Source organism: Bacillus sp. AP8, from assembly GCF_000321185.1.
GTDB classification, from domain to species: Bacteria; Bacillota; Bacilli; order Bacillales; family DSM-1321; genus Bacillus_AD; species Bacillus_AD massilioanorexius.
On record NZ_CAPG01000074.1, the window covers coordinates 1 to 56,067 of the forward strand.

A 56,067-nucleotide genomic window follows, 5' to 3' on the forward strand; every position below is an offset into this window, starting at 1 on the left:
CTGCATAACAAAAAAGACTGCTTATTAGCAGCCTTGATCTAATTCAACTCTAGCACTTGTTAGTCTATATGCAATATTTCACAAAATTGAATCCTTGGATAAATTACTTTGCTACCAACCAGAACCTATGACTAAAAATGTTGTATTCGTATCATTAAAAAGGAAAAATTTCAATAAAACTCCAGAATTAATAATAGCTCCTAGACAACCTAACCTGAATAAACACTTTCACAAGTATTAGCTGCTGGTTCATAAAAACAATGATTTTTAAATTGACCACTAAAAGGTTGATCGTACCACGTTGGAGGACAGGGAGCATATGGATTAAAATACCAAAGGGCATATTTCGCTGGATGGTCTCTCCAATAATCCAAATTCTGTTTTGCTAACCTTTTTTCTTGAGACCTCGCCCTTTGGTAAAATAGATTTCCTTTTTGAACAGCTTCAAAAGAATAATTTCCTCCTTGTACCTGATAAACGACTTGTTCAATCGTTCTTACATCCTTAAAGTCTAAACAATCCGCTACAGCACGATTAACCACTACATTGCCAACATACAGCATCCCTTGTTGACCTTCACCCTCGGCTTCTGCCCTCATTAACCTTGCCATTAAATCAACATCTGATTCTCGGTATTGAACTCTTGGCATTTTTTCACCCCAAATATATAGTATGAAAAAAAGCCTACATTGATGTCATTGTTTATAAAAAAATGCTTAGTTTTTAATGCTTACAATACCTTTATTCAATGTAGTGTGGTGCTTAGGAAAAAAATAAATTCGATTTTTTACTTATTTTTTGCTCAAATATTATTCGATTTAACTAGTATTCTTTATTTTTAAGGACCAAAATCAGAAAAAAAGAACTGCTTAACAGCTCCTTATTACCCTAATATTCCACTAAAGATTAAAATAAGTCTTCGGGGTTTATCTTTGAAAATTCTTTGTATGCATCTTTTAATTTAGGTGTTTCTATCTCTTTAACTTCAAAATTTCCAGCTTTATAGCTACTATTTATACTAAAAGTAAATTCCACTGTTTGAGTTATAGTATCATTACCGATACAGTAAAAAGGGCTTTCACCTTTATCACGGAATGAATTCCAAATGTAAAGAGAGACAAAGTGGTAAACGTCTAAAGACCCGTAAATAATAATTTCTGAGCCATAAATTTCTCTTTCATATGTATTCAAAGATCCTTCACCGAACAAAGAATCATTCTATAATAACATTCTTAAAAATTTTTCGAAGTTAACCCCTTCTTCTTTAGGGATCTGCTCCAAGGTAGTATCCTTAATGGCTGCTGTTAAAAATGCCTCTGCAAGCTGTACAGCTTTTTCTAGGTTCTCTCCCCGCATCATGCTTCCCATTATGACAGAGGCAAATAAATCACCCGTACCCGAATAACTTTTACCATTGTACGGCATTGCACCATATATTGTTTTATTCCAGTCCAAATACATATTACCGATAAACTGCTTATCTGTATCTTCTGACGGCGGATTTACACCAGTGATGATTACCTTAGCTTTCGTTTCTTGTTGCAATGCCTTTCCAGCTTCTTCTAACGCTTTGATAAAATCTCTTTCATTTGAATAGCTATGTAATTTTTCATAAGATAATCCGGTTAATAGACAGCACTCCGTTACATTTGGTGTAATCACATCTGCACATTTCACAAGTTCTCTCATTCGTACTAGCAATTCTTCTGTAAAAAGTTTATAAGCTTCACCAACATCCCCCATTACCGGATCTACAAGCAAAATGTTTTCTTTTGTATGAAATTTATCTAAAAAACGAAAAATATTATCAATTTGCTCCTGTCCAGTTACAAAGCCGGTATAGATTCCATCAAAGGTTACCTGAAGCTTGCTCCATTCCTCTTCGAAATATTGCATTTTTGATGTGAAATCCTCACAAAAAAAACTTGGAAAACCTGTTTGTGCAGACAATATAGCAGTCGGTAAAGGACATGCCTGCACTCCCATTACCGAAAGAACCGGAATCACAGCTGTTAATGAGCACTTTCCAAAAGATGATAAATCTTGTATTACAGCAACTTTTTTCATAATAACCTCCATAAGATCTATCCAACTTAAGCTTTATTCATATTACCATAAATTAAAAATGTGGAAAATCCCTGATAATTGGGTTAATTGTGCATTTAAATATAACACTCTTTTTATTAACTTAATGCTTTATGGATTCTTTACTTAGTATAAAAACAGTTATCAACTCTCAAATTTCACAAACTGACCCCTACGTTTTTTGAAAAATTGACCCTTTTATATACATCAGTTTTTTGCTAAAGTAATCGGTAAATTCTAAATTTAGGAGGTTTATAGATATGGAAAATACACAAAGTTATACCAAGTCACGTCAAAAAACTTTTGATTTAATTATGACATCAATGTTAGTTGCACTTGTGTTCCTTTCTACTGTCTTTTTAAATATCAGACTACCAATTACGGCAAATGGTGGTTTAGTTCATCTAGGAACAGCCATGCTATTTATTGCCTCTATTTTATTTGGTCCTAAGAAGGGGGCTTTAGCCGGTGCAATAGGAATGGGGTTATTTGACGTAGTTGGAGGTTGGGCATTATGGGCGCCCATCACCTTTACGGCGCGTGGTTTACAAGGATACATCGTTGGTAAAATTGCTTGGTCAAATGGTCGCAAAGGTAACAGCATTGCTTTAAATTTAATTGCAACAATCGTTTCTATTCCATTTATGGTAGCAGTTTATTATATTGGTGAAGGAATTCTATACAATAATTGGATTGCACCCTTAGCTTCGATTCCAGGAGATCTCATTCAAAATGTATTAGGAATTATAATTGCCATTCCAGTTTGTGTTATCTTAAAAAAAGCACCTTATTTTAAGTAGTAGCAAATATAAAAAAGCGAAACTTTGATTCGTTTCGCTTTTTTCCTCACCAATCTCGTTCTTATTGGTGCTCAAACTCCTTTGGGATCTTAGCACCAGTAAGAACCAGATTGATACACATCTTCCAATGGATGCTTTTTTAATTTCAAAAGAGGGTAATTAATAGCAAACGGCAAGCAAATGTAGAGTTAAGGATAGTAAATCGCGAGATACCGACAGTAAACCCTAAGATGCAGCAAAATAGCCAATCCAATTATCCCCTTTAAAAACATCCTTTCACCTGTACTGCACTACAATTAAAAAGCATCCGGTTACTCGTTTTTATTTAATGAATATTATGCTTTTTGAAATTACCTCCCTTAACCTCCGCTACGTCATATACCGTAACAAAAGCACCTGGGTCAATTTCATGGATAATTTCTTTCATTTTACTTTCTTCTAAACGGTTAATAACACATGTAATTTCTTTAAATTGTTCATTCGAATAACCACCGTACACTTCATTGTACGTTGCACCTCGACCTAACCGATCACGAATGGTTTCTACCATTAATACAGGGTGTTTTGTAATAATTTTGAAAGTTTTAGAACCACTTAAACCTTCTTCTACAATGTGAATGACCTTAGAAGCTATAAAATAAGCAATCGCAGAAAGAATTGCCCCTTGTAGACCAAATACTGTTGATACAACAATAAAGACAAACATATTTAAGAATAATATGAGATCACTTGTCCCAAAAGGTAATTTTCGCGAAAGGAGTACAGCTAACATATCAATTCCATCTAATGCACCGCCATTACGTAAAGCTACCCCCATACCAAAACCAATAATAATACCTCCGACAACAGTAACTAACAACGTATCACCTTCAATAATCGTTGGCACATGGTGCATAAGGCTAGTACCTAAAGCTAGTGAAGCAATACCGATAACTGAATAGATTGCAAAGCTTTTCCCAATTTGTTTATATCCTAACCAAACAAATGGGATGTTTATGACTGCAATTAGAAGTCCTAATGGTAAGCCAAATAGTTGTGAGCCAACGATACTTATACCTGTTACCCCACCATCTGATACATTGTTTGGGATTAATACCGCTTCTAGTCCATATGCGGTTATAAAAGCCCCCATAATAATTAATACTACTCGTGAAATAATCTTCAGTTTGTTTGATTTTTGTTTTGTCGTTTTATTCATTTAATCTCCTCTTTTCAAACTAGTTTCTCTTTTATCTTTAACTAAAATATTAATATAATAATCAAAAAAAAACGAGTCATCAACAATAATAACTATGAACGCTACCTGTCACTACCAGTAATTATGATATCCCCCTTGATATTCTCACTTCTTTTATTAATACTACCTCATGATCTTACTGGAAAGATTTTAGATATAATAAAAGCCTTGAACATCATCAAAGTTCAAAGCTTTTGTGTGTTACTAGTATGAAGTACTTAGTAACATCTTTTTATACAAGTAATTTTCTTATTCTTTATACACTAAAATATACGGCCAATCTTCTATCACTGAAGAGTATATTGATCTTCAATAGCTTTAATCTTGTCGTATAATTCTTGATTGATAGGTGTAGATACTCCATATTTCTTCCCTAATTCCACAACCGTGCCTGCAAATAATTCCACTTCACTAAAACGTTTTGCCTCCACATCTTGAGCCATGGATGGTTTTCCATTAGGGCTTAATGTACCTAATACTTTCAGCCAATAGATCAAGTCTGCTTCCGTTAAATGAACTCCTTCTTTTTCGGATAGAGCAATTACTTCTCTCATCGCTGCAATCATTGTTTCTCGTGCTTTTCCTTCTCTTTGCACTCCCCCATAGTTACTTTGATGAACAGCGACTGTTTGATTAACTCCTACATTCAGCATGAATTTGCCCCATTGTCGTCTATACATATCTTTATCCAATTCAAATGGAAGATCCATTGCTGTAAAAAACGCTACTAAGTCCTTTGCGTTTTGTGAAACTTCATCAGAATCTTTACCACCAAAACAGAGCATACCCATATGGTCATAGGTTAATTTATTTCCTAGCTTAACGGCATCCATACCTTGTGCAACACAGTATAATACTTTGTCCATGCCATACGCTTCACCAATAATCACTTCACTCGTAATCCCATTCAATAGCGAAATAATAATAGTATGTTCTCCAACATAGTTCTTCACTGCTTGAATAGCTTCTTTCAATCCATTATATTTAACTGCAATGATAAGCAAGTCTGCTGGTTCTACTGCTTCATCTGGTGTAACATAATGAAACTGGCATGGTTCTCCATTGCAATAAATTTTATGTTCTTGATATCTTTTGATACGATCCTCATCTGCTATAATTTTCAAATCCTCTGTTGGCATTTTTTTTAATAAATGATTGCCAAACAAAACACCTAATGCCCCTAACCCTATAATGGATACTTTTTTGATTGTCATAGCCTCACTAACTTCCTTTCTTTTTCTATAAAAATTTTACTATATTTCCAGAATCTTTAATTTATATTAGTTGGAAGCATTTAAAGTGTGGAATATGAAGGCTTTTATGTAGTTGCTATTCTACTAAAATCCTATACATTAAAAATAGATTATTCTAATTTGTTGACCGAAGCCAAAAAAGATGATAGAATTCCAATATTGTTTTATAAATATAATAAATGTTGATTTATAGAAATTTCTTTCTATTAAACTTAACATTTAGACATAATCGCATATTAGTAAGCGATGAATGCCGTGGATAAAACTATGGCAGGAGCAGCTTCTGGAGAGACTGTACAAAGTACAGCGCCGAAGGATTCACAATCTCAGGCAAAAGGACAGAAGGATAACGAGTTACCAATTGTTATTCTCGACCTTAATGAGATTGGAATGTTTCCAATCTCTTTTTTTATTTCTCTCATAACAAATCAAGTGAGGTGAAAGAATCAAGCTTATTTTTTACATTAAGGAGATAAGATATCTAGTAGATTTTGAAAAAAATCTGTGAAACGAACGGCACTAGGAAGAAAAACACCTGTTCACTCAACAAGTCTACACTATTTTATTATCCGAATTTTTTAAATCATTTGACTACTAATGGAGGCGCAGAAAAATTGGCTCAGCAAAAATTAAAACGAGATTTAAAAAATCGACATGTACAATTAATTGCAATTGGAGGAACTATCGGAACAGGTTTATTTTTAGGATCAGGAAAATCTATTCACATGGCAGGTCCGTCCATTTTATTTGCTTATCTTATCATCGGAATATCTCTTTTCTTTGTCATGAGAGCGTTAGGAGAACTACTATTATCAAATAGTGGCTATACATCTTTTACTGAATTTGCAACGGAATATATCGGACCTTGGGCCGGATTTATAACTGGTTGGACCTATTGGTTCTGCTGGATTATGACAGCGATGGCTGATATTATTGCTGTCGGCGTGTATATGCAATACTGGTTTGATATCCCTCAATGGGTACCGGCTATAGCAGTCCTAGTTATTTTATTAGGTTTGAACCTATTAACGGTAAAACTTTTTGGAGAGTTAGAATTTTGGTTTGCAATCATTAAAGTTATTACAATTATTGCGTTAATCGTGATTGGTATTATTTTGTTAGTCATTGGTTTTAAAACTAATACTGGCACAGTTTCTATCTCAAACATTTGGAGCCATGGCGGCATGTTTCCAAATGGAATATCAGGATTTTTATTTTCACTTCAGCTAGTGGTGTTTTCATTTGTTGGGGTTGAATTGGTTGGGGTTACAGCAGCCGAAACTTCTAATCCGAAAAAGAACATCCCATCAGCTATCAATAAAATACCGCTTCGAATTTTACTTTTTTATGTAGGTGCTTTGTTCGTCATCCTTTGTATTAATCCTTGGGATCAATTGCATGCTACGAGCAGTCCTTTTGTTGAAGTATTTACGTTAGTCGGTATTCCGGTTGCCGCAGGAATTATCAATTTTGTCGTGTTAACATCCGCCGCTTCTGCGTGCAATAGTGGATTATTTTCAACAAGCCGAATGCTTTATACATTAAGCAAAGATAAAGAAGCACCAGCTAAGTTGTCTAAATTAAATAAACACGCCGTTCCAAGTAATGCTCTATTCATATCTACTCTTGTTGTTTCAGTAGGTGCCTTGTTAAGTAAATTAATTCCAGAAAATGCATTTGAAGTTGTTACAACAATTAGCGCCATCTGTTTTATTTGGGTATGGAGCATTATCTTAATTTCACATATTATCTATTCTAAAAAAAGACCTGATTTAAGAGCAAAATCGATTTTCAAAGCGCCTTTTGCACCTTTTATCAATTACATTATTTTAGGGTTGTTTTTATTCATATTAATCGTCATGCTATTTGCAGATGCAACACGCTTACCGCTTTTATTAACACCCATTTGGTTTGCGATGCTAGCAATAATATACAAAGTAAGGGAAAAGAACTAACAGTTAGTAAGAAACACTCACCGCTCCTTTTTGGTTTAGAGAATTCCAAAAAAGGTTTGAGACGATAGAATTCGTTCTCAAACCTTTTTTCATTAGTCATTTACTGATTCTCCTGTAAAAATTCCTCAACTATTGTATTAAACTTTTCACTATGCTCCCAAAACATTAAGTGTCCTCCAAGTATCTTGATTGAAGATTCAGGAGTGATTTTTTGTATATAAACACTCGCGACGTCAGCCCAATGCTCTGCAATAATGGATAACGTAGGCACTGATTCACTAGCTAGCTTTGCTTCTTCACGGTAATCAGAAAACATTCCAGCTGAAAATAAATTGGCAGCAATATAGTAAGGTGTTTTTAATGATTGTTCGACAATCCAATTCAATTCTTCTTCCTTCAATTCACGTTGAACCATCACTCCCTTCGCATATCCAGCTATAAAATCCCTTTGTCCTTGAGGATTTCTCATATAAGCTGTATATGCCGCGCCAATATCATCAAGAGAACCCTCCACCCAATCTTGATCATTAGTTGATAGGGCCTTCGGAGACATGTCTACTAATATCATAGATTTAATATGATCCATTCCATATTTCTTCACATATTCCCAAATTGTAAGACAACCAAATGACCAGCCTACTAGCGTCATATTTTTTACGCCTAATTGTAATAAGAGTTTGGCCAAATCCTCCCCATGTGTCACATAATCATTTCCATGAAGTGAAGCTGTAGAACGACCATGGCTTCTTGGATCGATAACTATCACACGATTCGTTTTCGAAAAATACTCTACCTGCTTAGAGAACACCTCCGTCGTAAAGGTGAATCCTGGAATAAAAACAATCGGATCGCCACTCCCAACATCTTGTACAAATAATTCTACCCCTGGGTCTACTTCTAAATACTTCCCACCTACTACTGTCATCATTTCAGCTCCTTCGGCAATTTCTATTAATCTGTTATTACAATATTCCATTTATCTTCGTTACATGCCTATCACATTAGAGGATACGGAATCTTTTTGTTGAATCCTTATAATGGAAAGGTGGTGGAACATTGACAAAAAAGAAAAACTTAGAAGATTACCGATAAACCATCCTGCCAGAACGTAATTTAAAGAAGAGTTAGCCAAATGCTACGCTGGCTTCCGAGATGAACAAGCAGTAGATAATCATTTGGAATTTTAGAATGGGACTATCAAATTACTTCAGTTGTATCCAAAATCTTATCTTCGTTAAATCTTGCTTCAGATGACACATTTAAAAATCGAGTTTATCCGAGAGTTACAGTAATTAATAACTAATGGCAAGTAAATGTGGAGCTATGGGCAGTAAATGATCTGATACGAACAGTTAAACACCATTTATCTACAGTAAATCCAACGTTACGGCGAGTAAACAGCATTTTCATTCCAAACTACTCTTCTCTAATTCTCATAATTTCTTCACACACGAAATCATACATCGTTTCTACACCTTCACTCGTTGCTTCGAATCGGTATGCCTTGTCATGCTGAATACCCATATTCTCAGCTTCTTTGGCAACATCAATATTAGCTCCCATAAAAAGAAATTCCCAATTATATGTCTCTTCTTGATGTTTGATCATCTCTTGAATTTTTTTATAAGTGAATTCTTGGCTAGCATTTTCTTGTCCGTCTGTCGTAATAACAAATAAAACCTTGCCTGGTCTTTCTGCTTCATCCGTCTTAGATAAACGATGTCCTACATCCAAAATGGTCTTACCAACGGCATCTAGTAGCGCAGTTATCCCTCTCACTTCATATTCTTTTTCTGACAATCTAACTTTATTGGCATCTACACCATTCCAAACAACTTCGTATTCGTTATCAAAAAGAATTAAAGTGATTATCGTTTCACCCTTTGTTTGGCATTGTTTTTCAATTAACGAATTCACCCCACCAATAGTATCCTTTTCGAGTCCGCACATGCTTCCACTTCGGTCGAGCACAAAAATGATTTCAGTTAAGTTTCGATTCATGCTTATCATCCTCCCAAACAACTAATTGATGATATAATTTTAACTAAGTTCATACGTCATTTGGTCGCCTCAAAAGCGACATTTTTGGAGGTATAAGAAGTGCTTGACCATGCCTTATTAAGAGAAATACAAACATATATTCAAACACATATAGAACCAATATGCTTTAAACTACAAGAATCCATTTATTTTATAGACAGTGCTATTGAAAATAGTACATCTGAAGATGCATTAGAAGACTTCATTAAAGAAAACCGGAAACCATCACTCAGCAGTGTCTTATTTTCATTTATAGATCAAACGGGGGAAACAGACGCCACCATTTATAATCGAGCCGGCATTGATCGTAAGCTCTTTTCAAAAATTCGAACCAATCCAAATTACCATCCTAGGAAAAGTACCATTCTCGCGCTTGCCCTAGCACTACAATTAAATAAGGATGATACGGATATCCTCTTAAACGCTGCTGGCTATTCACTATCAAGCAGTGAGACAAGCGATTTAATTGTACAGTTTTGCATTGAGAAGAAAATCTATAATATCTTTGACGTGAATCAAGCTTTAGAACATTTTCATGAAAAGCCATTGAATGGTTTACTATAAAAAAAAGGTTATGCACTTCACCGCGAAGTACATAACCTCTAAATACTTTTTACTTAGTATTTTCTTTCACTCTAAACTTCACAATTTCTGTAATTAGTTCCTTAGGCAAAGGCTGGCTCAACGGAAATTGAATAGCTCCTTTTGAATGCTTAAAATCGTCAAGCTGACTTTTAAAGTTTTCAACACCACTAGCACCAGGATAAAATCCAATATGCGCTTTATTCATTGCAAAATGCACCAAATTTTTATTCAAATAAAAAGTCGGCATCCCCCAGCTTATTTTTTCAGTCGCCATTGGTGCAGCCTCTCTAATCACTTGCCTTATTTCTTGCAGTTTGTCCTGCAGCTCTTCTGGATACTGCAATATATAGCTTTCCACTTCATTCATCAGCCAAACACCTCTTTCACTCATTCTACTTTGTAGCCTCTAAGATAGCCATACTTTCTCGCTGATAAACAAAGAAATTTACACAAGAAAAACACAACTGACCTAAACAGAAGCTTATTCCTTTCCAACAATCACTAGAAAAAAAGCTTTGATTTCAATAAGAAATCAAGGCTTTTAGAAGTTTCTATAATTATTTTAATTCTATAATACAGCCACATTCTCGATATTTGTAGAGTGTATATGGCAACACATGAATGCTGGTGGGTTTATTACGTTCTTAAGACCTTTTTCTTTCAGAAAACAGACTTGATCAAACTAAAATCAAAAGTAAGTAACATATTATTTTCATAAACGCAACCTTTTGAAGGTAAGAACGCAAAGCCACGAATCAAACAATAACAAAAATTTGCCGGCTGCAAAGGAAATTGAAACTGAATACAATAAGTACACATGAGCTGATGTGATTCATATTTACTCTAACTTTTTAAGAGTCCCATCATTTCACTATCCCTGTCATATCAACATCTTTTCCAAAGTTATCAAGCAATGCTCGCACTTCATCTGTTGATTTCGTGTTCATCAATTGATTTCTTAATTCACTTGCCCCTCGGAAGCCTTTAACATAAATTTTGAAAAAGCGATGAAGCCCTGTGATTGAACGTGGCAGTACTTCCGCATATTGATCTTGAAGGTCAAGCTGCAGTCTTAAAAGATCAAGATTTTCTTTACTGTTATGCTCTTTTGGCTCTTTTTCAAAAGCAAAAGGATTTTTAAAAATGCCTCGCCCGATCATAACACCATCAATACCATATTGTTCAGCAAGCCGCAGCCCAGTTTGACGGTCAGGAATGTCTCCATTGATTGTTAGTAGCGTATTTGGAGCGATACGGTCACGTAATTTTTTAATTTCCGGAATTAGCTCCCAATGTGCATCTACTTGGCTCATTTCCTCTCTTGTACGTAAATGAATAGAAAGGTTCGCAATGTCCTGTTTTAAAATATGCGTTAACCACGCCTCCCACTCATTTACATCCTTATAACCAAGTCGTGTTTTCACGCTGACAGGCAGGCCGCCTGCTTTTGCTGCTTGAATAAGTTCTGCCGCAACGTCTGGACGCAGAATAAGACCACTACCTTTTCCTCTCGATGCCACATTCGGTACAGGGCAGCCCATATTGATATCTACACCTTTAAATCCTAGTTCCGCCATTCCAATACTCATTTGACGGAAATATTCGGGCTTATCCCCCCATATATGTGCAACCATTGGCTGTTCATCTTCTGTAAACAACAAACGTCCACGTAAACTGTTTATTCCTTCTGGATGACAATAGCTATCCGAGTTTGCAAACTCTGTGAAAAATACATCCGGTCGACCGGCTTCACTTACTACATGACGAAAAACAACATCCGTCACATCTTCCATTGGTGCTAGTATAAAAAACGGTCGTGGTAAATCACGCCAAAAATTATCTATCATTTCAAACTCAAATCCTCTCATTATAAATACAACTTCAAACTCTCGGTCAAAAAATAAAACGTCAAATGTCCAACTTCTTTTACACTTATATCATGCTTAATAACTTATTATCAAACAAAAGTACATTTGACATTTATAATTTATGAAAAAACGATTGTGAAAATCGGAAATGTTTATATTAACGAAAATCAATCCTGAATAGTATTTTTATAAACAAAAAAGCAGATGGTATAGATTTTTTCTATATCAACTGCTTTTCTATTATACTGTTCAGTAATAATAAACTCCTGCTACACCATCCCGCTCAAACCCGCATTCCTACGCTACCTAATTTCTACCATTTAAAATAAAGTCCTGCACAGTTCCAGCATTCTCACAAATTTCTTCTCACTTTTTTTCCCACAACTTTATTTAATATTAAAATAATGTCGTGGTATTCCCTACTTTTCTTCTTGCCTTTTTCTCCCTCTTTTTCATGCTTTAAGGGTTCGTAAGAACCCCCTCTCACTTTTCATTCAAACGTTGAAACCGTAAGGTTTACCCTTGTTTTCTTCTTGCCTTTTTCCTAAATTAAAAAGGATGGGATTCCTGTTCCCACCCTTTCTTTTTCTTCCTTTTCTCCCTACCTTGACTCACAACTTTTCCACAGGCATATCAGAACTTTATTTTGATTATGACAGGGGTTTATTTTGTGAAGCAGGAGATTATTTTGGTTTTACATATACCAACTCTAACAACGCGACCGTCTCCACATGTGTCGTTTGTTTACACAAAAAAGCTATTCGTCACTATATAACATTTATTAACGCTAACAAAGTAACTAAAAACTGTATCTTAAAAGAAACCAAAACATTATCTGTCGTTAATTATAACTAAGCTAATTTTATTATAACTTATACAACGGTGGCACATGGGTGGAAAATTAACTTTATGCCACCGTTTATATTTTTATTTAATCTCATCGAACACTTTTACCTCACCTCGAAGCTTATATTCCAACAACCACTTCTCAAATTTCCTCTTTCTATCTAATGTTGTCGTAAATATCTCTAAACGTGGAGTATCTAATGATTTAAAACAATCAACATAAGACTTAATCTTTTTATGATTATCTTGCATGTGTCTAGTGTTATCTATTTCAACTATATGAGTATATCCATTTCTTTTATATACAGCATCGGCAACCATTTTACTTTTAGTGACTACATTCATACCTTTTATGACAATACCTAAATTATTAGGCTGCATTACCTCATATTCCAAAACACATTCATTTTTCCAATCCAAAGGACAATTTAAATACATGTATGCTTCATTTCTTAAAAGAGTGTGTTCCAAATTTGATTTTTTCACTTGTTGTTTATCAGAATCAATAAATGAAAGTCCTTGTTTATTCAGATAAAAGACCTTTTCTTTATTGAAAAATGTTGTATTGACATACGGTTCAATCTTTTTTATTACATAGCATGCGTTTCTATAACTTTTCAAATCATGGATTCCACGAAGATTTTTTATTGTGGCCATCCCTAAATGATCTATCGTTATCAATAATTGTTCTACTTTTGACTGAGTTGATAATATCACTTTCTTTCTCCTCCATTTTTGTGAACATGTACTTGTCATCAATATAAGGCACTTGTACAATACGTTTCTTTTCAATCTTATAAATTGCTCTACCAGGTATGCTTGGTAGTTCTTCAGCTCCGTTTTCATCTAAAATAACTCGTGAAGCAACTTGAGCCGCAGCAATGAAAGATAATCGAGCAACAATGTTCATTTTAATTTGCATTGGTACTGCTTCTTTCACAGGATATTGAGTACAAAAAAGCATTCTATATCCAATACCTCCACCTATACGAGCGATTTCTGATAAGGTTTGTTGACAGTAATTAGCATACTTTTTTAGTTCTCCAGTAAGTAGGTTCGGTGAAAGTTCAGCTCCTTCATCCACAATAATGAATGTCCTTTTCTTTATTGGAGTATCGACTATATTTGTATAACCATTTTGTCTAAATGACTTTTCTTTGTCCTTTAACTCCTGGTGAATTAATGCTAATAATTCAACTGATTCACGTAAATCAGAAGCAACTCCTTTCACTTGTGGTAGACCAATGTATTTTCCAAACTCTAAACCACCCTTTAGGTCCAGAAAGTAAAACTCAGCATTTTCTAACTGATTCATAAGCAAAGTATAAAAGGCTTCTTTAATAAACACTGTTTTACCAAATCGAGTAACACCACCGACTAGCATATGAGGATATTTTTCAAAATCATGATAAAGTGTACCTTCATGATTCTTTCCAATTGGTATTTGCCATGTATTGATACTTAGTAAGTCATCTGTGTATTTCCATTTAGTAGGCAACTGAGAATTGAATGTTTTAAGCTTAAATACTCCATCTTCAAAGGTATAATCACAATCTTTATTAAGACCTTCTTCAATTGCTGGAATGATTGATTCGAATTGATAAGAGGATAATCCGAGTGGTAAAGAAAAAATGTAAGTGGAATGTGTTTGTTGTTGAGATTTTTTTAGTAGAATTGGGTAGTGGATCTCTTCTTGTTTTTTAATGCCTAATGATGTATTTTCAAATACTTTTTTTATTTTATCTATGTCCTTCATCTTTCTTTTTGGGACAAGCGCTGCTCCTACTGCTAAAGCTGGTAAAGCTAGTATTTCCCACATTGTAACCCTCCTTGAATATTTCATTGTAGCTTTCAAAGATGTTTTCATAAAGTGAAATTTTCATTGAAGTTTTCATTTATTGTTATATAACGTATATCTCTTGTACTTTTTCTTTCATTTTCTTTGGAACAGATATACATCTATTACCCTTTATTTTCTCTTCATATGCGCTAGCAAAATTTTCAGATATCTAAATTGTGTAGTCAATTCAAAGGAATAAAGTTGCTGCTAATTTGACGATATATAATAGCCCTCCAAACTTTGCTGTTTCCATTGTGAGTTTTAATAAATCGTTGTTTATCCCAAATCCTATGTTTTCTAATAAACCGATGCCAATCATTGTTGCTCCAAATGCTCCTATTAAAACTATCCCCTCCATTTTCTTCACTCTCCTTTTCTTTGAATACTTCATTGTATGGATATTTGCCTAGATAATGCGTGTCTATACAAAATAATTCATGATATTTATGTAAATTAATTTGTGAAAGGATTGAAACGATTAATATAGAATTTAATGATAGGTGATATTATGAAAAGTAATATAGGAAGAATAATTGATGAATCTCCATATAAGCGAGAATATATTATGAAAGAATTTAATAGGAGCAGGAATACGATTTCAGCGTGGTGCACAGGAAAGAGTTATCCCAATGCTCGTGAAATGTTTAAATTGGCAAAGTTATTAGGTGTTAAAGTTGATGATTTATACGATATAGAGGATGATTATTGAATATCGTTATAAAATATAAATTCAATTACCTATCCGTTTGTAATATTTGTAATTATTAGTTATATTTAACTAGGGAAATATTATAAATTTTGGGGGTATAAATATGAAAAAGTTTTTTAAGTTTGGCTGTTTAGGTTTTATTGCACTAATTGTAATTTTTATTATTATTGCTGTTGCTGGTGGGGGAGATAGTGATAAGGTATCTACAGGATCAGATAATAATAAAAATGAGGAAAAAGAAACAAAAACTGTAGATGATGGTTCAAAAAAAGTAGATGCTAGTTCGCAGAACATGGATGCTGTTGGATTAAAAATAGGACTTGGCGAAATCAAAATTACTGATGATAAAATCTTAGTAGGGATAAATATTGAAAATACCAATTCTAAAGCAGTAAGTTTTTATCCAGATCAAGGGTCTGCTGTAGTCGGCAATATGCAGTTAGATGCTAACTTATTTTTAACTGATGGTGATATTGGCGGAGATGTACAATCAGGTGTAAAACAAGAAGGTGTTATTGAATTTTTAGCTCCAAAAGGTAAAAATATCGATGTTAAGTCTGTAAAAGAAATCAAACTTGAATTAGGCGATGTTAACTCAGAAGATTTCATGGAAAATCATAAAGTTTCATTTACAATTCCTGTACAGTAAATAATTCTAAAATAAGCCCTTCTCTTATGAGTTGGGCTTTTATATTATTCTTTGGTCTAATACTTCAACACTGATAATTGAATCAAAAGGAATGAAATGTGGATTCCCATTTTCTTCAGCACTTCTAACTATTTTATTTAAATCATCTAATTGAATAACTCTAACTTTAATATCTTCTATAAAACCACTTCTCCATAATGTAAATTTCAAATAATAACAAAACTCCATTGCATAAAGGATTTTTTGTTCATTTTCTTCTATTTGGCATGCATCTAAAATAGGCTTTTCAACTTTCCTTGCTTCATATTTATCCCTTGCTATTTGTTCCGTATGTTCTGATAAGAAAAAACCTTGCCATTTCAACATTCCTCTATCTTGATACATTAAGAAGCACTTCTCTTTCCAACAGATCCACATGAAAGAATACTTTCAATCTTAAAAACACGTTCTGCTTTACGATAATGACAATATGCTCTGATTTTTTCCTTACCAATTGCTTTAACAGTAATAATACGTTGTGTTACCTTACCATACTTATCGATGTAAAAAATCATAATTGGAGCCTTATTTTCTCTAGATTGAATAAGTAAGCTTTTCATGATGGAACCTCCTTTTTTTATAATTATATACGAACTAACGTTCTTATTTCAAGTTGATTACGAACGAATGTTTGTATATAATTGATATATATATTTTACTCAAAAGAGGTATTGATATGATAAATATAAATGATAAAAATCGAGATCTTATTGAAAATGAAATATATTTACCCATGTTAATTACCATTTTGGAACGTGATAAAAAAATTATTGAGCAAGGATCATTTAAACTTAAGAATCCTTATTTGAATTTACTAGATCGAATACTTAAAGAAATAAACAAGGATTTAAAAGCATCGAGAGATTACTTGATGAAAAACAATATTAAAGTATTAAAGGGTAGTAGCGATGAGTATTTCACAGTGTACACCTTTATTTTAAATGGACAACACGAGTATCAAAAATATTTCAATCCACGTTTGAGGAATAGAAGTGAGGAATTAATAACGGAGTATTTTAATAAGCCCCTCTCGAATTGAGAAGGGCTTTTGACTTTATTTTTTTAGTTCTTCAATTTGTTTTTCTAATTGATCAATTTTTTTTACAGTATCATTCATACGTGGCCCTTCTATATAGCCGCGTTCAATTGCGATGTAAATTAATTCAATTGCTTTGTCTTGTGTCATTGCACCTTCAAGAAACTCTTTACGATGCGCATCACTTAATGGAGATTCTTTCTTTTCGAATCGAGATAATACAGTAGCAACTGCTTCTCTTCCTACTAACGTTGTCGGAACAAATACATCACGTTTAATTTCACTCATAAGCTTATCCTCTCTTTCTTTATTAGCTACATTTGTATTTTTTAAAAATGATCCATCAACTACATTTTTATAATTCCAAGTGTCACCAGGACAATTTTTCCAAATATAACCTGGACATTCTTGGTGTCCTTTAATAATTTTCAGTTTTGGCAATGTTCTTTGTAACTCTTTGACTAATAAGTATAATGACATCATTTGAGCTTCTGTTGGTTTTTCTTTCGATCCTTCTGTACGGAAATCACCAATTAGGCAAATACCAATACTTCTTGTGTTAGTATTGCCAGCATGGTACGTTCTACGATCTAGATCATCACACTGAAAAATAGTACCGTCTGGTGCTATTACAAATGGGTATGCTATCCCTGGCCACTTCTGTGTATCAATATGATAGTTTGCAAAAGCTTGAGGAGTTGAACCTTTTGCATTTTGTTTAGTCATTGAATGATGGATAACAATTGTGTCTTTAACAGCTGTACCAACTAACGGATAACGCCCTTTTCTTCTAATAGTATTTCTTAGATCTTTGTATTTGTTTAAGTCTTTAAGTGCCATTATTTATTCACTTCCTTATTCTCATCATCTTCTGATTCAATAACATGCAATTTATCAGAGATAATTTTAGGCACTTTCACACCAATCTGAGCCAAGTTTTCAATAATAGATAAACCTTCATTAGCGATATAAAAAAGAACCGTAGCAATCGCTACAGCTCCATTTAATCCTAATATCTTATCAATGATATTCGCTAAGATGATAACCCCAAATATCCCTATTTTACGCGCATATCCAAACAATGCTGTTCTACTTCTCAATCTCTTATCTTTAATTGCTTTCATGATACCAGTTACGATATCAACTAGCATAAGCAATACAAGTAAATCTAAGAACTTTACACCACCAAATAAATACGTTTGAACAATATCTAAACTCCCAGCTTCAATAAACAATGTAAATCCCTCCAATTCATTTCACTCCTTTCATTTAGATTCCCATCCCTAGAAATCGTTTGAAAAAAGACATAAAAAATACACCTTAATCGGTGTTTGCTTTGTTGCGTATAATAGATCCTACTGTGCTATTGGTGGTTGATAATCACCAGCTAAATATTCCAGACCACTATCTTTCAAATGTTCATATACTTGTGGTTTCAAACTATTTGGCACATCTTCAAATTTTGTTTTATCTAAAATCACTCTTTGCGCAAAAAACATTGCCATCATTACACCATCATCTCCTAGTATTTTTATTAGTAGCCAATATAAAAAGCTGATCATGGATAGAACGCAATCGCCATTTCTGCAACTACATCCTCCATAAAATCAGCTCTTTCAGATATTGCTTTATTTTGTGCTTTCATTAATTCATTTTCCTTTTGTAATTCTTGGACTTGCATATCTTCATAATAAAGTTTCTTGCCATCATATTTTAGAATGTCAGATTGGCCAATTGATGGTTTTGGTAAACTTTGAACTAAAATACCTTGTTCAAGCTGCTCTTTTGATAACATTTCTGGTTTGTAATGCCTATATGTTTCAATACCGTTTTCATCGAATTTCAGAAATATCAAGCCTTACCACCTCCTTAAAAAAATGCTTCGGTAATAGGTAATTTACCTTTGAATTGAATAGGGTAAACATAACTACCACCAACATTTTTCACTAACTCTTTAGTTTTTATATCATAAACTACAACTGAACCTATATTACCGCTTTCTTCAATATATCCATACAAATACTTTTCATCAAAATCAGTAAAAGAAACACTATCGGTCATTGAAGGGAAAGTCATATAGTCGCTTATAGTTCCGTTAGTGGAATCTACACTTATTATCTTTTTTAAAGACCAATTAGAAAATAACATGTTACCTTTTTTGTCTAGTCCCATATTAGTCCAATTGCCAGTTGCTGTTGGTAATTGAATTTGTTTTTTAGACAATAAAGTATTATTTGAATAATCAATTTCGATAATTTGCATATAACTTGCCCGTCTTGTTATAGCAGACATTATTTTGCCTTGTTTAGTGAAGAAAAACTTTTCATCGTTACCGCCATCTATTGTTAAATTATTGTTCAATATTTCTAAAGTAGATAATTTACAAAGCATATACCTATATGCACCGTTATATACATGGACGGCAAATAAATCTTTTGTAGGGTGAACAGTTACCCAGCCCCAATAATTCATGTTTTGCTGAGTAAGATTGTAAGGATGTGATTTTCTGTTTCTTATAGTTCCATTTGGATTTATATGAATAAATTCACCATCTGTCATTATTAACCCATTTCCACTTTTATCAATAGTCGCTAACCCTTGAGGATATAAACTGTAAGGATTTAAAGGTAATTGAATAGTAGCTATATCCACCGCTTTATTGTCAATTACTCTTACTTGTCCGTTTTCTATGATGTAAAAAACACCGTGAAAAGGATCTGGATAAAAGTTTTTAAGATTATTTCTTAAATTTGTAGTAACAATAGGTGTAGTGAAGTTGTCCGATCTCCACCAAATACTATCACGAGCATAGAACCCATTGCCTATTTTATTTGCTCTTTTCCCCAAACCATAACCATGATAATAATTCATAATGTTGTCTGGTGAAATGTTTCCTAAATGTTGTAAACCTAAGTCGTTTATCCTCATTAGTTAGGCACCTCATTTAACAGTAAACCATTAGAATTGAATGTTCTTGTGTAAACGATTGTTTTCATTGGTGTTACACCATCTTGTCCGTATAACGTTTCTGTTCTTGTTCGATAGTTTAAGTCGCTATCTGGATTCGATAACACACTAACAGCAATCGTTACACCCGCACTATTTTTAAGAGTAACTTTTTTGAACTTATCATTTTGGTCCACATCTTCTTTGTAAACCGCTTTTGGTTGTCCTAATTCAATCAATGCGCCTTCTACATTATCAGATACATAGAGGTTATTGATATCGTCTAATTTGACATTCCTAGCTTGTGCGTTCATTTCAGCGAATAAGTTATTTACTATCCCACCTACGGTTACATCATTTCTTGTATCAATTATATTGTTTTGCACAATACTTGTAGCTCCAGCATTAATTGCAACAGTAGCAATCCCTAGTTCGTAAATGTCAGCATCACGTTGAACTGTAGGAGGCAAAGGATTACTTGCCGGTGTTCCTTTTTTAATAATTGTTTTTATTTCACGATCTATAAAGCTTAATTGAACTACTACTCTATCAATCCGATTTAAAACACCGTCTGCAACATCGTGTGTCAAAATCAAATCACTTGTATTTTTGTACATATAACCATTAATCCATGCTCTTCCGGATTTAATTGTAACGTTCATATTACCTGCATCTGCAATAGCTTTTAAATTCAGGTCGGAAGGAAAAAAACCATTCGTAATTAATGGACTAAAAAAATCAGCAAAATCCTCAGCTTTATATTCTCTATCCCATGTTCCATTTACATTTACAGCATTAAAAAAATATCCTAATTCAGCCATTATTTCACCGCCCTTTTTATTTTGTCTATTAAATTAGGAACATTTGACCCGAAATTTACTTTTAAACTAGTTCCACTTTTATTAACAGTTTCAATCACAGAAACGATACGAGTATGCAGTATGATATCTAAATCATCATTACGAATACTCACTTTATCTCCTAAAAAGTAATCTACACCAAATATATTGTTAGAATATAAGTCTACATCACTCTCAAAAGTAGTGATCTTTTGATATTCAGATAGTGCTTTTTCTCCTTCTGCTTTTAATAAGGAATTGTATTCTGTATCTGTAAGAGTTACTTCTTGGTCATTTTCATTTTTATATGTTTTTTTAACACTATTTGCATCAACAAACATTTCTATTCTGTCGAACCCACTAAGTTCATCATTAACAATTACTGTTCTTCTTGTTAATCCTTCTTCTTCACCTTCAACAATCGCTGTTGTGCGATAATCGCTATCATCCTCAACATAGTTTTGTTTAAGTACATTATCAGAGTCCTTTGAAAAGATAATATGTGGATTCTCGCTTTGTTCTGCGCTTCTGTCTGTACCTTTCCAAGTTGTATAAACAAACTTTTTATTTTCTAAATCAATAAATATATCCCAAGAACAATCATATTTATTACATAAATCATATGATAGATCATCTAAATGAACATTAGCAGCACTCTCAGTTCCATCTTCAAGATCGCATTTGTACTCGAAATCAACATCAAGATGAGGTATTTTCCTATTTTGAGTCGTATTAATAGCGTTGTAATAAATAAATTTCTTAATTACATATTCAAGATTATCTGTATATACTTGTTGACCTAAGACGATTCGACGATGTAACAATACATTGAATGATGGAGCTATGATTTGCAGTATACTTGATTGTTCATCTTCGTATTCTCTTCTTGGGATTACATAACCTCTAGATAAATCATTCGATTTTACAAGTATTCTACCTTTTTGTAATAAATCTATGTTCTCCTTATTGCCTTCCACACTTAGATAAAGATAGCTCATTTTTGTATAATGTAGCTCTGACTCAACCTGAATAAATTCATCAATCATTCCAAGATGATTAAGTTCCATATCAAATACGTATAATTCCACAGTCACACCCCCAATAATCGAGAAGTGAAATTAATTGATACTTCTAGGTTGTCTAAACCTTCATCTGCATTGTAACGGAAAAGATTATCTCCTATTTCCAACTGTAAAAATTTCGATGCTAGGTCTAACGTATTAAAAGCATTAGTTATCACGCCATTTCTAGTTAACTTTATAGTCTTTTTGCCACGATAAGTTGACACTTCAATTACATCTCCCGATAACATAGTGGTATTAATTTTCATTTGCTCATAGGTATTAACATTAACTAGGGACGGATTACTAAGAGTTCCCCTTGCACGAAAACGTATAATCATTCCGGTTGATTCTTGCCCATCATTTTTTACATTTACTATGAGTGATTGCTGTCGTTTTCCCATTGTAATACCTTTATCTTGTGGAATAATTAACGGAAAATGAAATGATGATTGCCACAAAGCTAAATCAATACTTTGAGCATTTTTTTTATAAAAATAAGGGTCATTTGAACTGAATTGTATTAACCCTTTTTGCCATTCATTATTGTTGTTTTCAAATCCTGTTGGGAATGATGGTGAAGCTTCTAAATTTGCATTTAAATAATACTCTTCACCACTTTTAGTTGTGAAATCTATACGCATAGGATTAGCTTTAGGATTGAACACTTTATAAGCTTCATTACGCTTTTCTTCAATCCACCAAGAATCAGTCATAGCTTTGTAAATAAAAAAAGGAACATCAAAGTCCCTATTTTCTAATTTTGTATTTTGATAATTAGATCCATCACCAGTTGATTCTGAATAATTAACTGAAGCACTTAGCCCACTCATGTCAAAATCATCTGGAATACGAAAATGGCGACCAAATGTAATTGAATCGCCACGAGAATTAGTTATTTTCATGTTTTTAATTATCATTTGATCACCACCTAATTAAATTGAAAAGCTAATCTACGTAAACTACGCTCATTTGCTCTTGCTATTTCGTTAGCGTTTGCTCCAGCAGTAACTTTGATAGTTGGATATACGTTTCTAGAGTAGTCATACGAATTCGAATTATAGTTTGTACTTTTTGATTCCATCATACCTTGGGCGCTACTAGCCAAACTACCATATGCACTATCAATAGCGCTCATTAATCGACTAGATGACTTTTCAACACCTAATATATATCCTTCGTTTGTATTTTCTCCAATTTCCTCAAATACACGGGAAGGTGAATGGGTATCTAATAATGATTTTGCTTTATCAATAACACCACCAACAACACCACTAATGGCTTCTATAGCTGCATCTTTCATGTTACTAATACCATTTATTAACCCTCTAATAATATTTTTACCAACTTCACCGAGATCGATTTCGTCGAATTTATCAACCATAGACTTAATTAATTTCCCGACTCCTATAATTAAATCAGGTATCATATCTACTAATCCTTCGATTAATTTCCCTACAATTTTAATACCAGCGCTCAAAACCTCTGGTAGGTTTTCCCATATCGTTTTTGTAATTGAAGCAATTAACTGTATCGTTGTTGCAACCAAGCTCGGTAATACCTTTATAATTCCATCTATTAAAGAATTAAGTAACTTCATACCTGAATCAATAATTTTAGGAAGATTATCAATAATCGTTTTTATTAAAGTGTCAAGAACTTTTACGGCTGTAGGTACAAGTTGCGGTAAAATTTTCAAAATCCCATCAATAACAGAATTAAGAATTTTAATACCTGAGTTAACAATTTCAGGTAACATGCCTACAATTGTTTCAACAATTGTTACAATTAAATCTAAAGCTGTATCAATTAGGCTAGGCAACATTTGAACAATTCCATCAACTAAAGATGTCAATATAGAAGCGCCCATCGCTATAATTTGCGGTAATAACGTTGTCGCTGTTTCGACTAATGCTGTAAACACGCCCACAATACCTTCAACGATGATTGGTAGGTTATCAGCGATACCTTGAATCAAAGAAGAAATAATCTGAACACCCGCTTCGATTATTAAAGGGTACATTGTTGCCGCTGTAGCTAACCACTGATTTATTAATGTAATCACTGTTTCGGTTATTTGTGGTAAGTTATTAGTGATTCCAGTTATCATATTTTGAATCATTTCTACGCCTGCTTGTATCATTTGCGGAAGAGTTGCTGTAATACCACCACTAAATAAATTCATTGCTGCTACTGCATCAAATGCTTTATTCGTCCAATCAAGAAACGCTACACCTAAATTCATAACCATAGTTACTAATGGCATTAAACGTTCCCCAAGTCCAGCAACTGCCATTTGCAAAGCTACCTGAGCAGAATTGTATTCAGTAATTGCAGCATTGGACTTTTGATATTCTTCATAAGTAGAAGCTAATCCAAGTTCGGCTAATTGTTGTAATACATAGTCAGTCTCAGTTCCATTTTTTTTGGCTTGAGCTAGCCCTGCGTTAAAAGTATCTAAACTTACTCCAGAACGTTCTAATAATTCGCCAAACTGACCAACCGCTTCACCTGTTGCGAATGTTTCCTGTAAACCGTCAGCAATCCCCTCTGTTTTTAACGTGTCACTAAAACGGATTGCTGCCCCATTAATTTCATCGATTACTTGGGACATCTGCTGGTCGTTAAATCCAGTTGCCATTAAGTTTGATAATGTTTCAACTGCTGAATCAGCCTCACCACTAACTGCCGCAACTTTAGCGAAGTTCTTCTCGATTCCTTCCATACTAAAACCTGCATTTAACGCATTGGCTTCGAGACGAGCTAAATCTGTATTTAATTCTGCTGAAGCCGCAACTAATCCACCAATTCCAGCAACTGCCGCAACTGCCGCACCGCCTAAAGCTTTAAATGCTGCTGATCCTCTTTTTCCGCTTTTTTCTGCTTCGTCTCCTAATTTCTCAACGGAATCAGTAGCTTTCTTTATGTCTTTATCATCCGCTTTTAAATCCGCATCCGTTTTAGATACTTCCTCTAGTTTTCCTTTTAGGCTTTTAAGTGATTGTTCGGTATCTGAAACCTCTCGTTGAAAGGCACGATACTGTTCAGCAGATATATCACCTTTAGCAAATTGAGCATCTACTTGCGCTTGTGCTTGTTTTAAGGTATCGAGTTTTTTTGTAGTAGCTTCTACATTTTGTGCTAAAATTTGTTGTTTTTGAGCAACTAGTTCTGTATTACCTGGGTCAAACTTTAACAGTTTCTCTACTTGTTTAAGTTCTTTTTGCAGACCAATAGATTCACTGTTTACATCTTTTAAGGCACTTCCTAACTTGGTTGTATCTGCTCCTAATTCAATCGTAATTCCTTTTATGTTCCCTGCCACACTTTGTTCACCGTCCTTTTAGACAAAAAGAAAAAGGACGTGATTAACGTCCTTTCAATGCTTCAATATCAGCTTGTGTAGCTTTTCTCTTCTTCTTTCTATTTGGTTGCTGTAAGTAAGTAAATTCCGTTACATAATCTAAACACATACCAACAGACATGTATTCCATATCATCAAAAGATAAACCGCTTCTTCGGCACAAAAGTAAATATGTTTCTACTGTTATTTGTTCACTTTCTGATGATTCTTTCGGAATATCTACTTTTTTTTAGATTGCAATGTATTGATTAATAATCCTTTTAATTCGGGGACAATCTCAAACATTGGGAATGAGTCAAAACTATCCAACCACTCCATAGGCTCAGGAATAGTTTTATCAGCTGTTTTTGCCCACACCCACGCAAGATTGTAAAATAAATCAAAGTCGATTAGCTTTATATCTTCTGGAGTAATCTTTTTCTTTTCGGTTAATTTACGCATTGACATAATATCCGCAAAAAAGTCACGTCCAAATTGATGTTTATAGCGTAACGGTGCTGCACCTGTAGATTTAAATTTTATTTCCTTACCATCAATAATTAATGTTTTTTCCATCTGATTACCCCCCAACCACTTCATCTATTGGCTCAGTAACAGCATTATAAAAAGCATCATAAACGGAAACAGGTGTAGTATCTCCAGTAACAAACTTTATCCACCCATCTGGACGTGGTGTTGCTTTAAAGTTTAATTCAACGGTATTTACCTCAGTGGAATCTTCTTTTGTTTTTGAAGAATTACCAGGACGAGAAACCGTTACATCATAATAAACAAACCTATCGGCTTTAATGTCAGCATCAATTTCAAATAATAATGCAATTCTTTTAATTTTTGCGTTTGCATTTTCAGCTAAACCACCATTAACAACAGTTTCTCCTAATACATCAACTCTAAATGATTGTGGAAGCTTCGCAAAACTGATAGTACCTTCATATCCTTGATTAGAACTTGCTTCATAATACACGCGGTTATCAGCAAAAAATGATGATGATTCTCCGGCAGGATCCGTTGTTAATTCAACTGCACCAGGAATAGCAACTGGTGTAGCATACGTATAAACTCCTGCATCTCCTTCTGTAATAACAGCATAATGAACATTAGATAATCCAAATGTTACTTTATTTTCTGGCATATACTAGCCCTCCTATAATTGTATTTCGTATATTCTTTGAAACACGTTTTCACTTTCGATAAATGTTTCGATAGTTTGATAAGGTATTTCATGATCATCGAGCAACCGCTCTAGTGTTTCTTCAGCAACTAAATCTTTTTTACTTGTATATAGTTCAATATCAATGTTTGGTGTTTTTCTGTACACTTTGTTATCTGCAATGAAATTACTTGAATAAGCTTCTTTGTAACAGATAAAAGGTGTTTTCTGAGCAGTTGAGAAATGAGAATAAGCCACTGGGTATCCAGTAGATTTTAAGATTTTTGTTAATTCATTTAGTTTCATGATGTTTCGGCCGCCTTTTTAATCGCTAACTCAAATTTAATAATTGCGTTATGTTCAGCTGGCCTTATATGAGCACGACCTGGAACTCTAGGACCTCCACCAACTCTGGCATGACCTTTTTCAAGTAAATGAGTTAGTTGGTAGTCTGTTTTATTGTGGATGATATACCTTTGACCATCTTTTTTATATGTCCATCCATCTCTATATCTACCATTTCTTGCACCTACTGGGGAATTTCTTTTTATATCTTGAACTAGTTCTTTTGTGATTTTTAAAGCAGCTTCATCTGATTTACCAGCGAGTGTTTTTGTATAACGATCTAATTCCATTTTTAGTGCTTTATCAAGGTTATCGATACCTACAAGTTTAGCCACCGGCCCTCACCTCGCAATAGAGCTCAATATTTTCGCCTTTTTCGTAAGTTCTATAGATTGAGTAAGTTTTATTTTTATACATTAACTTAGTCTCTTCCTGATAATCTAATAATCTAATGATGAACTTATAAGCTGGTTTAATTCCAGTTTGTCCACCATTAAAAAATTCTGATTGTCCTATACTTTGCTTATCACAAAATACTCGCCTTAATGTTTCCACTTCTATTTCTTGAGAAAGATCATCTTCTTCAATTCTGATTGAAGCTAATTCTAAAATATCACTGAACAACATTGTAATCACCACATGTTGCAAGATGTATAACTTGTGATTTAAAGCTTTCTGTATACTTCTCACTATCTTCATTAACTAATCCAAAATTAGCTTTGCTATAAGTTATAACTGCTCGAATAATTAATGGGTCTGTTTCATTAATTACATTCACACCACTTATTTTCATATCTAGTTTACAAGCTTCTATTAAATCAGTGATTTCATCATCTAATTGATCGTGACTTATTCGTAGTGCCTTTTTAATCTTCTCCAACATTTGCTTCACTCGCTTTCTTACGAGTACGCTTCACCGTTTTCTTTTCTTCTTTCACTTCTAAGGTGGATAACTCTTCATTAGCTTTAATAAAGCCCATTTTTTCAAGCTCCTTCACCCTATCTACGTTAATAGATTCAAAAAAAGAACCAGAAGCAAGATACACCTCTGATTCTTTGTCCACAAAATCAATTAATACTATATGTTTCAATTAAATCCCTCCTTACGCTGAAGGTGCAATGATAGAGAATGCTTTTTCATGTGTAACGTTACCATCAACTACTGTGTAAGCAGAGAAACCAGTTTTACGAGCTTTGATATCACGAGTAGATTCTACAGAAAGAGCTTCGTTCGTGTTAACTACATAACCTTTCGCATTACCGATAATTACAGTACCATCAGGAACAGCACTATCAACTTTAACTGGTACACCTAATACTCGACCAACTCCACCAGCAGTTGTGTCAGTGATAAATAAAGGACGTTCTGTTGTGTCTGTAATATTCGCTAGGTTATTCCATACCGTTGCGTTTGAAGCATACATTACCGCGCTTGATACGTGTTTAGCACCTAATTTTGACATAGCAGCTGTTAAATCTTTATAACCAATACCAGTTGCAGCAGTGTAATCAGTACGTTGTGCAGTTACTGAAGCTAATGCAGTTAATACACCAGTCATTTCTTTAACGCCATTTCCGCTAATTGATTGACGACCTAATTCAACACCAACACGTTCAACGATTTCACCTTTCAAGTACTCAAGGAAAGCAGAAATTGACATAGATTCAACTTTGAATGATACTTCGATATACTTCGCGATCTCTTTACCACCTAAAGAAATTTCTACGAAAGTATTTTTCTCTACTTCTGTAGCTTCTGATTCTAAGTAAGCTTTAGCATCACCAGCAGTGATTGCAGTGTGCTTAGGTAATTTAAGTAAACCTGTTACTTGGAATTTACGAGCATCTGCAAAGAATGGTGCTTGTGCTTCAATTTCAGTAATGATTTCATTTAAAGTAGTAGCTGGAATCATTACACCACTATTTAAAGTAGTGTGGTTGTTCATTTCCATGAATATACTATTTTCTTGAGATGTTAACTCTTGTCCCATTAAAGTTTTAGCAAACGCATTAGTGTAAACCACTTCGTTTGGCAATACATTAGTTTGGATATTTTCCATCTGTTTAGCTCCTTCAACTTGAATTGATTTATTTTCTAAATCCAAAACAACTTTATTCTCTTGCAACGCTTTTAAATTCGCATTTGCTAGTTTAGCAGCTTCGATTTCATTATCTAGCTCTTTTACTTGAGTTTCGATTGCATTAAATTCTTCAATTTTACCTTCGTTAATTAGTGCTTCAGCGTTTAAAAGTAATTCAGAACGTTTGTTTAATAATTCTTTGATTTTATCCATTATTTCCACCTCGTAATTTTAAAAGTTTTAATTTAGCTTGCATCAATTCATTTTGTTGCTTATCTTCTTTCTTTCGATCACTATCCATTAACTCAGTTATCTTTGCTATAATTTCATCATTTAGCACAATACCACCAAAATTAGCGACAAACTGTCCACTAAGTTGTTTATTTTCATCAAACATGATTTCATCTACAAAACCGTGTTCTAAAGCTGTATTCGCATTGAACCACGTTTCATCATCCATTAACTTTTGTAATTCTTCATCTGTTTTATTCAACTTAGTTTTATAAGCATTAATAATAGATTGATTAGCGCTTTTTAATGTGTCTGATATGTGTTCAAAATCTCTATAATCTCCACTACCGTAAGTTGATACATTATGAATCATCATTTGTGCAGTAGGTGAAATAAGAATTTTATCTCCAGCCATTGCAATTACCGATGCAGCAGACGCAGCCAAACCAACAATTTTAACTGTTACATGTCCTTTATAACTTTTTAATACTGTGAAGATTTCAGAACCAGCAAAAACATCTCCTCCACCTGAATTAATGATCACTTCTACTTCTTCATTAGTTGTAGGTAAAGAATCAATTACACTTTTAGGACTAGTAGCATCTATTCCAAACCAACTATAAAATTTAGCTGTAGAATCATTCACTATTGTTCCTTTGATTTGTATACTTTTCATCTATTCACCCCCCTTCACCGTCTGAAGTTTGATTACCAGCTACACCTAAATCAAGACGATGAATGTATTCATCTCCACCTTCAATAGGAGCCATATGGAATACTGCACGACCTTCATTTCTATTTAAGTAACCTCTATCAATACCACTATTCACATATTGCATTTTCGTTTTTAATGAAGCGAATGATAAATCAGAAGCCTCAAACATGATTTTGTTTCCAAATGCTCTTTCTTTACGAGTAAATAATTTTCTACTAAACAACAAAGATAGTTGTAATACATCTGGTTCAATATTAGATTCATAGTATGAAATCCATTCATTTTCATCGTAACTAGCTTGTACAATCTTTTCATTCGTATTAAAGAATGAGTAAATTCGTTGTAATGTCTTCTGCATCTGATTTTCGTTTGGAACGTAATCTTTCGGTTCTACTTGTTCAGCATCCATTTTTGCATCAGTAGCTGCAGCTCCAATAGATTCTGATTCACTAGATAGAAAATCATCCACGAATTGTTTCGATTGAGCTTTTAAATCCTCTGGTCTTAATGTTTGATTGAATTTAAGCAACCAGCGAATAACATTGGAGTTTTTGATAGCTTTAACAATACCTTGGTCTGTTGTATTCACAATTTCCATTAACGGAGCTAATGAATCAGCGTTACTATCACCAAAGAATTGATTTTCGTTATAATCTTTCCCTAAATGCATTACATCTTCATGCTTAAAAACGACTCGTTTACCACCTTTTAAATCGAATCGGTAATACAAATAACCTCGTTCGTCTGTTATCACTTCCACAGAAGAACTATTGATTGGATATAAATTGATTGGATAACCATATTCATCACGTTCAATAAAGATAAAAGCATTATTATTTAGTTCAAGTTGTGTAATGGTTCTCTCAAGTAACTGTTGCATTGTCATATACGGATTAGGTTCTTCTAATAAGAAACGCATATAAGGCTCTGGGTTGACTTTTATACCGTTTTTATCATTTCTTATATGTTTGGCTACTGTTTTACCAATCGCACGCACCTTAGGACGAATAGCAGAACGTACAATATCACTTTTATATATGTTTCCATTCCACGCAAAAAAACCGTTACCCTCATCTGTAATCATTTTATATTTCGATACAGTGACAGAACGGTTTTTAAATCTGTTGAGTATTCCCACTATCTCACCTCCTTTAAATAATGTTTGTATACTCGTTATATTTTTCTTGAAGAATAACATATGCATTCAATAACGCAGCAGTACCATCTATCCTTCTCCGTTGATTATTAGTTTTAGAAGGTTGTATATTTAGATTCTTATCAACTTCAATAGCAGTATTACTTAAACACCATTTATCAATAGGATTATTATTGTAATTAATGATTTTCGCTTCTAAATCAGCGCCTAATTTGCGCATTGGAATAGATAATGTCTTTTTACCTTGAATAACAGGTATCATTGCTTCTTTACCAAAGTTATTTTCCATTTCCTCAACCCAATACTTCGCACTCCAAGCATCATAACCAATCCAAGGAATATAAATATCTAACTTGTTTTGAACCTCTAAAAACCACTCTGTTACAAATTTGGGATGAATAGAATTACCTGGTGTCGTTCTTAACAATCCTTGCTCGTGCCATAAATCATAAGGTATTTTATCTTCTTTACTTCTTTGTTCTAATAGGTCCTCAGGTAACCAATACATTTGGACAACATAAACTGTTTTATCGTTTGGAAGCATAAAAATAACCTTGGCTGCGGTTAAGTCGGTTGTAGAAGATAAATCCACACCACCTATTCCATACCTAGGTTTTAGTTCTGCTATATCAAAAGTAGCTTTATTATTTAATTGTTCGAACGTTAACCATGCTTCACTAGATGTTTCCCGAACATTGAAGTCTTTTGTTAATAAGTTCTTAACCAAAAGAGAATTTGCTTTTGCTTTATTAACCTTTGTTTCTAATTGATCAATTTTCTTTATTGTTCCTAGTCCAGGATTAGCTTTTTTCCAATTAGAAGGTTCTGTCCACTCTTCCCTTTTATCTAATTCATAAATGATAGGTAAAAAGCGATCATCTTTATACCCGTTTTCATCATCAAATCCATTTAGTAACATTTCAGCTTCTTCATACTTCATATCATATACAGATTCACGAATAGTTCCTGCTGTAGTTATCATAAATATCATTGGTTGCTCACGAGCTGAAGTTCCATCGACAATAACATCATATAAATTCTTGTCTTTCCAAGCGTGAATTTCATCCATCATTGCTCCATGAACATTAAGACCATCTAATGTTTCAGAATCAGAACCAAGTGGTTTAAATGATGCATCAAACGCATCTGCTCTTAATTCACTGACTAATGGCTTAATACGTTTTCTAAGTATAGGAGATTTATTTACCATTCGTTTGGCATCTATCCAAACTAGTTTAGCTTGATCTTTTTTTGTTGCAACAGCATAAACTTCTGCACCTGGTTCACCATCAGCAACCATTAAATATAAACCAATACCGGATGCAATTGTTGACTTACCATTTTTACGCGCAACTATTAGTAAGATTTCACGATATTTGCGTGTTCCGTCTATTTTATGAATAAAACCAAATGATGCAGCAATAAAAGCTTTTTGCCACAGTTCCAATTCTATTGGTTGTCCGCCCCATTTACCTTTAGAATGTTTACAATAATTTTCTATAAACTCAATAGCATGATTAGCTCGTTGATTACTATATTCATATTCACATTTCTCGTCATAAATATCAGATACAAGTTTTTTATAGATACGCTTTACTTTATTCGAAACTATCACTTCTGCAGATTCAATTCGGGTATAATAATCAATTATTGGATTGTATACTAATGGATAGCGCTTCATCTATTCATCACAAATGATTCAAAACCATCATCTTCAGGAACTTGTATATCCTTTGGAAAAAGTCCAATAATTTCTTTCATGACTGTAGTATATCTTTGTATCATTGCGTTATAAGTAGTAACTGCTGGACTAGCTCTCAATATGGAATACTCACCTTGTTCCATTTCGTCAATTGGTCCATTCTTATTAATATCATCTTTTAACTCATTTAGCGTAGCTCTCATAAAAGCAGCTTCTTGAATTAACCCTTCTACTGCTGATTTTTTATTTTCCTCTAAATCTTTAAAAAGATCGTTAAGTCTTTTTATCTCTTTTTTAATTGCTCGTTCTTTAGGAAGAACTTTTCTTGTTGTCATAAAAAACACCACCTTTTTTTGTGAAATCGCTGAGTTTTTGGGAGGGGGGCCTTATAAAAATGACCTGTGTATTCCTCGAAGGTCCCCTCTCGGTCCCCGTCAGGTTAAAATAAATTAATTTTAAGGGGGGCTATGCTAATTCTTTTTCTTTATAAATAGTTACGTTTGTTATTGGACGAGTTATTCTTAACCATCTTCTAGCAGTTGGATAATATTTATATGGATAATCACATTCTATAGTTGTAACGGTTCCATTTGTTACTTTACAAACAACCTCAAATTCTTTCATACTCCTTCACCAACCTTTACAAGATTACCTTCCTTATCAAACATCACATCACTACGAACTGGACTATACTTCTCATGATGTTCTTTGTTATGACAATCCTGACATAAGTATTCAAGGTTATCATGATTAAGAGATACATATGGATCATCAATGTTATTAGGTGTTAAGTATTCTTTATGATGTAGTATCTTACCTGGTTGCTTACATCTCTCACATAATCCATGCACCTTGCTAATATAACTATCTCTACACTGTCTCCATGCTTTGCTTTTATAGAATCTCTTAGCCCATTCTTTTGCCATTACTTGTTCATCCTCATAATTACTTTTTATCTACGTTATGTGACATTGCTATTTTGTTCTGTATTTATGGTTATAGTTGAAGTTTGTGTAGTTAATATGGATATGTCCTAAATCTAAACTCCAATCTAAACAAGAATGTTTTGGATTGCCTTTCTTAGCTCCATTAGTATGAATACCCCATCTACGTTTGATATTAATATGATGGTCATTTCCGTATTCTTCAAAATTCTGTTTGCGAATTTGTTTGAAATTAAGGATAGAAAGATTTTTATTACCCTTATCAAACCACCAATCAAGTAATTGATATTTAAGCATTACTTCACTCCTTCACATAATGTGTCTTAGCAAACACATCCAACATTGTGTCGCTATTTGAATTATCTATATACTAGATTTCTCCTTCACGTAATCTTTTTCATCACAATAAGGTAGTTTCACTTCTTTACATAGCTCAAAGAATAAACATGTTTTACATATTTCTTTCTCTTCACAATCCATCTTTCTTCCTCCAATATCTTGAATTTAATCATTATCATTTATTGTTTAGCTATTTGAATTATCTATATACTAGATTCTGTATAATTCACTAGGTTTGAAAAATCCTTTAATATCAATAGTTATAAGCACATGAATTTTACAATTACACAATACTATTTTGTAGCTAATTGAAAAAAGCATTAAAATAAGGTTTAAATCTTATACTTTGTTTGATAGGCGTTTAAGCTGTCTTGTTGAATACCTATATAACGAAGTGTTTCTTTCTGATCTGTATGGTTAAACATCATTTGCAAAGCAACGACGTCTTTAAATTGCTGATAAAAATGATAACCATATGTCTTTCTAAATGAATGGGTACCAATACGCTCTAAATCAAATTCCTCTGCAACATCTTGAAGAATCTTATAAGCCATACCTCTCGTGATTGGTTTATTCTTACCATTCCTACTTTTAAAAAGAAACTCATATTTCGGTTTACCTTTAACATATTCCCTAACAGCTTTCTTTAACTCTGTAGGCATCTTTACTTCTCTTGTTTTTCTGGTTTTTTTCTCACGTACAAAAACATTCCAACCTTGAACATCTCTTACTCTTAAATTAAGAATGTCTGAAATCCTAAGACCAGTGTTAATTCCAAAAAGAAAAAGGATATAGTTTCTTTCATTATTAGCTTTTAGATATTCTTTTATCTCTTGAATAAGTTCCTTATCCCTTATTGGTTGTACAAGATTCACAGACACTCACCTCTTTAAGTAGAAACCATTGTTCTTTATTTATCTTTTTCCTATTTATTCACTCTAAACCGCCCACCTAAAACGCAACACGTATTCACTATTAGTTGATTGTTATTCGTTTAGATGAACAGTTTACAAAGAATAAAAAATAAGAGCCGCCTTTTATTGACGACTCTTTCTATGTGCAGGATATATATTTCATGGCTTATCAAATTATAGAATTATCACTAAATGAGATTTTCTATAATTACATTTTATTACATACAAATCAAGATGTCTGTATGTTGACAGTAGGTTCTTTAATCCTTACTCTAGTTGCAACTTCTTTAATATATTGATAGCTGTAACCTAATTCATCCGATATTTGTACTAGTGTTTTCCCTTCAATATACCTGTTGTAAAACACCTTATATTCTAAGCCTTGATATTTGTTCAATTGTATCTTCAAGTGATTCGCTCGTTCTGTTTTAACTTGTAATTCCTTTTCCATTTGCTCTATTTTATCTGATAACTTATCAGTTCGCGCTGCTGCATTATCAAGAGGAACTGTATTATTTAATCTACCACCTATCCACCATTGCTTTTGTTCTCTTCTTGATAATTCAATTTGCTCAGTTAATATATCTATATCCAAAAGCAGATCACTATATATTTGAAAAGTATTCATCTGATCACACTCCATTTGTCAAATCTCTCTTAGCATCTTTATATCCCTTGTCATATGCTTGTCCTGAAAAAATCCCAATTGTAAATATGCCAATGATTACACCAATAAGAAGATATACAATGTTTAATATCATTACTTCACATCCTTAAATAATTTCTACTTCAACTCTAGGATGTTCACTATAAAACTTATTAACTGTTAAACTAACAATCCTATTATCATCAATCCATACAACACCGTTTAAGCCATCTAAAATTCCTTTGATGTAATTATCAATATCAGGCTTAGTTATTGGTCTTATTCGTCCTTCTACAGCTTCTAAACGTTTCTTTTTGGTGAATGACTTAGGAATGCTTTTATAAACATCGATTACTAACCTAACTTCTCTATCTAGTGGTTCAGAGACATGACGTTTTGCCACGCTCTGAACTAGTTTTTTATAGTTACGACTCTTAGCTGGATCATATACTCTAGCATGTCCATTTATTGTTGAAAATCTAGGTCTACCTTGTGCAACTGGTTCACCTTCAATGATTAATTTCAATATCCGTTCTCCTGACGTTCGTGATTAATTCTATTTTTCTCGTAATAGGCTTGTTCAATTTCGTTCCACGAAAATCCCAGTTTTTTGCCTAAATCAATAACATTAAATAATAACCAGTAATATTCGTCAGTTTCTTCGTCCATTATTAAATCATTACATCTTTTGATAAATAGCAGAAAAGTGTTTAAAATATCAAACTTCTGATACATCCATAAATCATTTTTTAATTCACAAAAATTAATATTTGTGTATTCATAATTCAAACCAATTTCTAAAACAATTGTTAAAATATCGGTGTATTCTTCTAAAACTCTATTTTTTTCTTTTCCTTCTTTACCTAAACCGTTGCATAATGAACACTCATAAAATGCATCATCACCATAATCTAAATAAACGCCTTTTCCATCACATTCTGAACAATCCACAATAACGTATTTAACAGACTCTTGGTTATTACTCCAATACTTATGACCTCGCCATTCATTCAAACATTCACCAATTTCACTAATTAAAGCAGCAATGTCTTTTCCAAACTTATCTTCACCTTTATAGCCGATGTGATCATGAAGTTTTTTCTGAGCTTCAAACATCTTTTCTAAATTCATCTAGCCTTACCTCCATTTCCAACAATGCTTCATTCCGATATTCTGATTCTCGGGCCAAACAATAAAGTTGGCCCAATGTACATTTTTTAAGATTCATTGATTAATCCCATTCATCCCATTGTTTATCCATAAATTCACCAGCACGATTAAATGCTCTAAGTTGAAGAAATGTCGATACAGCAGCAGTAATAGTTAAACCAATCGCTACACCAAACGGAATCGAATAATTAACACTTAAATTGAAAACCTTCCCGATAACCAAATAAACTCCAAAAGAAACACTAGTAAATATCACAAATCTAATTACTAAACTTATAATTACTTGAATTAACAACATCGCTTTCATTTCTTTAAACATATTTATCTCTCCCTAATTTTTAAAAATTTTTATATTTTTTAGAACGGTAAACCATCCGAACCTATATCAATTGTTTGCCCACCATTAGCAAATGGATCATCGTCAACTCGTGTATAACTGCCTCTATTTGAGTTATTTTGTCTTTGTTGAGTATTTGTATTAGATTCATTGTTTTGACCTCTAGGCTCTAAAAACTGAACACTCTCAGCTACAATTTCAGTAACGTAAACTTTTTTCCCGTCTTGTCCATCATAATTACGTGTTTGAATACGTCCATCTACTCCAGCTAAACTACCTTTCTTTAAAAAGTTAGCTACGTTTTCTGCTGGCTTTCTCCAAACTACAATGTTTATAAAATCTGCTTGTTGTTCTCCTTCAGATTTAAAGTTACGATTTACAGCAAGTGTAAATGTAGCAACAGGCACACCATTTTGTGTATATTTCAACTCTGGATCTTTTGTTAAACGTCCTACAAGGACCACACGATTCATCATATATTTATTCCCCTTTAAAATACCCACATAGGTATTATTTTAGATATTGTTATAGTTTTGTTACGCATCATCTACGTAATGCGACACCATTATTTGTTTTCTACTGGTGGATGGAAATGAATTTCTCCCATTCCTTCGAATCCATATCCGAATGACTTCGAACCCCTTTTATTTCTTCTATGCTCTTCCTTAAGATGCTGAAATACCGCTTTAATAGCTTCGTCTGTAACATCCTTTCTGCTATCGTTCATGATGCTTGGATTTTTCTTGTTGATAGTACCTGCATATATTTTGTTACCTAATCCACTTACACGTAATACTAAATTTTTCATATTCTCCACTCCTTCATTTACTTCATAATATGTGTCTACTATGAAACTCTTGTATTTATTTAAAATGAGGATAATCCTCGAAATCTGGTATATGTTCATCTTGCGAAGCTGCGTACTCTTCTTTGGTTAAATTCCAGCACTGCTTACACATCATTCCACTATCGCCCATGAATGGTGACGGCCGCAATTTATCCACGTATTCACCGCAATAATCACACTCTTTTTTACCGATACAATTCTTACACCATACCCCGCCCTCAACATCTAGCTCAAATTCATCTTTTTCAATATCGACTTTTTTATTGCATACAAGACAATGTTCAAGTTGATCACTTACTTCTGAATAACGAGCATCATACAATCTACTTAATTCTTCAACATATGGAGTTACATCAACCTTTTGCAAATATTTAGTAAGAAAAGAGCCACTAAATCCTTCTAAAAAAACAAGCTTCTGCTCATAAACTCCTTGACCTTCACAATTTATATATTCATCAGTCTTACAAGCCCATAGTTTGCCATTATAATGTTCAGCTTCACCACAAGTATGCATAACGACTATATCGCCCTTCTTAAGCATCTTTCTTCCTCCCCTATTTAGATTTCAAAATCCTATATGCAACAGCTAAAGCATCTCCCATCGCATAAACTTCAGGTATTAAATATTTGTATTTATCATGTAACTCCTTATCGGCAAAGTATAAAGACCTCCAAATGTCATCTCTACCAGTTAGATGTTTACCGAAAAGGTTCTTAGTATAGGCATCTTGAAACACTTTAAATTCAGGGTTCCTGAACATTGCCCATATCTTTGTAATATGCCTTCTATGGTGCCATGCTGTATATGTTTCAATAATGAGCATTGCAAAAGCACGATTATTATTCATTCTCTCAAGTAGTTCAGTCTTGAACTGTTTCCGGTTCTTTTTGTATTTATTTTTTAATTGGCTCATTTGTTACCTCCATTTATTTAGGAAACATATTACAAATTGTGTTACACATAATATGTCTTTTGTTCATGATAACTTCTTTTTTTTTAAACTAATCACAAAATTACCACGTATAATACACAAATAATTAAACTATTGATTATCAAATTCAATGTAATTTCCTGCTAATAATAAAGAGGGAGTTAAATATGAAAAACCCAATTATCTATATATCTTCAGTAATAATTTTTGTCTTGTTTTTAATTTTTCTTCTAACTTTTCTTAATAGCGTGGCCATAATACTGATTATTCTAACTTCTTTATTTGTTACAAATGGATATATGGCACTTAAATACAATGATGACCTTTATTTTATATGGATTTTTATTTCCTATTTATTTTTAATTGGTTATATATTGGTTTTTGAGGACCTATGGAAATCTATTTTGGGCTTGATTTATATTTATTATTTCTCTTTTCCTTGCTTCACATAATCTACGTTATAGGACTTTCAATCATTCATTTCTTCACTAATATTCGCACTAATAACGATGCCAAATTGCTTCCCTTGTTCTATAGCTTCATCGATTGTTTCAGCTTCAAATAAATAACCAAATATATTACCTTTACTTTTTTCTACTGACACATTCCAAACCATGCACTTCATACCCCTTTCTTCACATAATTGGTCATATGTTTAACGAACTGCTCACTAGTCTTGAAATACTTCAAAACGGTACTTCTGACCTGTTGGGTTTTCTTTACCATCTTCAACAAACGAAAGGAATTCTTTTTTAGGTCTAACCAACATATGGTTATCACCGTATAAAGCGTGATAAACCACCATTTCTTGCATATTTTCAGAATGCCAAGCTTCACCGATAACATAATACAATCCACCTTTAAAGTGTCTATATAAACAGTGTTGCACTACTTCCCTCAATTTTTTCCCTCCTTCACAGTTTATGTCTACTATGAAACTTAATAATCTTTTGTATCTATCAAACAAAACAAAATATACTAGACACACATAAATAAAATGGTATAATTTTCTTATCCCGTAATGTTTAGCAGTTCCCTGGGCTTGCCCGGGAAAGGCAATCAACATTAGGGAGGTGGATTTATGGAGTTCCACTTAAAATTCTCCAACAAGGCGCTTAAAATCCTTTTAGGGTTTGTCTTGGCAATAATCGCTTTCTTCCTCTAGGAAGAGAGCGTTTTTGTTTTATCCGTGTTCATTCCTCCCCTATTTAAAATGATTAATCATACTCAGGATTAGTGATTTCTAATTCGCAGTTATCTTCATCAATAATCAATTTAGCCCCACTTACATAAATCTTAAATAATGTTTCTTCGAGACCGTGAAGACCATACATTACAGCCTTAATATCAAAATCTTGAATTAAACGTTTTCTACTGTACTCTTCGTCGTTGATCTTAACTGAGTACAATTCACCTTCTTTACTTACGTGCAATCTATACTTACAAGAATATTCGCTAATATCATTTCGTGCATCTAGCCCTATCCAGTATGAACCGTAAGGATCATCTACATGAAGTGTCATTTCGTGGTATTCATCATAACCGATTTCGTCTAAATCCTTGATTTCCTCAGCTAGTTCCTCAACCAGTTCTGACAATTTGTATTCACGCTTTGTATCAGTTAACAATCCCTCAATTTGATTTTTGACTTGTGCAACACCTTGATTTGTAATTTCATCGTCTAGCTTATCTTTAATAGCTTTTAAAATTAAATGATTATAAGATGATAGATTTAAATCTTTGAAATTAATTTGTAGAGCTTCTTTTGCTGTGTTTTTAAGCTCCTTAGAAAAATCACTCCAATTACCAAACAAGTCTTTTACAATATCATTAACAGTTGAAGCAACATGTTTATCAACAATCTCTTGCACCTTTCCCTCAGACTCCATTTTTGCCAAACTAGCAACGACCATTTTATTTAAATCCATGATTAATCCTCCTCGTTTTTTAGTAACTAAATATAAATCGTATTTCGCATAATAAATATTCAACGTTTTACTTAAACTCAAATACTTCGCCATTACCGACCAAAACACCATGGCGTTTACTGAACCTATTCTCTTGCTTAACCATTTCTTTATCTACACCAGATTCAAAAATAGTAATAGCAACCAATCTTTCATGATCAATCGAATGATAACCTTGTTCTAGCACTCTCCTAATCATTTATTGACCAACTCCTGTAAATCATCACGAACTCTCATTCTATAAGTACGCCCACCATGTTCATAAGCAATTTTCCGAAGATCACCTAATGATTTATTCAGATTCTTTTCAGAAGGCTTTTGAGGAAATTTGTTTAATTCCATAATTGGCTTTAATAGTTCTAATGTATCCTTAACTTTCCTACGTTCATTTCTGATACGTTGTAAATCTTTACTATACTTATAACCTTCAGAAGCATTGAAAGCCTTAAATTCGATTAAATGAAGTAAATCTTGTTGTTCTAACTCTAACTGTTTCAAATCTTTTTCTAACTGCTCATACTGACGAGGAAAATTAACATATACATCACGAACATGTTTAATCGCTGATTCAAAATCCATTTACAGCACCGCCTTTAACGCTGCTCGTAATGTTACATTCTCTTTATGCTTTTCCTCCATCATGCTTCTAAGTTGATTATTAGTACTAGTTGATAACTCTGAATCACGAATGTAAGAACGAACGTTTTCTTGTAATCTATGATTCTCTGCTAATAGATCTTGATTTTCAGATTTTAAATCGATTATTGTATCTGCACTTTTAGATAATTCGTTCTCAGTATCTCCAGCAGCATCATGCAACTGCTGTCTCTCTTCTTCTAAGTCAAAAACGAATTTTGATAATCTATTTAATAATTCAGGATTAACTTCGATGCATTTATTGATTTCATTTAATAACTCTAAGTACTCAGTATTTTTATTAGTCACATCAAACACTCCTTATTTATCAATATTTCTTCGTTTCTTACGCTCACCGATATAAATACCTGCATTTCTCCATCGTTGTTTTTTAGACGCTAATTGTTCGCGTGTTACTCCGAAGTATTCAGCAATCTCTATTTCATTTCGAAATTTATCTCTAACCTCGTTATATTTCTCAGGAGTGATATGAGATAAATCATGCTTCAAAACCTTTCCAAACCACGCTTTAAGTAATTCATTAAATTCTTTTGGTTCCATTCCTACTGCTTCAGCAATAGCTAACTTAGGCACACCATCTTCAATAAGTAATTCAATCTCAGATTTCTTTAGGAATTCACCTTTTTGAAGTATGGCTGGCAATCCACTAGTCGTTGACCACATTGTTTCTACTTGCAAAATCTCTCACTCCTTTTAACTTTCCTTTACGGCCACGATCTAGAATTAATATTGCAACTTCATCAATACAGCGATTAAACTTTTCAGCTAACTCAAAAATATTCATTCCAGCATTAAAGGACCGATCAAACTCTTTAACATCTCTTATATCCCAATTCCAATTCAATTCTTCTTCATCAAGAGGTACATAAACACCTATACGCTTATGTACCATATGAGTATCTTCAATGTGACTAATTGCCATTGTTTCAATAGTTACCGGACTTTTCACAATTATCACCTTAGTTTAGTATTTTTCTTGCAACTCTTTCATTAGGGCTTCTGCTTCTGCTTCAAAGTCAGGATTATGTTCCTCTGTTGGAGTACTGTTATTTTGGTTTTTAAGCCAATCTGGAACGATTTCTTGACGTTGATATCCTCTACTTGGTTTGTTCTGTTTATCTCGCTTGCATTGAACTACAAGTCGGTCAAATTGATCTCTTAACTTGTCCATTGATAAGATGTTCCCCTGCCAAAAAGAATCGTTTTGAGACCAATTTATAAGGAATTTAATTTGTTCTTCAGTTCGTTTATCTCGTTCCATCATCAATCTAACTGTATTAGCCCATTTTTGAAGATTAGGCTTTTTATGTTCTGGATTGTTTTCTAGTATTCTTTGAAATAAGAAATTAGCTAATTGAAAATAAATTGACGACTCGTCATAAGCTTGCTTATGATTTATATCTTTTTTATTATCATTATTTTCATTGTTATCATTATTAACATTATTGTTTGTGTCTTTTTGTGGTTCTTTTGTGGTCTCCTTATGGTTCTTTTGTGGTTCTTTTGTGGTTTCTGAATTTTGATAATCGCTGTAGTGACATATGGTTAAGGTGGTTTTTTTCTTGTCTGTTTTTTTAACAATCATAGAGTCTTCTTCTAATAATTTTAAAAACGACCTTACCTTAGTTTTTGACCATCCCCAACGATCCATAAGCTTTAATTCAGATGTTATGAAACTACCTCTTTCGACCACTATATATTCATTTCCAAGAAGCACTTTATTATCTTTGTGATTAGCAAGTAATAATAAATCAATCCATGCTTCAAACTTTGAAAATGATCTTTTTTCTAAAAACAAAGGATGATCTTGAATCTTCCTGTGTAAACTAATCCACCCTTGATGCATCTTTACACCTCCAAGATGCTTAATACCGAATAAACGTTCCATGTAGTCAATAGTCAATAGTTGATATATAATTGACCACAAGAACATTAGAATTAACAAATCAACCTGTCTAGTTGTTGCAGCAACTAGGCATTTTTCTTTTCCAAGAACTTATTTATGAAATAGATTTGACCTTTTCCTGTTACTTTAGGTGTGTACTTTGTATTCGGAACTCCATCACTTCCAGTATGAATATGCGTGCTAACTTCGAATAAACTCAGTTCCATAGATCGTTGTGTTGGTTTATTCCAAAATGGTTTACTTTTACAAAGATACTCATTTTCTCTAAGCCATTTAAATAGCCTCTGTTGTCCTATCTCAATTCCTTTTTGAGCTAATAAAATCGCTAAGTCTTTTACTAGAATACAAGTTTTGCTAACTGAAATAGCTTCAGCAAAGAATACTTTAGGCTTGTCCTCTTCTATTTTTGTAGATAACTCTAATACTTTTTTATCTGCATATTCTAAAGCTCGCTTCATAACCATTTCTGGACTATTCCACATTTTTTCAAGTTGTAAAAAATACTGTCTAGCTTGTTTACCTTTTTCTGTACGTTGAATCATTGATATTTCTTTTGCCATGTCTAATTTCAAATGATGTTCATATTGTTCTACGCTATTTCCTTGAGCTGTTACTCTTTTTTGAGTAAGAGTAATATAATCTACATTTTCTGCGAATCCAAAAGCAAGCATTCTTTCAAACCAGTCATTATATCTGGTTTTCACTCCCAAAAACTCATGCAACTCACGACCACTAATAATAATGTCTCCATTTTTATCATTTGATGTTTTAATTAATTCGTTCATTCATTTACCTCCCTAATATTCTTTAGCAGTTTTCAGATGTTCGTGTATCCCAAACAAATTATAATTATCAGAGTTTGCCACTATTACTTTTTGACAATCAGCTTTGTTAACTACTTCAACAGGAACTGGCATCACACCAGTATTATTGTAATAGATCTTGTTTTTATTTAATTTTTCTTCTGTATAAATTCCTGCTTTTTTTATGTCCATGTAATAACCAGAATTATTAGGCCCCCACCATATATATTGATCACCTTTTGACCACTTTAGTGATAAGAGATAGTATTCTCTCACTCATTTCCCTCCTTCTGTAATCCCCCAATCATCATTCCAATACCAAGTGCGGCAACCAGAAACATATAAAATCCACATAATTCAGAAATATCCAACTACATTCCTCCTTTTGATTTTTAGAACTTAAATCTTTCCTCAAATTCTGCAATAGTGGTAAAAAAAATTATTTTGCTGAATTCATTTCAAATTTCTTTATATTATCCAAATCAGAAAAATCTTTACCTATATTTCTTTTAAGAAAATCATCAACTTCATATTTTGGAACTTTTAGCTGCCCAAGCTTCAGAACATTTAAATGTCCGCCTTTAATAAGTGCATAAACTAAAGAGGTATTACATTTAAAAAGTTTTGACACTTCCTTTACTGTAAATAGAACTTCCATATTGTTCACCTTCATTTCACTGATAATTAAATCCAAGGATTTCAGAAATTTTTTTCTTGTATTTTTCGCCTTTTCTATTACCTTTAACTATGTCCGACAAATAAGAAACTGAAATTCCGACTGTTTTCGCGACTTCTGTTAATGTCATTTCTTTAATAATTAGTCCCGTTTTAACGCTGATTTGAAATTGCTTTTTATCCACCTTCATCACCTCCTAAAAATTTACATGAGAAAATTTTCGCTAATTCATTGACTGAAAATTAGACTATATGCTAATATATAAGCAGGCAAAGATACAGAAAATGACAAAATAAAACATATCGCTCCCCAGCGCATTATTGTTTGTATTTTTTCAATTTTCGCTGTATTTTCTGCAAATAAAAAAGCTTATATTTGAATCTTAATAGACTACAGACTAATTGTCAACATCTATTTTTAGTCTACAGACTATTTTTTTCAAATGCCGAGAGGTGACAGATAATGACTTTGGTGCAAAAGATTAAATATTTGTGTAAACAAAGAAAAAAAACAATTGCTTCGTTGGAAAGAGATCTTGAGTTTGGTAATGGAACTATTAGGAAATGGGATAAGGCCTACCCATCAGCAGATAAATTGAAAAAAGTTGCTGACTATTTTGGTGTAACAACTGATTATTTATTAAATGAATCAGAAGACACAACTACAATAATATCTACTCTATCTAAAAAAGACCGAGACGATATTGAGAAGAGAATTATCGAAATACGAAACGACCTTACTGATTCAGACGGGTTGATGTTTTCTGGTGAACCGATGAGCGATGAAGCCAAGGAATCGCTCATGTCTGCAATGGAATATATAGTTACTCAAACAAAAATCATTAATAAGAAGTACACACCTAAAAAACACCGTAAGTGAAATTAGATCGGAGTGTCATTTGTGAAATACTACGTCAGAAACATAGTTCAACATCTTATTAAGAAATACAATACAAGCAATCCGTACGAACTAGCCGATTGTTTAAATGTGCATATAGTAATGTGGGATCTACATCGTGAAATATTAGGATTCTACAAGTATGAAAAACGAACAAAGTGGATTTTTATTAATTCAAATTTAAGCGACATTGAAAAAGATATTACTTGTTATCATGAATTAGGACATAGTGTTTTGCATCCACGATTTAACACTCCGCATCTTAGAAGAGACACGATGTTTTCAGTGTCAAAACTAGAAAAAGAAGCTAATTTATTTACGGTAGAACTTCTATTACCTGATGACTTATGGAATGAGTACCTAGCTAATTTCAATAACTTAGAAGCAATCAGCCAACACACGAACATACCTATTGAATTATTAAAACTAAAATTAGGATTTTAGGAGTGATTTCATGCAAGGCGGAGTTAGAAAAAGAGGTAGTTCTTGGTACTATTATTTTGAAGCAGGGAAAATAGATGGAAAAAGAAAAAAAATAGAACGCAAAGGAGGCAAAACAAAAAAAGAAGCACAAATAGCTTTAAGAAACGCTATCGCTGAATTAGAAAATACAGGATCACCTTTATTAGAATCGAATATAAGTGTTGCTGACTATTTTAATTATTGGTTTGATAATTACGTGCTTACAAATTGTAAATATAACACTCAACAATACTACAGAAGAATCATTGATGGTCACATTGTACCCTCCTTCGGAAGTTTAAAACTAAAACAAGTTACTTCAAAAAGATTACAAGAGTTCATTAATAAAAAATATCTTGAGGGGTATGCAAAAAGTAGTGTTGCAGCTATGTTAGGGGTAATAAAAAAAGGATTTCGTATGGCAAATAAACCGTATAAGTTTATTAAAAATAGCCCAGCAGAAGAAGTAAAATTACCTTCATATAGTAAAGATTTTGATGATGATAATTTAAAAATTATCAGTAAAGATGATTTTGCTTGTATAATGAACAGATTCCCAGAGAATAGCACTTTCTATATACCTCTGCAAATTGCTTTTCATACAGGCATGAGAGCATCAGAAGTATGCGGTTTAACATGGAGTAACGTAGATTTCGAAAAAAAAATCATTAAAATACGAAGTATTATGATTTTAAAAAAAGGAAAAATTGACATTGGTACTCCCAAAACTCCAGCATCAAAAAGGAATATATTAATTGGAGCTAAGCTTCTTGAAATACTAAAAAAGCATAAAAATAAGCAAGAAGAAAACAAAGAGAAATATGGCGAATACTATATAGAGTCAGATTATGTATGCACTAGAGAAAACGGGAAAATAGTAACAATGGACACAATAAAATACCTTAGTAGGGTAATTAATTATGAATTAATGATACCTTTTAATTTTCATTCTTTGAGACATACCCACGCAACAATGCTTATAGAAGCTGGGGTCAATATTAAATATGTTCAAAAAAGATTAGGACACGACAAAATTAGTACTACTCTAGACACATATTCCCACGTTACTGAATCGATGGAAGAAACAAGTATTAAAACTTTCGAAAACTTCATCGAAGAATAGTATTGCCACCATGCCATTTAACACGGTGGCAAATAGGTGGCAAATGACTAAAATACCAAGGTAAAACATCTTGAAAACACTATTATACCAACTCTAACAACGCGACCGTCTCCACATGTGTCGTTTGCGGGAACATATCAACCGGCTGAACTTCACAAGTTTGATAGCCACCATCTTCTAGGATACGGAGGTCACGTGCTAATGTTCCTGGATTACATGAAACATATACGACCTTCTTCGGTTTCATAGCTTGTATAGTATTCAATAATGATTCTTCACAGCCTTTACGTGGTGGATCGACTACAATAACATCTGCTTTAATACCTTCTTTATACCATTCAGTAATAACTGTTTCTGCCGGGCCTGCTTCAAATTCTACATTGGTAATGTTGTTGCTTTTCGCATTTTCACGTGCATCACGGACAGCATCTTCAACAATTTCAACCCCGTACACTTTTTTCGCTTTTTGAGCTAAGAACAGTGAGATTGTTCCAATTCCACAATAAGCATCGATTACAGTTTCTTCTCCTGTTAAACCAGCAAATTCTAATGCTTTGTCATATAACACTTTTGTTTGAACAGGATTCACCTGGAAAAATGATCTTGGTGAAATCGCAAATTTAATATCTCCAATGGTATCGGTAATTGTCGCTTTTCCCCATAATGTAAGTGAACGATCTCCTAAAATCACATTCGTACGTTTTACATTAATGTTTTGTACGATACTTTTTACATTCGGAATTGCTTTGACAATATCTTTTACAATTTCATCTTTATTCGGTAAAGTTCTTGTACGTGTTACTAAAACGATCATAATCTCGCCTGTTTCTTTTGCCCAACGAACGACGATGTGACGAAGTACACCTTTATGATCTTTTTCATAATAAGGAGCTACCCCATTGTTTACACAAATATTTTTCACTTTAATTACGATGGAATCATCCATAGATAGTTCTACACCGCAGTTTGTCATATCTACGATTTCATGAGTACGTTTTTTATAATATCCTGCCACAACTCGACCTTTTTGTTCACCAACTGGTACTTGAACCTTATTGCGATATTGCCATGGATTCTCCATACCTAATACTGAATGAACCTTAACATCCTTTAACCCACCAATACGCTCTAAAGCATCACGCACTTGTTTTTCTTTTGCCTTTAATTGTCCTTCATAGCTTAAATGTAATAGCTGTGCGCCTCCACATTCTTTATGAAGGGAACAAGGATATTCTACTCGGTCTGGACTTTCTTCTATTAATTCTTCTAAGCGACCAAAGCCATAGCCTTTATTTGCTTTTACAACACGAACTTTTGCTTTTTCACCTGGTAAAGCAAAAGGTACGAATAATGGATAACCATCTACTTTCGCTACCCCTGATCCATCCGTCGTTAAATCTTCAAATTGAACAGTCACTATATCATTTTTCGAGACTGGAGCATTTTTCTTCATTTGTTCAACTTCCTTTTCTATTGTTTAAGGAGTATTCAAAGCTTAAACAACTTTGAAATTCTCTCATATTGCCTATTCCTAATACAGACTAGCATGATTTTACCATAAAGACCTGCCACAATAAAGAAAGCGAACTATAATGCCGCTGTTCTCATTCAACTTTTCCATGAAGTGATTCAACTTTAACTGTTTTTCATTCAGCTTTCGACGAAAACGATTCAACTCTTGATCATTTTGGTTCAACTTCCCGTAACTAAGCATTTTCCCACACAAAAAAGCCGTCCGCAGACGACTTTCCTCTTAGCTTGATTTCACTGGAATTATCCTATTTTTATTGTTTAGCATAAAGTGTATGCTTTTTTCGTTAAAAATTTGTGATTGATCAATGTTACATACATGACCTGCATTTTCAATACATTCTAATCTCACATAATAGTTCGTCTTTAAGACTACATCCTCGACTAAATCAAGAAATAAATAATCTTGTTCTCCCATAATAAAGAGAGTTGGAATGTCTTTAAAATCCTGTTGTAGCTCCTTTAAAAAAGGGCTTACATTTTGTGTTAAAGAGAACCATTTAATAAATTGTTTTTGGCACATTCCTTTTGCTTGTTCCACAAACGTAATGCGAGCTTCTTTATGATTTTTGCGTGGCATAATAATCCAAGCAAATAAGCGATAAATCCACATATACGGTAGTACATACTTGCCGATATGTCCGAGGGTTAAATAACACTTTGTTCGAAGGTTAATCCCTGTAATAGCTCCACCTAAAACCATTGATTCTACTCGCTTAGGATATTGCTGAGCAATGGTTTGAATGACAATAGTTCCTAAAGATATCCCAACAAAATGAGAAGTTCTTATATTCAAATGATCTAACACTGCCATTACTTCATTAGAAAGAGTAATAAAATTATCTTCCTTCTTCCAATGGACCTTTTGAGATTTTCCATGTCCACGTAAATCAATGAGTAAGACATTAAATTGCTTTTTATAATCTCTCAATTGTTTAAACCAAACGGCAGAGTTTCCACCAGCACCGTGTATTAACGTTACCCAAGGTTTATTTTCAGCCAGGTAATGCGTACGATAATGCAGCACATTAACACCCTTTCAAAATAGGATCTTACAATACAATTTGAGTATAATAGAATCCTTCACAAATCAATAGTGGTTAATTAAGACAATTTTCTTTCACACCAATTTCACAAATCATATGTTTTTAACATAAAAAAGAGCGTCCTCTTTAACTTTTGAGAAACACTCTCTTATTAGGTTATATTATATTTCATTACGCTCAGGCTTTTGTGGTAATGCATCAGGTACAAAATCCTCTGGTACAAATACTTCAAAATGGCGATGTAAATTAACAAATTCAACAGGTGCTACTCCACCATATTCACCATCTAAGTTTAGTTGCATTTTCTCTTTTGAGGTTACTTTAACTCGATTTGCCTTTGCATAAATGATATTAGGATCTTTAATATGCTCACCGCGAGTAGCAAGAAACGCAACTCGAATAAAGTCAGCAAGATTCGTTTTCTTTAAAATCAATAATGTAAACATCCCATCATTTAAGGAAGCATCTGGAGCTAAACGTTCAAAACCACCAACTGAATTTGTATTTGCTACAAGGAAAAGCATGATTTCTCCTTCAAAAAGCTTACCATCATATTCAATTTGAACTTCAGCAGCTTTTATAGAAGGTAACATTTCGATTCCTTTTAAATAGTACGCTAGCTGACCAATCATCGTTTTTAACTTGCTTGGTACTTCATATGTAAGCTCTGTTAATCGGCCACCGCCTGCAATATTGATAAAATATTTTTCATTCATCTTTCCAATATCTATAGGAATCGTATTCCCTTGGACAATAATGTCAACCGCTTTACTTACAGAGCGAGAAACATGAATAGCACGAGCAAAATCATTGGTCGTTCCAGTCGGTATGATTCCAAGCTTTGGCCGATGCTCAGCACCTGCTAATCCATTAACTACTTCATAAATCGTTCCATCTCCACCAGCAGCAATAACCACATCATACTTTCGCTCAATAGCTATACGGGCTGCTTCTGTAGCATCCCCTTCACAAGTTGTAGCGTGACAAGATGCTTCATATCCTGCCGCTTCAAGCTTTGCAAGAATATCAGGCAAATGCTTACGAATGATTTCTCTTCCTGAAGTTGGATTATATATTAATCTGGCTCTTTTCATTATCATCATCCTATTAGTTAGATTCGTCTATTCCTTATAGTAAAAGTCTAGTGACGTCTCATTCTATTATTGTATGTAGTATCGTTATTCAAACAACTGCAAAGTAAATTATATAGCATCGACGCCCCAAATGACAAATATTCCAGAAAACATATAAAAAAACAATATTCGTCCTTATTTTAATTTAGCTTCTATTTCATCAAACCATTTTTTAGTTTCCGTCGTTTTTTTCGAATTTAGTAAATAATATTTGTCTTTTGTAACGATAAAAATATAAGGTGGATATTTTGTGAAAACATGATGTCTACCCGGACCAAGCTTTTTAGAATGAAATGCTCCTAGTGATCTTGTCTCTGTAGCATAACCATTCGATTTGATTGTGTCATTAGGCAGATGGTCTATTAATTCCATTTTTTCTATATCACTTATAAGAATCGTATCATCATACATTCCTTCTAGTTCAATCTTATCAGCAGTAATTGTCACGTTAGTAGCCTGCTCACCCATAAAAAAGAGAACTCCTATTCCGACAATGACAATGACATATGTAACACTTAAAATAATTCTATTTCGTTTTTTTGTCCGCTTTACATCATAGCGCGTCAAATTCAAAGAACCAATCATTGTATACAATAGAAAAATGCTTACAAATACTTCTATACTATAAGATACATGAAATCCAATAAAAGGAATACTCATAATCCATAATACAGCCATCGTCCAGCAAAAACGACCAACTGCCCTAGTATAGCCGTTTTTCTCTAATTCCTTTTTTTCTTCCTCGGTATACGAGCTATAGCCAGAGATCAGACTATAATTTTTCTTGTTATGAACAACAAATGCTATGCCGACCATCATAGCCCCAACCAAGCACCAAATGATTAATAAAAGATCCACTCCTCCCTACCTCCTTTTGTTTTAACGGATATCCTGTCACAGGTTATCCGTTAAATAGTATTTTTATCTATTCCTTCTTTTTACCTTTTTTGGATCTGTAAATTTAACAAGTAATGAGACAACTGCAATAATAATCAATATAATACCGATATATATCCCTACAACCATTTTTTTCTCCTCCCCTTATATACAATATATCTTGTTCATGTTGAAAAAATCAAAACGAATTGTCTAATTGCTAAAAAAGATACATATTTTAAAAGTTCACGTTCACATTTATAGTAAAAATTAATGACTCTATGTCTTACATTTCGATAGATAAGAAAAACAGTTACTAGTGCTTTGGGTATAGCTGTTATCTCAGAGAAATTGTGATTCTCTTTGCAGTTTCATTCCATGATATTCCTTCAAAAAGGAGACATACGGATTTGAAAATAAAGCCAGACATTTGTCTTAGTTCAAAATTATATACTTTCTTATCTTCTAAAAAAGACATCCTTCTTATAAAAATAATGAAGGATGTCTTTCACTAATCGAAGTCTCACTTTATCATAAAGCACAATTACTTCTTTCAATAATAGGAGGAGAATCAATGAATCTTCACACCTATTATAGCTTTATTTTATCTTTTTTCGATTTCTTGAAAGAGAAGCTTATTCACTAATTGTGGATTTGCTTGTCCTTTTGTTGCTTTCATAATTTGACCAACTAAGAAACCAGTTGCTTTCTTTTGACCTGCTTTATAGTCCTCAATTGATTTTGGATTATTGTCTAATGCTTCCGTGATGATTTTTAATAAAGCACCTTCATCTGAAATTTGTACTAGACCTTTTGCTTTCACGATTTCCTCTGGATTACCACCATTTTCAACTAATTCTTTGAAGACCGTTTTAGCAATTTTTGAAGAAATTGTTCCTTTTTCAATTAACACAATCATACCAGCTAACGCTTGTGGTGTTAAAGGAAGGTCATGAAGCTCTTTACCTTCTGCATTCATGTAACCAGATAAATCACCCATAATCCAGTTAGAAGCTAACTTCGCATCTGCACCAGCAGCAACTGTCGCTTCAAAGAAATCTGATGTTTCTTTTGTAACAGTTAATATAGCTGCATCATATGTTGGTAGGCCAAGTTCTTCTACATAGCGTTTTTGACGAGCATCAGGAAGCTCTGGAATTTCTGCGCGTACGCGAGCTTTCCACTCATCATCAATATACATTTCTACTAAATCAGGCTCAGGGAAATAACGATAATCATCAGATCCTTCTTTTACACGCATAAGAATCGTTTTACCTGTTGTTTCATCAAAACGACGAGTTTCCTGTTCAATTTTACCGCCTGCTTGTATAACTGCACGTTGACGTTGCTCTTCAAACTCAATGCCTCTACGCACAAAGTTAAATGAGTTTAAGTTTTTCAATTCCGTTTTTGTACCAAATTCTTCTTGACCAATTGGGCGAATGGAAATATTCGCGTCACAACGAAGTGAGCCTTCTTCCATTTTACAGTCTGATACACCTGTGTATTGAATAATAGATTTAAGTTTTTCTAAATAGGCATATGCTTCATTTGCCGTACGAATATCTGGTTCTGATACAATTTCTACTAGTGGTGTACCTTGACGGTTATAGTCACATAATGAACTACCACCTACACCATGTGTTAATTTACCAGCGTCTTCTTCTAAATGAATACGAGTGATACCAATTCGTTTCTTATATCCATCTACTTCAATATCAATATATCCATGTTCTCCAATAGGCTGATCGAACTGAGAAATTTGATACGCTTTCGGATTGTCTGGATAAAAATAATTTTTACGATCAAACTTTGTATGAGTAGCAACTTCGCAATTAATAGCCATTGCCGCTTTCATTCCATACTCTACTGCTTTTTTATTTACAACAGGAAGAACACCAGGATAGCCCAAATCAATGACTGATGTATTTGTATTTGGTTCTGCTCCAAATTTGTTCGGTGCTGATGAGAATATTTTAGAATCTGTTTTTAACTCAACGTGTACTTCAAGACCTATTACCGTTTCAAAATTCATGTTCTTCACCCCTTACAATTGTGGCTTTTTTTTATGATGATCAGTTGCTTGTTCAAAGGCATGCGCAACTCGATATACCGTGCTTTCATCAAAATGCTTACCAATAATTTGAAGACCTAGTGGCAGTCCTTCTTGAGATAATCCACATGGTACTGAAATCCCTGGTACACCAGCTAGGTTAACCGGAATCGTTAAAATATCATTCGCATACATTGTCAATGGATCTTTTGTATTTTCACCAATTTTAAAAGCAGGAGTTGGTGTTGTAGGTCCAATAATTACATCATAACTTTGGAATACATCTTCAAAATCCTTTTTAATCAATGTACGAACTTGTTGTGCTTTTTTATAATATGCATCATAATAACCTGAACTTAAAGCGAATGTTCCCAGCATAATACGACGTTTCACTTCATTACCGAAGCCTTCTGAACGTGTATGCTTATACATTTCCATTAAGTTTTCAGCATTTGGTGTTCTATAGCCATAACGAACTCCGTCAAAACGAGCTAAGTTCGCAGATGCTTCAGATGAAGAAAGTAAATAATAGGTTGCTAACGCATATTTAGAATGTGGCAGAGAAACTTCTTCCCAAGTTGCTCCAAGTGATTCTAATACTTTTAAAGCTTCAAGAACAGATTGTCTTACTTCTTCTTGAACGCCCTCTCCTAAGTATTCTTTAGGTACTGCGATACGTAAGCCTTTAACATCTCCTGTTAAAGCTTCTGTAAACTTTGGAACTTCTACATTTGCAGATGTACCGTCCATTGGATCTAGACCTGAGATTGCTTCTAATAAAAAGGCATTGTCTTCAACCGTATTCGTAATTGGCCCAATTTGATCTAGTGAAGAGGCAAATGCCACTAAACCAAAACGAGAAACACGTCCATAGGTTGGCTTTAAACCTACAACACCACAAAAAGAGGCTGGCTGACGAATCGATCCACCCGTATCAGAACCAAGTGTGAATAACACTTCTCCAGCTGCTACTGAAGCTGCGGATCCGCCTGAAGACCCACCTGGTACACAATTTGTATTCCATGGATTACGAACCGTTTTATACGCAGAATTCTCATTCGAAGAACCCATCGCAAACTCATCCATATTGAGTTTACCAATTGTAATTGTTCCAGCTTCTTTAAGCTTTTGTACAACTGTTGCGTCATAAATCGGGTCGAAATTCTCAAGAATTTTACTTGCACATGTTGTGCGAAGATCCTTTGTAACAATATTATCCTTAATTCCGATTGGCATTCCAAAAAGAGTACCTGTAGCTTCTCCTTTTGCTAACGCCTCATCGAGAAGAGCTGCTTGTCCTCTAGCAGCTTCTTCATTTAATGCTAAAAAAGCAGCAACTGTATCATCTACTTGAGCAATACGTTTAAACGACGCATCCACTAAATCTGATACACTCACTTCTTTTTTATGTAAAAGAGTTTGCAGTTCTTTTAAACTATTTGTAAAAAGTGACATTGTCCTTCCCCCCTTATTCAATGATGGATGGAACGCGAATGAGTCCATCATGATGATCTGGTGCATTTTTGATTACTTCTTCTACCGGAAGCCCCGGTTTAGCAACATCTTCTCGCAGAACGTTAACCATTTCTAAAACGTGATAAGTTGGTTTAACATCTGTCGTATCTAATTCGTTTAACTGTTCAGCAAACGAAATGATAGCATCTAGCTCTTTTGTCATTTGTTCTACTTCTTCTTCAGTTACTGCTAGTCTAGCTAAATGTGCTACGTGTTTAACATCTTCTGTTGAAATACGTGACATATTATTCACACCTCCAAAATTTTCATTCGACCAAAAGCCATACTTTTAATATTATCAAACTTTGCCACGCTAAAGCAATATGATAGCCTTTACTCCGTCACAATTTTCAATCATAAAATCCTCCTTTTCAGCCTACTGAAAAAGAGGACACGTTTTTATTCCATATTTCTTTTGGTTCTAGTCCATCTTATTGGCTTTTCTTAGACAAGAAAGACTAGAACATATTACAAACTAATATTATACCACTATTATGAAAAGTCAGTAAATTCACTTTGCATTTTCATATTTTTCTTACTATCCAAATTGTATTTCATTTTTCTTTCTTATTTTAAACAAATTTTATCAAGGATTCAATTGTCATCTACTTAAACAGATCGTTTTCTCTTACTTCTTCGTTTTATTCGCTTCATTTTTACAATGATTCAATCATATCTCGCCTACATCACGCATCTATTTCTAAGCATAAGAAAAAACGTTACCCGTCCTATCTGATAGCTATTATCTTAGAGAAATGATTT

The 56,067-nt window shown here is 33.5% G+C and carries 77 protein-coding genes and 1 riboswitch; of the genes, 9 read left to right on the forward strand and 68 right to left on the reverse strand.

The window, feature by feature from the left end; translation table 11 throughout:
• Positions 1 to 209: 209 nt before the first annotated feature.
• From BN349_RS17400 to BN349_RS17410, 3 genes are all read right to left on the reverse strand, one after another.
• Positions 210 to 650, reverse strand: a complete 441-nt coding sequence (locus BN349_RS17400; RefSeq protein WP_019243613.1) for a cell wall hydrolase — start codon at positions 648 to 650, stop codon at positions 210 to 212.
• Positions 651 to 906: 256 nt separating this feature from the next.
• Positions 907 to 1,191, reverse strand: a complete 285-nt coding sequence (locus BN349_RS17405) for a hypothetical protein (RefSeq protein ID WP_148335120.1) — start codon at positions 1,189 to 1,191, stop codon at positions 907 to 909.
• A gap of 27 nt (positions 1,192 to 1,218) precedes the next feature.
• Positions 1,219 to 2,067, reverse strand: coding sequence for a pyridoxamine kinase (locus tag BN349_RS17410; protein WP_019243615.1), 849 nt, complete (start codon positions 2,065 to 2,067; stop codon positions 1,219 to 1,221).
• 278 nt (positions 2,068 to 2,345) lie between these two features.
• Here BN349_RS17410 and BN349_RS17415 point away from each other — a divergent pair, with 278 nt between their 5' ends.
• Positions 2,346 to 2,885 (forward strand): ECF transporter S component, encoded by a 540-nt coding sequence (locus BN349_RS17415; RefSeq protein ID WP_019243616.1) that lies wholly within the window; start codon positions 2,346 to 2,348, stop codon positions 2,883 to 2,885.
• A 325-nt stretch (positions 2,886 to 3,210) separates the two neighbouring features.
• Here the strand turns inward: BN349_RS17415 and BN349_RS17420 are convergent, their stop codons facing one another.
• The gene (locus BN349_RS17420) at positions 3,211 to 4,083 is read right to left on the reverse strand and encodes a YitT family protein (RefSeq protein ID WP_019243617.1); all 873 of its coding nucleotides are present in this window, start codon (positions 4,081 to 4,083) and stop codon (positions 3,211 to 3,213) included.
• Positions 4,084 to 4,409: 326 nt separating this feature from the next.
• Positions 4,410 to 5,336 carry a ketopantoate reductase family protein gene (locus BN349_RS17425; RefSeq protein ID WP_019243618.1) on the reverse strand — a complete coding sequence of 309 codons (927 nt, stop codon included), beginning with the start codon at positions 5,334 to 5,336 and terminating at the stop codon, positions 4,410 to 4,412.
• A gap of 312 nt (positions 5,337 to 5,648) precedes the next feature.
• A riboswitch (glycine riboswitch) is annotated at positions 5,649 to 5,727 on the forward strand.
• Between the two features lie 262 nt (positions 5,728 to 5,989).
• On the opposite strand from BN349_RS17425, the gene BN349_RS17435 reads away from it, so the two are divergent.
• Positions 5,990 to 7,330, forward strand: coding sequence for an amino acid permease (locus BN349_RS17435; protein ID WP_019243620.1), 1,341 nt, complete (start codon positions 5,990 to 5,992; stop codon positions 7,328 to 7,330).
• Between the two features lie 100 nt (positions 7,331 to 7,430).
• On the opposite strand, the gene BN349_RS17440 is transcribed toward BN349_RS17435, so the two are convergent.
• Together BN349_RS17440 and BN349_RS17445 are read right to left on the reverse strand one after the other, a co-directional pair.
• Positions 7,431 to 8,255 carry an alpha/beta fold hydrolase gene (locus BN349_RS17440; protein WP_019243621.1) on the reverse strand — a complete coding sequence of 275 codons (825 nt, stop codon included), beginning with the start codon at positions 8,253 to 8,255 and terminating at the stop codon, positions 7,431 to 7,433.
• A 491-nt stretch (positions 8,256 to 8,746) separates the two neighbouring features.
• The gene (locus BN349_RS17445; RefSeq protein WP_019243622.1) at positions 8,747 to 9,331 is read right to left on the reverse strand and encodes a vWA domain-containing protein; all 585 of its coding nucleotides are present in this window, start codon (positions 9,329 to 9,331) and stop codon (positions 8,747 to 8,749) included.
• A 99-nt stretch (positions 9,332 to 9,430) separates the two neighbouring features.
• On the opposite strand from BN349_RS17445, the gene BN349_RS17450 reads away from it, so the two are divergent.
• The gene (locus BN349_RS17450; protein WP_019243623.1) at positions 9,431 to 9,934 is read left to right on the forward strand and encodes a hypothetical protein; all 504 of its coding nucleotides are present in this window, start codon (positions 9,431 to 9,433) and stop codon (positions 9,932 to 9,934) included.
• Positions 9,935 to 9,983: 49 nt separating this feature from the next.
• Here the strand turns inward: BN349_RS17450 and BN349_RS17455 are convergent, their stop codons facing one another.
• The 5 genes from BN349_RS17455 to BN349_RS25960 all read right to left on the reverse strand — a co-directional run bounded on the left by BN349_RS17455 (position 9,984) and on the right by BN349_RS25960 (position 14,867).
• Complete coding sequence (locus tag BN349_RS17455; RefSeq protein WP_019243624.1) at positions 9,984 to 10,322, reverse strand: iron chaperone; 339 nt, start codon at positions 10,320 to 10,322, stop codon at positions 9,984 to 9,986.
• Positions 10,323 to 10,818: 496 nt separating this feature from the next.
• Positions 10,819 to 11,802 carry a tRNA dihydrouridine synthase gene (locus BN349_RS17460; RefSeq protein WP_187370291.1) on the reverse strand — a complete coding sequence of 328 codons (984 nt, stop codon included), beginning with the start codon at positions 11,800 to 11,802 and terminating at the stop codon, positions 10,819 to 10,821.
• 948 nt (positions 11,803 to 12,750) lie between these two features.
• Positions 12,751 to 13,386: a hypothetical protein gene (locus BN349_RS17465; protein WP_019243626.1), complete on the reverse strand. Its 636-nt coding sequence runs from the start codon at positions 13,384 to 13,386 to the stop codon at positions 12,751 to 12,753.
• Positions 13,292 to 14,488, reverse strand: a complete 1,197-nt coding sequence (locus BN349_RS17470; RefSeq protein ID WP_019243627.1) for an FtsK/SpoIIIE domain-containing protein — start codon at positions 14,486 to 14,488, stop codon at positions 13,292 to 13,294. Before BN349_RS17470 ends, BN349_RS17465 begins: the two co-directional genes overlap by 95 nt.
• 208 nt (positions 14,489 to 14,696) lie before the next feature.
• Positions 14,697 to 14,867: a hypothetical protein gene (locus BN349_RS25960; protein ID WP_019243628.1), complete on the reverse strand. Its 171-nt coding sequence runs from the start codon at positions 14,865 to 14,867 to the stop codon at positions 14,697 to 14,699.
• 150 nt (positions 14,868 to 15,017) lie between these two features.
• Between BN349_RS25960 and BN349_RS17480 the strand changes: the two genes are divergently transcribed.
• Positions 15,018 to 15,218 carry a helix-turn-helix transcriptional regulator gene (locus tag BN349_RS17480; protein WP_019243629.1) on the forward strand — a complete coding sequence of 67 codons (201 nt, stop codon included), beginning with the start codon at positions 15,018 to 15,020 and terminating at the stop codon, positions 15,216 to 15,218.
• Between the two features lie 103 nt (positions 15,219 to 15,321).
• Entirely contained in the window at positions 15,322 to 15,867 is a 546-nt protein-coding gene (locus BN349_RS17485; protein WP_019243630.1) for a hypothetical protein, read from the forward strand.
• A gap of 39 nt (positions 15,868 to 15,906) precedes the next feature.
• Here the strand turns inward: BN349_RS17485 and BN349_RS25015 are convergent, their stop codons facing one another.
• Together BN349_RS25015 and BN349_RS17495 are read right to left on the reverse strand one after the other, a co-directional pair.
• Positions 15,907 to 16,251, reverse strand: a complete 345-nt coding sequence (locus tag BN349_RS25015; protein ID WP_019243631.1) for a YolD-like family protein — start codon at positions 16,249 to 16,251, stop codon at positions 15,907 to 15,909.
• Positions 16,251 to 16,466, reverse strand: coding sequence for a hypothetical protein (locus BN349_RS17495; RefSeq protein WP_019243632.1), 216 nt, complete (start codon positions 16,464 to 16,466; stop codon positions 16,251 to 16,253). The genes BN349_RS25015 and BN349_RS17495 overlap by 1 nt, the downstream gene beginning before the upstream one ends.
• 116 nt (positions 16,467 to 16,582) lie before the next feature.
• Here BN349_RS17495 and BN349_RS17500 point away from each other — a divergent pair, with 116 nt between their 5' ends.
• Entirely contained in the window at positions 16,583 to 16,945 is a 363-nt protein-coding gene (locus tag BN349_RS17500; protein WP_019243633.1) for a hypothetical protein, read from the forward strand.
• Between the two features lie 15 nt (positions 16,946 to 16,960).
• Here the strand turns inward: BN349_RS17500 and BN349_RS25020 are convergent, their stop codons facing one another.
• From BN349_RS25020 to BN349_RS17760, 47 genes are all read right to left on the reverse strand, one after another.
• Positions 16,961 to 17,782 carry a peptidoglycan recognition protein family protein gene (locus BN349_RS25020; RefSeq protein WP_019243634.1) on the reverse strand — a complete coding sequence of 274 codons (822 nt, stop codon included), beginning with the start codon at positions 17,780 to 17,782 and terminating at the stop codon, positions 16,961 to 16,963.
• Positions 17,782 to 18,192 (reverse strand): phage holin family protein, encoded by a 411-nt coding sequence (locus tag BN349_RS17510; RefSeq protein WP_019243635.1) that lies wholly within the window; start codon positions 18,190 to 18,192, stop codon positions 17,782 to 17,784. Before BN349_RS17510 ends, BN349_RS25020 begins: the two co-directional genes overlap by 1 nt.
• Before the next feature lie 105 nt (positions 18,193 to 18,297).
• A complete protein-coding gene (locus BN349_RS26150) occupies positions 18,298 to 18,450 on the reverse strand; it encodes a hypothetical protein (RefSeq protein ID WP_198286497.1) in 153 nt (50 codons plus the stop codon).
• Between the two features lie 50 nt (positions 18,451 to 18,500).
• Positions 18,501 to 18,797 (reverse strand): hypothetical protein, encoded by a 297-nt coding sequence (locus BN349_RS17520; RefSeq protein ID WP_019243637.1) that lies wholly within the window; start codon positions 18,795 to 18,797, stop codon positions 18,501 to 18,503.
• 14 nt (positions 18,798 to 18,811) lie between these two features.
• On the reverse strand, positions 18,812 to 19,870 hold the full coding sequence (locus tag BN349_RS17525) for a hypothetical protein (RefSeq protein WP_019243638.1): 1,059 nt from the start codon (positions 19,868 to 19,870) through the stop codon (positions 18,812 to 18,814).
• Positions 19,870 to 20,709, reverse strand: a complete 840-nt coding sequence (locus tag BN349_RS25025) for a hypothetical protein (RefSeq protein ID WP_019243639.1) — start codon at positions 20,707 to 20,709, stop codon at positions 19,870 to 19,872. Before BN349_RS25025 ends, BN349_RS17525 begins: the two co-directional genes overlap by 1 nt.
• Entirely contained in the window at positions 20,709 to 21,815 is a 1,107-nt protein-coding gene (locus tag BN349_RS17535; RefSeq protein ID WP_019243640.1) for a siphovirus ReqiPepy6 Gp37-like family protein, read from the reverse strand. Before BN349_RS17535 ends, BN349_RS25025 begins: the two co-directional genes overlap by 1 nt.
• Positions 21,816 to 21,817: 2 nt before the next feature.
• Positions 21,818 to 22,708, reverse strand: a complete 891-nt coding sequence (locus BN349_RS24265; RefSeq protein ID WP_019243641.1) for a phage tail family protein — start codon at positions 22,706 to 22,708, stop codon at positions 21,818 to 21,820.
• A gap of 11 nt (positions 22,709 to 22,719) precedes the next feature.
• Positions 22,720 to 25,113 carry a phage tail protein gene (locus BN349_RS17545; RefSeq protein WP_019243642.1) on the reverse strand — a complete coding sequence of 798 codons (2,394 nt, stop codon included), beginning with the start codon at positions 25,111 to 25,113 and terminating at the stop codon, positions 22,720 to 22,722.
• A 258-nt stretch (positions 25,114 to 25,371) separates the two neighbouring features.
• Entirely contained in the window at positions 25,372 to 25,707 is a 336-nt protein-coding gene (locus BN349_RS17555; RefSeq protein WP_019243644.1) for a hypothetical protein, read from the reverse strand.
• Between the two features lie 4 nt (positions 25,708 to 25,711).
• Positions 25,712 to 26,284: a major tail protein gene (locus BN349_RS17560; protein WP_019243645.1), complete on the reverse strand. Its 573-nt coding sequence runs from the start codon at positions 26,282 to 26,284 to the stop codon at positions 25,712 to 25,714.
• A gap of 12 nt (positions 26,285 to 26,296) precedes the next feature.
• Positions 26,297 to 26,608: a hypothetical protein gene (locus BN349_RS17565; protein ID WP_019243646.1), complete on the reverse strand. Its 312-nt coding sequence runs from the start codon at positions 26,606 to 26,608 to the stop codon at positions 26,297 to 26,299.
• A complete protein-coding gene (locus BN349_RS17570) occupies positions 26,605 to 26,982 on the reverse strand; it encodes an HK97 gp10 family phage protein (RefSeq protein ID WP_019243647.1) in 378 nt (125 codons plus the stop codon). Before BN349_RS17570 ends, BN349_RS17565 begins: the two co-directional genes overlap by 4 nt.
• Positions 26,975 to 27,274: a hypothetical protein gene (locus BN349_RS17575; RefSeq protein ID WP_019243648.1), complete on the reverse strand. Its 300-nt coding sequence runs from the start codon at positions 27,272 to 27,274 to the stop codon at positions 26,975 to 26,977. Before BN349_RS17575 ends, BN349_RS17570 begins: the two co-directional genes overlap by 8 nt.
• Positions 27,261 to 27,530 (reverse strand): head-tail connector protein, encoded by a 270-nt coding sequence (locus tag BN349_RS17580; protein ID WP_026089370.1) that lies wholly within the window; start codon positions 27,528 to 27,530, stop codon positions 27,261 to 27,263. The genes BN349_RS17575 and BN349_RS17580 overlap by 14 nt, the downstream gene beginning before the upstream one ends.
• On the reverse strand, positions 27,514 to 27,738 hold the full coding sequence (locus tag BN349_RS24270) for a hypothetical protein (RefSeq protein ID WP_019243650.1): 225 nt from the start codon (positions 27,736 to 27,738) through the stop codon (positions 27,514 to 27,516). The genes BN349_RS17580 and BN349_RS24270 overlap by 17 nt, the downstream gene beginning before the upstream one ends.
• Positions 27,739 to 27,750: 12 nt before the next feature.
• On the reverse strand, positions 27,751 to 28,941 hold the full coding sequence (locus BN349_RS17590) for a phage major capsid protein (RefSeq protein ID WP_019243651.1): 1,191 nt from the start codon (positions 28,939 to 28,941) through the stop codon (positions 27,751 to 27,753).
• Complete coding sequence (locus tag BN349_RS17595) at positions 28,934 to 29,635, reverse strand: head maturation protease, ClpP-related (protein ID WP_019243652.1); 702 nt, start codon at positions 29,633 to 29,635, stop codon at positions 28,934 to 28,936. Before BN349_RS17595 ends, BN349_RS17590 begins: the two co-directional genes overlap by 8 nt.
• 4 nt (positions 29,636 to 29,639) lie before the next feature.
• Positions 29,640 to 30,812: a phage portal protein gene (locus BN349_RS17600; RefSeq protein WP_026089372.1), complete on the reverse strand. Its 1,173-nt coding sequence runs from the start codon at positions 30,810 to 30,812 to the stop codon at positions 29,640 to 29,642.
• 13 nt (positions 30,813 to 30,825) lie between these two features.
• Positions 30,826 to 32,511, reverse strand: a complete 1,686-nt coding sequence (locus BN349_RS17605; RefSeq protein WP_019243654.1) for a terminase large subunit — start codon at positions 32,509 to 32,511, stop codon at positions 30,826 to 30,828.
• On the reverse strand, positions 32,508 to 32,867 hold the full coding sequence (locus BN349_RS17610; RefSeq protein WP_019243655.1) for a hypothetical protein: 360 nt from the start codon (positions 32,865 to 32,867) through the stop codon (positions 32,508 to 32,510). The genes BN349_RS17605 and BN349_RS17610 overlap by 4 nt, the downstream gene beginning before the upstream one ends.
• A 130-nt stretch (positions 32,868 to 32,997) precedes the next feature.
• Entirely contained in the window at positions 32,998 to 33,156 is a 159-nt protein-coding gene (locus BN349_RS25965; RefSeq protein WP_019243656.1) for a hypothetical protein, read from the reverse strand.
• Positions 33,153 to 33,458 carry an HNH endonuclease gene (locus tag BN349_RS17620; protein ID WP_019243657.1) on the reverse strand — a complete coding sequence of 102 codons (306 nt, stop codon included), beginning with the start codon at positions 33,456 to 33,458 and terminating at the stop codon, positions 33,153 to 33,155. The genes BN349_RS25965 and BN349_RS17620 overlap by 4 nt, the downstream gene beginning before the upstream one ends.
• Before the next feature lie 48 nt (positions 33,459 to 33,506).
• Positions 33,507 to 33,773 (reverse strand): hypothetical protein, encoded by a 267-nt coding sequence (locus BN349_RS17625; protein ID WP_019243658.1) that lies wholly within the window; start codon positions 33,771 to 33,773, stop codon positions 33,507 to 33,509.
• Positions 33,774 to 34,147: 374 nt separating this feature from the next.
• Positions 34,148 to 34,690, reverse strand: a complete 543-nt coding sequence (locus BN349_RS17635) for a site-specific integrase (RefSeq protein ID WP_019243660.1) — start codon at positions 34,688 to 34,690, stop codon at positions 34,148 to 34,150.
• Positions 34,691 to 34,958: 268 nt separating this feature from the next.
• On the reverse strand, positions 34,959 to 35,357 hold the full coding sequence (locus BN349_RS17640) for a hypothetical protein (RefSeq protein ID WP_019243661.1): 399 nt from the start codon (positions 35,355 to 35,357) through the stop codon (positions 34,959 to 34,961).
• 4 nt (positions 35,358 to 35,361) lie between these two features.
• Positions 35,362 to 35,490, reverse strand: a complete 129-nt coding sequence (locus BN349_RS26675) for a hypothetical protein (protein ID WP_019243662.1) — start codon at positions 35,488 to 35,490, stop codon at positions 35,362 to 35,364.
• Between the two features lie 12 nt (positions 35,491 to 35,502).
• Positions 35,503 to 35,904 carry a RusA family crossover junction endodeoxyribonuclease gene (locus BN349_RS17650; RefSeq protein ID WP_026089373.1) on the reverse strand — a complete coding sequence of 134 codons (402 nt, stop codon included), beginning with the start codon at positions 35,902 to 35,904 and terminating at the stop codon, positions 35,503 to 35,505.
• On the reverse strand, positions 35,898 to 36,506 hold the full coding sequence (locus tag BN349_RS24275) for a dUTP diphosphatase (RefSeq protein ID WP_019243664.1): 609 nt from the start codon (positions 36,504 to 36,506) through the stop codon (positions 35,898 to 35,900). The genes BN349_RS17650 and BN349_RS24275 overlap by 7 nt, the downstream gene beginning before the upstream one ends.
• A 100-nt stretch (positions 36,507 to 36,606) precedes the next feature.
• Positions 36,607 to 36,864 (reverse strand): hypothetical protein, encoded by a 258-nt coding sequence (locus tag BN349_RS17665; RefSeq protein WP_019243666.1) that lies wholly within the window; start codon positions 36,862 to 36,864, stop codon positions 36,607 to 36,609.
• 38 nt (positions 36,865 to 36,902) lie between these two features.
• The gene (ssb, locus tag BN349_RS17670) at positions 36,903 to 37,358 is read right to left on the reverse strand and encodes a single-stranded DNA-binding protein (RefSeq protein WP_019243667.1); all 456 of its coding nucleotides are present in this window, start codon (positions 37,356 to 37,358) and stop codon (positions 36,903 to 36,905) included.
• Between the two features lie 89 nt (positions 37,359 to 37,447).
• Positions 37,448 to 37,690, reverse strand: coding sequence for a DUF7446 family protein (locus BN349_RS17675; RefSeq protein WP_019243668.1), 243 nt, complete (start codon positions 37,688 to 37,690; stop codon positions 37,448 to 37,450).
• A gap of 55 nt (positions 37,691 to 37,745) precedes the next feature.
• Positions 37,746 to 38,270, reverse strand: coding sequence for a hypothetical protein (locus tag BN349_RS26440; protein WP_019243669.1), 525 nt, complete (start codon positions 38,268 to 38,270; stop codon positions 37,746 to 37,748).
• 13 nt (positions 38,271 to 38,283) lie between these two features.
• Positions 38,284 to 38,643: a hypothetical protein gene (locus BN349_RS17685; RefSeq protein WP_019243670.1), complete on the reverse strand. Its 360-nt coding sequence runs from the start codon at positions 38,641 to 38,643 to the stop codon at positions 38,284 to 38,286.
• Between the two features lie 487 nt (positions 38,644 to 39,130).
• The gene (locus tag BN349_RS25970) at positions 39,131 to 39,277 is read right to left on the reverse strand and encodes a hypothetical protein (RefSeq protein ID WP_019243672.1); all 147 of its coding nucleotides are present in this window, start codon (positions 39,275 to 39,277) and stop codon (positions 39,131 to 39,133) included.
• A gap of 54 nt (positions 39,278 to 39,331) precedes the next feature.
• Complete coding sequence (locus tag BN349_RS26445; protein ID WP_026089374.1) at positions 39,332 to 39,562, reverse strand: DUF1653 domain-containing protein; 231 nt, start codon at positions 39,560 to 39,562, stop codon at positions 39,332 to 39,334.
• A gap of 316 nt (positions 39,563 to 39,878) precedes the next feature.
• Positions 39,879 to 40,682 (reverse strand): hypothetical protein, encoded by an 804-nt coding sequence (locus BN349_RS17705; RefSeq protein WP_232423575.1) that lies wholly within the window; start codon positions 40,680 to 40,682, stop codon positions 39,879 to 39,881.
• Positions 40,657 to 40,827 (reverse strand): hypothetical protein, encoded by a 171-nt coding sequence (locus tag BN349_RS25975; RefSeq protein WP_019243675.1) that lies wholly within the window; start codon positions 40,825 to 40,827, stop codon positions 40,657 to 40,659. Before BN349_RS25975 ends, BN349_RS17705 begins: the two co-directional genes overlap by 26 nt.
• Complete coding sequence (locus BN349_RS17715) at positions 40,824 to 41,207, reverse strand: hypothetical protein (RefSeq protein ID WP_019243676.1); 384 nt, start codon at positions 41,205 to 41,207, stop codon at positions 40,824 to 40,826. Before BN349_RS17715 ends, BN349_RS25975 begins: the two co-directional genes overlap by 4 nt.
• Entirely contained in the window at positions 41,208 to 41,573 is a 366-nt protein-coding gene (locus tag BN349_RS17720; RefSeq protein WP_019243677.1) for a hypothetical protein, read from the reverse strand.
• Between the two features lie 12 nt (positions 41,574 to 41,585).
• A complete protein-coding gene (locus BN349_RS17725) occupies positions 41,586 to 41,963 on the reverse strand; it encodes a hypothetical protein (protein ID WP_019243678.1) in 378 nt (125 codons plus the stop codon).
• Complete coding sequence (locus BN349_RS17730; RefSeq protein WP_019243679.1) at positions 41,932 to 42,234, reverse strand: hypothetical protein; 303 nt, start codon at positions 42,232 to 42,234, stop codon at positions 41,932 to 41,934. The genes BN349_RS17725 and BN349_RS17730 overlap by 32 nt, the downstream gene beginning before the upstream one ends.
• Before the next feature lie 15 nt (positions 42,235 to 42,249).
• The gene (locus BN349_RS17735) at positions 42,250 to 43,131 is read right to left on the reverse strand and encodes a hypothetical protein (RefSeq protein ID WP_019243680.1); all 882 of its coding nucleotides are present in this window, start codon (positions 43,129 to 43,131) and stop codon (positions 42,250 to 42,252) included.
• A gap of 125 nt (positions 43,132 to 43,256) precedes the next feature.
• Entirely contained in the window at positions 43,257 to 43,976 is a 720-nt protein-coding gene (locus BN349_RS17740; RefSeq protein ID WP_019243681.1) for a phage antirepressor KilAC domain-containing protein, read from the reverse strand.
• A 12-nt stretch (positions 43,977 to 43,988) separates the two neighbouring features.
• On the reverse strand, positions 43,989 to 44,270 hold the full coding sequence (locus BN349_RS17745) for a hypothetical protein (RefSeq protein ID WP_019243682.1): 282 nt from the start codon (positions 44,268 to 44,270) through the stop codon (positions 43,989 to 43,991).
• Between the two features lie 163 nt (positions 44,271 to 44,433).
• Complete coding sequence (locus tag BN349_RS17755; protein WP_019243684.1) at positions 44,434 to 44,652, reverse strand: helix-turn-helix domain-containing protein; 219 nt, start codon at positions 44,650 to 44,652, stop codon at positions 44,434 to 44,436.
• 16 nt (positions 44,653 to 44,668) lie between these two features.
• Positions 44,669 to 44,854 (reverse strand): helix-turn-helix domain-containing protein, encoded by a 186-nt coding sequence (locus BN349_RS17760; RefSeq protein ID WP_019243685.1) that lies wholly within the window; start codon positions 44,852 to 44,854, stop codon positions 44,669 to 44,671.
• A gap of 278 nt (positions 44,855 to 45,132) precedes the next feature.
• Here BN349_RS17760 and BN349_RS17765 point away from each other — a divergent pair, with 278 nt between their 5' ends.
• From BN349_RS17765 to BN349_RS17775, 3 genes are read left to right on the forward strand one after another with little or no spacing between them, the layout of a single operon-like run.
• Positions 45,133 to 45,549, forward strand: a complete 417-nt coding sequence (locus tag BN349_RS17765) for a helix-turn-helix domain-containing protein (protein ID WP_019243686.1) — start codon at positions 45,133 to 45,135, stop codon at positions 45,547 to 45,549.
• 21 nt (positions 45,550 to 45,570) lie between these two features.
• Complete coding sequence (locus tag BN349_RS17770) at positions 45,571 to 46,011, forward strand: ImmA/IrrE family metallo-endopeptidase (RefSeq protein WP_019243687.1); 441 nt, start codon at positions 45,571 to 45,573, stop codon at positions 46,009 to 46,011.
• A 10-nt stretch (positions 46,012 to 46,021) separates the two neighbouring features.
• Positions 46,022 to 47,152, forward strand: coding sequence for a site-specific integrase (locus BN349_RS17775; RefSeq protein WP_019243688.1), 1,131 nt, complete (start codon positions 46,022 to 46,024; stop codon positions 47,150 to 47,152).
• An 82-nt stretch (positions 47,153 to 47,234) separates the two neighbouring features.
• On the opposite strand, the gene rlmD is transcribed toward BN349_RS17775, so the two are convergent.
• From rlmD to gatC, 7 genes are all read right to left on the reverse strand, one after another.
• Positions 47,235 to 48,605, reverse strand: coding sequence for a 23S rRNA (uracil(1939)-C(5))-methyltransferase RlmD (rlmD, locus tag BN349_RS17780; RefSeq protein WP_019243689.1), 1,371 nt, complete (start codon positions 48,603 to 48,605; stop codon positions 47,235 to 47,237).
• Between the two features lie 300 nt (positions 48,606 to 48,905).
• A complete protein-coding gene (locus BN349_RS17785) occupies positions 48,906 to 49,709 on the reverse strand; it encodes an alpha/beta fold hydrolase (RefSeq protein WP_019243690.1) in 804 nt (267 codons plus the stop codon).
• A gap of 180 nt (positions 49,710 to 49,889) precedes the next feature.
• On the reverse strand, positions 49,890 to 50,822 hold the full coding sequence (locus BN349_RS17790) for a diacylglycerol kinase (RefSeq protein WP_019243691.1): 933 nt from the start codon (positions 50,820 to 50,822) through the stop codon (positions 49,890 to 49,892).
• A 174-nt stretch (positions 50,823 to 50,996) separates the two neighbouring features.
• Entirely contained in the window at positions 50,997 to 51,719 is a 723-nt protein-coding gene (locus tag BN349_RS17795) for a DUF3784 domain-containing protein (RefSeq protein WP_019243692.1), read from the reverse strand.
• Positions 51,720 to 52,341: 622 nt separating this feature from the next.
• Positions 52,342 to 53,772, reverse strand: a complete 1,431-nt coding sequence (gene gatB / locus BN349_RS17805; protein ID WP_019243694.1) for an Asp-tRNA(Asn)/Glu-tRNA(Gln) amidotransferase subunit GatB — start codon at positions 53,770 to 53,772, stop codon at positions 52,342 to 52,344.
• 12 nt (positions 53,773 to 53,784) lie between these two features.
• Positions 53,785 to 55,245 (reverse strand): Asp-tRNA(Asn)/Glu-tRNA(Gln) amidotransferase subunit GatA, encoded by a 1,461-nt coding sequence (gatA, locus tag BN349_RS17810; RefSeq protein ID WP_019243695.1) that lies wholly within the window; start codon positions 55,243 to 55,245, stop codon positions 53,785 to 53,787.
• Positions 55,246 to 55,258: 13 nt separating this feature from the next.
• Positions 55,259 to 55,549: an Asp-tRNA(Asn)/Glu-tRNA(Gln) amidotransferase subunit GatC gene (gatC, locus tag BN349_RS17815; protein ID WP_019243696.1), complete on the reverse strand. Its 291-nt coding sequence runs from the start codon at positions 55,547 to 55,549 to the stop codon at positions 55,259 to 55,261.
• Positions 55,550 to 56,067: the final 518 nt, after the last annotated feature.

Bases quoted from the DNA above. Each gene is read 5' to 3' on its own strand.
- BN349_RS17590 (WP_019243651.1), bottom strand. From the start codon at position 28,941: ATGGATAAAATCAAAGAATTATTAAACAAACGTTCTGAATTACTTTTA.
- BN349_RS17555 (WP_019243644.1), bottom strand. From the start codon at position 25,707: ATGGAAAAAACATTAATTATTGATGGTAAGGAAATAAAATTTAAATCT.
- BN349_RS17625 (WP_019243658.1), bottom strand. From the start codon at position 33,773: ATGCTTAAATATCAATTACTTGATTGGTGGTTTGATAAGGGTAATAAA.
- BN349_RS17605 (WP_019243654.1), bottom strand. From the start codon at position 32,511: ATGAAGCGCTATCCATTAGTATACAATCCAATAATTGATTATTATACC.
- BN349_RS17610 (WP_019243655.1), bottom strand. From the start codon at position 32,867: ATGACAACAAGAAAAGTTCTTCCTAAAGAACGAGCAATTAAAAAAGAG.
- BN349_RS17755 (WP_019243684.1), bottom strand. From the start codon at position 44,652: ATGGAAGTTCTATTTACAGTAAAGGAAGTGTCAAAACTTTTTAAATGT.
- BN349_RS17790 (WP_019243691.1), bottom strand. From the start codon at position 50,822: ATGAAAAGAGCCAGATTAATATATAATCCAACTTCAGGAAGAGAAATC.
- BN349_RS17580 (WP_026089370.1), bottom strand. From the start codon at position 27,530: ATGTTGGAGAAGATTAAAAAGGCACTACGAATAAGTCACGATCAATTA.
- BN349_RS26150 (WP_198286497.1), bottom strand. From the start codon at position 18,450: ATGATGGCAATGTTTTTTGCGCAAAGAGTGATTTTAGATAAAACAAAA.
- BN349_RS25015 (WP_019243631.1), bottom strand. From the start codon at position 16,251: ATGTATCAAGATAGAGGAATGTTGAAATGGCAAGGTTTTTTCTTATCA.
- BN349_RS17420 (WP_019243617.1), bottom strand. From the start codon at position 4,083: ATGAATAAAACGACAAAACAAAAATCAAACAAACTGAAGATTATTTCA.
- BN349_RS17575 (WP_019243648.1), bottom strand. From the start codon at position 27,274: ATGTTGTTCAGTGATATTTTAGAATTAGCTTCAATCAGAATTGAAGAA.
- BN349_RS25025 (WP_019243639.1), bottom strand. From the start codon at position 20,709: ATGGCTGAATTAGGATATTTTTTTAATGCTGTAAATGTAAATGGAACA.
- BN349_RS17595 (WP_019243652.1), bottom strand. From the start codon at position 29,635: ATGAAAAGTATACAAATCAAAGGAACAATAGTGAATGATTCTACAGCT.
- BN349_RS17675 (WP_019243668.1), bottom strand. From the start codon at position 37,690: ATGAAAAATTTAGTATTACGTGTAAGTGGATTAGGTAACAAAATATAT.
- BN349_RS17765 (WP_019243686.1), top strand. From the start codon at position 45,133: ATGACTTTGGTGCAAAAGATTAAATATTTGTGTAAACAAAGAAAAAAA.
- BN349_RS17500 (WP_019243633.1), top strand. From the start codon at position 16,583: ATGATAAATATAAATGATAAAAATCGAGATCTTATTGAAAATGAAATA.
- BN349_RS25970 (WP_019243672.1), bottom strand. From the start codon at position 39,277: ATGGTTTGGAATGTGTCAGTAGAAAAAAGTAAAGGTAATATATTTGGT.
- BN349_RS24265 (WP_019243641.1), bottom strand. From the start codon at position 22,708: ATGATAATTAAAAACATGAAAATAACTAATTCTCGTGGCGATTCAATT.
- BN349_RS17410 (WP_019243615.1), bottom strand. From the start codon at position 2,067: ATGAAAAAAGTTGCTGTAATACAAGATTTATCATCTTTTGGAAAGTGC.
- BN349_RS17640 (WP_019243661.1), bottom strand. From the start codon at position 35,357: ATGAATACTTTTCAAATATATAGTGATCTGCTTTTGGATATAGATATA.
- BN349_RS17495 (WP_019243632.1), bottom strand. From the start codon at position 16,466: ATGAAAAGCTTACTTATTCAATCTAGAGAAAATAAGGCTCCAATTATG.
- BN349_RS25020 (WP_019243634.1), bottom strand. From the start codon at position 17,782: ATGGCACTTAAAGACTTAAACAAATACAAAGATCTAAGAAATACTATT.
- BN349_RS17705 (WP_232423575.1), bottom strand. From the start codon at position 40,682: ATGGCGAAGTATTTGAGTTTAAGTAAAACGTTGAATATTTATTATGCG.
- BN349_RS17735 (WP_019243680.1), bottom strand. From the start codon at position 43,131: ATGCATCAAGGGTGGATTAGTTTACACAGGAAGATTCAAGATCATCCT.
- BN349_RS26675 (WP_019243662.1), bottom strand. From the start codon at position 35,490: ATGATATTAAACATTGTATATCTTCTTATTGGTGTAATCATTGGCATA.
- BN349_RS25960 (WP_019243628.1), bottom strand. From the start codon at position 14,867: ATGGAGGGGATAGTTTTAATAGGAGCATTTGGAGCAACAATGATTGGC.
- BN349_RS17620 (WP_019243657.1), bottom strand. From the start codon at position 33,458: ATGGCAAAAGAATGGGCTAAGAGATTCTATAAAAGCAAAGCATGGAGA.
- BN349_RS25975 (WP_019243675.1), bottom strand. From the start codon at position 40,827: ATGATTAGGAGAGTGCTAGAACAAGGTTATCATTCGATTGATCATGAA.
- BN349_RS17665 (WP_019243666.1), bottom strand. From the start codon at position 36,864: ATGTTTAAAGAAATGAAAGCGATGTTGTTAATTCAAGTAATTATAAGT.
- BN349_RS17440 (WP_019243621.1), bottom strand. From the start codon at position 8,255: ATGACAGTAGTAGGTGGGAAGTATTTAGAAGTAGACCCAGGGGTAGAA.
- BN349_RS17485 (WP_019243630.1), top strand. From the start codon at position 15,322: ATGAAAAAGTTTTTTAAGTTTGGCTGTTTAGGTTTTATTGCACTAATT.
- gatC (WP_019243696.1), bottom strand. From the start codon at position 55,549: ATGTCACGTATTTCAACAGAAGATGTTAAACACGTAGCACATTTAGCT.
- BN349_RS17470 (WP_019243627.1), bottom strand. From the start codon at position 14,488: ATGTGGGAAATACTAGCTTTACCAGCTTTAGCAGTAGGAGCAGCGCTT.
- BN349_RS17425 (WP_019243618.1), bottom strand. From the start codon at position 5,336: ATGACAATCAAAAAAGTATCCATTATAGGGTTAGGGGCATTAGGTGTT.
- BN349_RS17565 (WP_019243646.1), bottom strand. From the start codon at position 26,608: ATGAAACTAAATGAATTAACAAAAATCTTAAAATCTACTGGATACCCA.
- gatA (WP_019243695.1), bottom strand. From the start codon at position 55,245: ATGTCACTTTTTACAAATAGTTTAAAAGAACTGCAAACTCTTTTACAT.
- BN349_RS26440 (WP_019243669.1), bottom strand. From the start codon at position 38,270: ATGCTTAAGAAGGGCGATATAGTCGTTATGCATACTTGTGGTGAAGCT.
- BN349_RS17525 (WP_019243638.1), bottom strand. From the start codon at position 19,870: ATGAGGATAAACGACTTAGGTTTACAACATTTAGGAAACATTTCACCA.
- BN349_RS17445 (WP_019243622.1), bottom strand. From the start codon at position 9,331: ATGAATCGAAACTTAACTGAAATCATTTTTGTGCTCGACCGAAGTGGA.
- BN349_RS25965 (WP_019243656.1), bottom strand. From the start codon at position 33,156: ATGAAAGAATTTGAGGTTGTTTGTAAAGTAACAAATGGAACCGTTACA.
- BN349_RS17775 (WP_019243688.1), top strand. From the start codon at position 46,022: ATGCAAGGCGGAGTTAGAAAAAGAGGTAGTTCTTGGTACTATTATTTT.
- rlmD (WP_019243689.1), bottom strand. From the start codon at position 48,605: ATGAAGAAAAATGCTCCAGTCTCGAAAAATGATATAGTGACTGTTCAA.
- BN349_RS17740 (WP_019243681.1), bottom strand. From the start codon at position 43,976: ATGAACGAATTAATTAAAACATCAAATGATAAAAATGGAGACATTATT.
- BN349_RS17685 (WP_019243670.1), bottom strand. From the start codon at position 38,643: ATGAGCCAATTAAAAAATAAATACAAAAAGAACCGGAAACAGTTCAAG.
- BN349_RS24275 (WP_019243664.1), bottom strand. From the start codon at position 36,506: ATGAATTTAGAAAAGATGTTTGAAGCTCAGAAAAAACTTCATGATCAC.
- BN349_RS17455 (WP_019243624.1), bottom strand. From the start codon at position 10,322: ATGAATGAAGTGGAAAGCTATATATTGCAGTATCCAGAAGAGCTGCAG.
- BN349_RS17715 (WP_019243676.1), bottom strand. From the start codon at position 41,207: ATGGATTTTGAATCAGCGATTAAACATGTTCGTGATGTATATGTTAAT.
- gatB (WP_019243694.1), bottom strand. From the start codon at position 53,772: ATGAATTTTGAAACGGTAATAGGTCTTGAAGTACACGTTGAGTTAAAA.
- BN349_RS17400 (WP_019243613.1), bottom strand. From the start codon at position 650: ATGCCAAGAGTTCAATACCGAGAATCAGATGTTGATTTAATGGCAAGG.
- BN349_RS17480 (WP_019243629.1), top strand. From the start codon at position 15,018: ATGAAAAGTAATATAGGAAGAATAATTGATGAATCTCCATATAAGCGA.
- BN349_RS17560 (WP_019243645.1), bottom strand. From the start codon at position 26,284: ATGCCAGAAAATAAAGTAACATTTGGATTATCTAATGTTCATTATGCT.
- ssb (WP_019243667.1), bottom strand. From the start codon at position 37,358: ATGATGAATCGTGTGGTCCTTGTAGGACGTTTAACAAAAGATCCAGAG.
- BN349_RS17460 (WP_187370291.1), bottom strand. From the start codon at position 11,802: ATGATAGATAATTTTTGGCGTGATTTACCACGACCGTTTTTTATACTA.
- BN349_RS17415 (WP_019243616.1), top strand. From the start codon at position 2,346: ATGGAAAATACACAAAGTTATACCAAGTCACGTCAAAAAACTTTTGAT.